The following is a 48,104-nucleotide window of genomic DNA, read 5'->3' as shown; positions in this document are numbered from 1 at the left end:
GCACGGCGCGCTTGATCTCGGGCGCCTTGAACAGCGACGCGTTGGCGTGCACCGTGATCTTCAGCTTGCCGCCGGTGGCCGCGTCCACGTCTTTGGCGAACTGCGTGATGTTCTCGGTGTGGTAGTTGGTCGCGGGGTAGGCGGTGGGCAGGTCCCACTTGGCTTGCGCAAAGGCGGCGGCGCCAAGGGTGAGGCCCGCCAGGGCAATGCCGAACTTGTGATTCATGGACGCGCTCCGGAATGTAGTCAAAGCTGAATGAAAGAAAAGCATACGTGCAAATTCCGGGCCATTCGCTGAGGCATTTCCCTGCCATGTGGTGTCGATGCGGCACCAGCTGCGGGCATGAAAAAACCGCCTCGGGGGCGGTTTCTTCGTTTCAGCGTGAGGTCACTGCTTGGCGGGTTTCGCTTCGGCCACCTTGGCGGCCTTGCCTGCCTTGGCCGGGGCCGCAGCGCCGTTGAAGCTCTGGCCGTTGACCGTCAGGCCCTCGGCCGACAGCTTGGCCGCGCTCTTTTCCTTCACGCCCTTCACGCGTTGCATGAGGTCTGGCCAGTCCTTGAACTCGCCTTCCTTGCGGGCGTCGAGGATGCGCTTGGACAGCGAGGGGCCGACGCCCTTGAGGCCGTCGAGGTCGGCCGCGCTGCCCTTGTTGGCGTCGACGGCAGCGAACGAGACAGCCGCGAAGCACATGGCGAGCGTGGCGATGATTTTCTTGAACATGGTGAAAACTCCCTCTTCAATCGTTGGTATGGCTATGCCGACAGGAATATCGGCTTCGGCTCAACGAGAGGGCGCGCGCGGCAGTTGACGTGAAAACGGGGCCCTGGGCCCCGTGTGACGATTGTTCAGAACCGTGGTCAGAGTTCTTCCACGCGGCGCGGCGGATAGCTGTCCCAGGCCTGGCAGCCGGGGCAGTGCCAGAAGTACTGGTGCGCCTCGAAGCCGCAGGCCGCGCAGCGGTAGCGCATAAGCGGGCGGGTGGCCTGGTCGAGCGCGCGTTGCACCTGCGGATGGAACTGCTCGTGCTCGAAGCGCTCGCCGGCGAGCCAGCGCGACGCCGCCACGAGCGAAGGCTGGTGCGCGAGGTGGGCGATGTAGCTGTCGCGCGGCGTGGGGGCGGGCGCTTCGGCGGATGCGTCCGATGCTGTGCTGGCAGGCGTGCCGCCAAGCGCGATCAGCGCCTCGAGCACGTCGATCGACGGCGACTCGGCATAGCGCCGCTGCAGCAGCGCCAACGCCTCGCCTTCGCGCTGCGCGGCCACGGCGGCTTTCTGCAGCGACGCGGCGTACAGCGGCAGCGCCAGCGGCGCCGTGTCGCTGAGCCCTTCGAGCGTGTCGAAGGCCGCGGCGGCTTCGCCGTTGCGCAGCTGCAAGGTGGCGGTGTCGATGGCCGGGCGCGGTGCCTGCGGCGCCAGCGTGCGGGCCTGCGTGAGCAGGTCGCTGGCGCCCTGCAGGTCGCCGGCCGCGACGCGTTCGTTGGCCTGCTCGCACAGGTGGTGGGCGCGGCGCGTGCTGTAGCTGGCCTGGTCGGACTCGTCGAGCTTCTGTGCCACGTCGGCGGCCTGCGCCCATTCGCGTGAGCGTTCGTAGATGGCCAGCAGCGCGAGCCGGGCCTCGTTCTCGTAGCGCGTGCCTTCGAGCTTCTGCAGCGCTGCTTCGGCGCGGTCGAGCAGCCCGGCGCGCAGGAAGTCTTGCGCCAGCGCGTGCTGTGCGCGCTCGCGGTCGGCACGGCTCAGGTCGCCGCGGCCCAGCAGGTGCTCGTGCACGCGCACGGCGCGCTGGTACTCGCCGCGGCGGCGGAACAGGTTGCCGAGCGCGAAGTGCAGCTCCTGCGTGTCGGGGTCGTTCTGCACGGCCTCGATGAAGGCGTCGATGGCCTGGTCCTGCTGCTCGTTGAGCAGGAAGTTCAGGCCGCGAAAGTAGGCCTTGGGCGCCTGCCGGTTCTCGAGCTTGAGCTGGCGGATGTCGAAGCGCGATGCGAGCCAGCCCAGCACGAAGGCGACGGGCAGGCCGATCAGCAGCCAGCTGGGATCAAAGTCCATGTTGACGTACGGCGGGAAGGTCGGTGGCGGAAATGGATGGCGCTGCCGTGGATGCGGTGGCGGCGGCCAGCGGTGCGGGCGAGGGGGCTTCGGTGGTCGCAGGCACTTGCGCCGCGGCGGCGCGGTGTTTCCACCAGCCGGGCAGCATGCCCAGCGCGCCGACCACGAGCCCGCCGGCAAAGGCCGCGAGCACGACGAGCACCAGCGGCGCGCGCCAGTGGGTTCCGAAGAAGAAGTAGACGGTCGCGTCGTGCTGGTTGTTCAGCGCGAAGGCGAAGAGCGTAAAAAAAATGGCTGCCTTGAGCAGCCACAGGAGGTACTTCATAGCTGTTCCCGTTGCCGGGAGCATTCTACGTTTGCATTCATTTGCATCAGGCCTTGCGGCCGGCGGCTTCCTTGCCTGCATCGAGCTCGGCGGTCTTCGCGTCGACGGCTTCGCGCAGCGCCTTGCCCGGCTTGAAGTGCGGCACGCGCTTCTCGGGAATCTGCACGCTCTCGCCCGAACGCGGGTTGCGGCCGATGCGTGGCGGACGGCGGTTGACCGAGAAGCTGCCGAAGCCACGGATCTCGATGCGATGGCCGCGCACGAGCGCGTCGCTCATGGCGTCGAGGATGGTCTTGACGGCGTATTCGGCATCGCGGTGCGTGAGCTGCGCGAAACGGGCGGCGAGTTCTTCGACGAGGTCTGAGCGGGTCATAGGCCAAACATAAACGAAAAACGTGGACGAAAAAAAAGACAGAGCGGCCCCGGGGGCCTGCCTCTGTCTTCGGACTCAGCTTACTTGTTGTCGCTGTTGTCGAGCTTGGCGCGCAGCAGGGCGCCCAGGCTGGTCGTGCCCGCGTTTTCGCGTGCCGACTGCTGGCTCAGGCTGGCCATGGCGCCTTGTTCGTCGACCATGTCCTTCTGCTTGATCGACAGCTGGATGTTGCGGGTCTTGCGATCCACATTCACCACGATGGCCGTGACTTCGTCGCCTTCCTTGAGCACATTGCGGGCATCTTCGACGCGGTCGCGCGAGATTTCCGAAGCACGCAGGTAGCCGATGATGTCTTCGCCGAGGTCGATTTCAGCGCCGCGGGCGTCCACGGTCTTGACCTTGCCGGTCACGATCTGGCCCTTGTCGTTCACGGTGGTGAACGTAGTGAACGGATCGCTGTCGAGCTGCTTGATGCCCAGCGAGATGCGTTCGCGGTCGACGTCGACAGCCAGCACGATCGCTTCGACTTCCTGGCCCTTCTTGTAGTTGCGAACGGCGGTTTCGCCGGTTTCGTTCCACGAGAGGTCCGAGAGGTGCACCAGGCCGTCGATGCCGGCAGCCAGACCCACGAACACGCCGAAGTCGGTGATCGACTTGATCGGGCCCTTGACGCGGTCGCCACGCTTCGTGTTCTGAGCGAACTCTTGCCACGGGTTGGCCTTGCACTGCTTCATGCCCAGGCTGATGCGGCGCTTGTCTTCGTCGATTTCCAGGACCATGACTTCGACCTCGTCGCCCAGCGAGACGATCTTGTTCGGAGCGATGTTCTTGTTGGTCCAGTCCATTTCGGAGACGTGCACCAGGCCTTCGATGCCGGGTTCGAGTTCGACGAACGCGCCGTAGTCGGCGATGTTCGTGACCTTGCCGAACAGGCGGGTCGATTGCGGGTAGCGGCGCGAAACGCCCATCCACGGGTCGTCACCCATTTGCTTGAGACCCAGCGAGACACGGTTCTTTTCGGTGTCGAACTTGAGGATCTTGGCGGTGATTTCCTGGCCGGCCTGAACGACTTCGCTCGGGTGGCGAACACGGCGCCATGCCATGTCGGTGATGTGCAGCAGGCCGTCGATGCCGCCGAGGTCCACGAACGCACCGTATTCGGTGATGTTCTTGACCACGCCGCGCACGACTGCGCCTTCCTTCAGGGTTTCCATCAGCTTGGCGCGTTCTTCGCCCATGCTGGCTTCGACCACGGCACGGCGCGACAGCACGACGTTGTTGCGCTTGCGATCGAGCTTGATGACCTTGAATTCGAGGGTCTTGTTTTCGTACGGGGTCAGGTCCTTGATCGGACGCGTGTCGATCAGCGAGCCCGGCAGGAACGCGCGGATGCCGTTGACCAGGACGGTGAGACCGCCCTTGACCTTGCCGCTGGTGGTGCCGGTGACGAAGTCGCCCGATTCCAGGGCCTTCTCCAGGGCGAGCCACGAAGCCAGACGCTTGGCGGTGTCGCGCGAGAGGATGGTGTCGCCGTAGCCGTTTTCAACGCTGCCGATGGCAACGGAAACGAAATCGCCGGCCTGGACTTCGAGTTCGCCCTTGTCGTTCTTGAACTCTTCGATCGGCACATACGCTTCGGACTTCAGACCGGCGTTGACGACGACGTGGTTGTGTTCGACGCGCACGACTTCGGCCGTGATGACCTCGCCGCTGCGCATTTCGGAACGCTTCAGGGACTCTTCGAATAGGTCGGCAAAAGATTCAGACATTTATGGTTCCTTCCGTCAGGCAGGGTTGGCAGGCGCTCTTGCGAAATTGCGTGCGGCTGCTGTAGGTCTGTAGACGGCGGTTAGGTTGTGGGCGTGAGCCCGGTTGGTTGAACAACCAGCAGGCCGGTGCGCTGTCGCGCGGAAGGAGCCTGCTGGAGCGGTAGACGCCACCCGGAACACCCGGGAGACGCAAGCCTTTCAAGCGGACTTGAAAGGCTGCACTTCAAACCGCTCAAGCGGACTTGAACGGTTGAACCTGCTGCCACCAGTTCAACACCGTGTCGATCGAGTGTTCGATGGACAGCTGGGAGTTGTCGAGGTGGCGAGCGTCCTGCGCCGGCTTGAGTGGCGCAACGCTGCGGGAAGAGTCCCGGGCGTCACGTGCTTCCAAGTCGGAGCGAAGACTGTCGAGTGTAGTCGAAATACCCTTTGAAATCAACTGCTTATGCCGCCGTTCGGCGCGCTGGGCGGCACCCGCCGTGAGGAACACCTTGAGCGCCGCGTCGGGGAAGATCACGGTGCCCATGTCGCGCCCGTCGGCCACCAGGCCGGGCAGGCGGCGAAAGCGGTGCTGCAGGTCTTGCAGCGCCTCGCGCACGGCGGGCAGCGCGGAGACGCGGGAGGCGTCCATACCGGCGGCTTCGGTGCGGATGTCGTCGCTCACGTCTTCGCCGGCCAGCAGCACCTTGCCCTCGGTGAACTGCAGGGGCAGGGCGGCGGCGAGGGCGGCGATCTGCGCTTCGTTCGCGGCGTTGGCCTCCAGGCCGGCGCGGCGCGCGGCAAGCCCGGTCACGCGGTAGAGCGACCCCGAATCGAGGTAGTGATAGCCCAGCAGGCGCGCGACTTCGGCCGCCAGCGTGCCCTTGCCCGAGGCGGTCGGGCCGTCGATGCAGATCACCGGCACTTCGGCGGCCTCGGCCACCGAGAACAGGGTCTCGAAGTAGTCGGGGAAGGTCTTGGCGACGCAGTGCGGCTCAAGGATGCGCACCGGCACGCCGGCCGGGTTGAAGGCTGCGAGCGAAAAGCACATGGCGACCCGGTGGTCGTCATAGGTGCGGATGCTGGCAGGCTGCCAGCCGGCGGCGGGCAGCGGATGGACGCGGATGAAATCGGGCCCGGCCTCGACCGTGGCGCCGAGCTTTTGCAGCTCGTTCGCCATGGCGTCGATGCGGTCGGTTTCCTTGACGCGCCAGCTTGCGATGTTGCGCAGCGTGCTGGGGCCGTCGGCGTACAGCGCCATGACGGCCAGCGTCATGGCGGCGTCGGGGATGTGGTTCGCGTCGAGGTCGATGGCCTTCAGGGGCCAGGCGCCGCGGCGGATTTCGAGCCAGTTCGGGCCGCTGTCGACCCGCGCGCCCATCTGTTGGGCGGCGTCGATGAAGCGGATGTCACCCTGGATCGAGGCTGCGCCGACGCCTTCGATGCGGATGCCGTTCTGGCCCGAGACACCCGTCGCAATGGCGCCAAGTGCTATGAAATAGCTAGCAGACGAGGCGTCCGCCTCGACGTGGATCTCGCCCGGTGAGCTGTAGCGGCTGCCGGCGGGAATGGTGAAGCGCTCCCAGCCGTCGCGCTGCACCGCGATGCCGAAGCGCGCCAGCAGGTTCAGCGTGATCTCGATGTAGGGCTTGGAGATCAGCTCGCCGACCACCTCGATCACGATGTCGTCGGCCGCCGCCAGCGGCAGCGCCAGCAGCAGGGCGGTCAGGAACTGGCTCGACACGTCGCCGCGCACGCGGATCGGTGCGCCGAGCGCCAGTTCGTCGTGAGACACGGGGTGGATGCGCAGCGGCGGGTAGCCGGGGTTGCCGAGGTAGTCGATGCGGCAGCCCAGCTGCGTGAGCGCGTCGACCAGGTCGCCGATGGGGCGCTCGTGCATGCGCGGCACGCCGCTGAGTTCGAACTCGCCACCGAGCAGCGACAGCGCCGCCGTCAGCGGACGCATGGCGGTGCCGGCGTTGCCCAGGAACAGCGGCAGCAGCGTCGCGCCCAGCGACGGCGGCAGCTGGCCGCCGAGGCCCGTGATGCGCAGCGAACTGTCGGCCGGCTCGATGCCGCAGCCCAGCGCGCGCAGCGCGTCGAGCATCACGCGCGTGTCGTCGGAGTCGAGCAGGTCGTGGATCGTGGTGGTGCCGCTGGCGAGCGCGGCCAGCAGCAGCACGCGGTTGGAGATGCTCTTGGAGCCCGGCAGCCGGACCGTGCCGGCGGCGCCCGCGAGGGGAGGGAGGTCGAGAAAGGCGGTCGAGAACATGTCAGCTGTCCTGCTGGGCCAGAGCGTCGGTGCTCGAATTCGGTCGCCAGGCGGCGCGCGCCTTGCTGGCAGCGGCGATGGATTGCTCCAGGCCTTGCAGGTCGCCGGCGGTCATCAGCGTCTCGAGGTCTTCCAACGCCTTGCGGAAGGCCTGCGACTGTTGCAGCACCTGCTCGCGGTTGGCGAGCAGCACGTCGCGCCACATGACGGGGTCGCTGGCGGCGATGCGCGAGAAGTCGCGAAAGCCCGGTCCCGCGAGGCTCAGGAAGCGGTCGCCCTGCGGCTGACCGATGAGCGCGTTGGTGTAGGCAAAGGCCAGCAGGTGCGGCAGGTGGCTCACGGCGGCGAAGGCGGCGTCGTGCTCTTCGTGCGTCATGGTGACGACGTTGGCGCCGATGCCGCTCCACACCTGCGAGGCGCGCTGCACGTTGGAGCGCAGCGTGGTCTTGACGGGGGTCAGCACGACCTGGCGGCCGGTGAAGAGCGAGGCTTCTGCGTGCTCGATGCCGGAGACTTCCTTGCCGGCGATCGGATGCGCCGGCACGAAGTTCGCGAATTGCTTTTGCAGGCCGTTGCGCGCGGCCTCGATCACGTCGCCCTTGGTCGAGCCCACGTCCATCACCAGCGTGTCGGCAGAGATGCCGTGGCGGATGGCCTTGAAGGTGGCTTCCGAGGCGGCCACCGGCACGGCCAGCAGCACGATGTCGGCACCCGACACCGCCAGCAGCGCCGAGGGCGCCGCCACGTCGATCACGCCGAGCTGGCGCGCCCGCTCGGTGGTGGAGGGCGACTTGCTGTAGCCGACCACGCGTTTCACCAGCTTCGCGCGCTTGAGCGCGAGCGCAAAGGAGCCGCCCATGAGGCCGCAGCCGATCAATCCCAGTTGCTCGAACATCGCGTCGGTCCGTTCGGCTCAGGCTTTGATCGGGTAGGCGCCGAGCACCTTGTAGAAGGCGCAGAGGCCGCGCAGTTCGGCCAGCGCCGCCGCCACGTTGGGCTGCGAGGGGTGGCCGTCGAGGTCGATGTAGAAGTAGTACTCCCACTGGCCGGTGCGCGCGGGGCGCGACTCGAAGCGCGTCATCGACACGTTGTTGGCCTTCAGGGGCACCAGCAGGTCGTGCACCGCGCCGGGGCGGTTCGGCACCGAGACGATGAGGCTCGTGCAGTCCTTGCCCGAGGCCGGCGGCATGGCCAGCGTCTGCGGCAGGCAGATCACCGAGAAGCGGGTGCGGTTGTACGAATCGTCCTGGATGGCGTGCGCCACGATGTGCAGGCCGAAGCGGGTGGCGGCGCGTTCACCGGCCAGCGCGGCCCAGGCCGGGTTGGTGGCCGCGAGGCGCGCGCCTTCGGCGTTGCTCGACACGGCGCGCCGCTCGGCGTTGGGCAGGTGCTTGGACAGCCAGGTCTGGCACTGCGCCAGCGCCTGCGGGTGGGCCAGCACGGCCTCGACGCCTTCGAGCGAGTTGCTGCTGCGCATCAGGTGGTGGCGCACCAGCAGGCTGACTTCGCCGACGACATGGGTGGGCGAGTGCAGGAACAGGTCGAGCGAACGTGTGACCACGCCTTCGGTGGAGTTCTCGACGCCGACCACGCCGTACTGGGCGCTGCCCGCGGCGGTGGCGTGGAACACCTCGTCGAAGCTGGCGCAGTAGATCAGGTCGGCGGCGCCGCCGAAGTACTCGATGGCGGCCTGTTCGCAGAAGGTGCCTTCGGGGCCGAGCACGGCCACGCGTTGGGGCGATTCGAGTGCCAGGCAGGCCGACATGATCTCGCGCCAGATGGCCGCGACATGGAGGTCCTTGAGCGGACCGCCATTGCTGCTTTGCATCTTGTCGATGACCGCGGCGACGCGGTCGGGGCGGAAGAAGGGCGTGCCTTCGCGCTTCTTGACCTCGCCGACCAGCTCGGCCACATGGGCGCGCTCATTGAGCAGGCTCAGGAGTCGTTGGTCGAGCGAGTCGATCTGCACGCGCAGATCGGCCAGGCTTTCGGAATTGTCGGGGGAGGTGGGTGGTGTGGGGGCAGAGGCGGTCATCGGTGCGAGCAACAGGGCATGCGCCTACGCATGCGATCGCTCGAATTCTCTCATGTAGGCCACCAAGGCCTGCACCCCTGCGAGCGGCATGGCGTTGTAGATGCTCGCGCGCATGCCGCCGACCGACTTGTGGCCCTTGAGCTGCAGCAGCCCGGCTTCGCGCGCACCGGCCAGGAAGGCTTCGTTGCGGCCCTCATCAGCCAGGAAGAACGGCACATTCATGCGCGAACGGCAGCTTGCATCGATGCGGTTGGCGTAGAAGTCGGAGCCGTCGATGAAGTCGTACAGCAGCCGGGCCTTCTCGACATTGCGCTGTTCCATGGCGGCAATGCCGGTGAGTTCGCCTTCGGTCTGCTGCAGCAGCCACTGGAACGTGAGCCCCGCCATGTAGATGCCCCAGGTCGGCGGCGTGTTGTACATGGAGTGGTTGTCCGCCACGGTCTTGTAGTTGAACGCGCTCGGGCAGATCTCGAGTGCGTGGCCCAGCAGGTCGTCGCGCACGACCACGATGGTCAGGCCGGCGGGGCCGAGGTTCTTCTGGGCGCCGCCGAAGGCCAGGCCGACGCGGTTCCAGTCGACGCTGCGCGAGGCGACGTGGGAAGAAAAATCGATGACCAGCGGCGCCTTGCTGCCGAGCGCGGCCAGGTCGGGCAGTTGCTGGAACTCGATGCCGTTGATGGTCTCGTTGCTGCACACGTGCACATACGAGGCATCAGAGGACAGCTGCCAGCTCGCGGGGTCGGGCAGCTGCGTGTGCTGGTTGTCGGCGTTGCTGGCCGCCACGCGGGCGGTGCAGTAACGCTGCGCTTCCTTGTGCGACTTGGCGCTCCAGCTGCCGGTGACGACGAAGTCGGCAGCGCCGCCGCGCGACAGGTTCAGCGGCACGATGGCGTTCTCGCCGAGACCGCCACCCTGCATGAACAGGATGTGAAAGTGCGAGGGGATGGCCAGCAGCGTGCGGATGTCGGCTTCGGCCTGGGTGCAGATGGCACCGAATTCCTTGCCGCGATGGCTCATCTCCATCACGCTCATGCCGCTGCCCTGCCAATCGAGCATCTCGGAAGCGGCGCGCTGCAGCACCGCCTCCGGCATGGCAGCCGGACCGGCCGAAAAGTTGTAGGGGCGCTTGCCGGCCGGCGTCTGCTGCTGGGTCACGTTGCTTTACTTCTTGGCGGGAGCCTTGGCGGCGGGCGCCTTGGCGGGAGCTGCTGCGCCGTCGGTCGGAGCACCGAGGGCCTTGGCGACGTTGGTGTCGAGTGCGCGCATCTTGGGTTCGATGGTGGCGCGGGTTTCGGTCACCAGCTTTTCCGTCAGAGCGGTCTGCATCTTCGGGTTCAGTTCCTGGTACTTCTTGCTCAGGGGCGAGTTGATCCAGGCCAGCAGCTGCTTGAGCTCGTCTTCGCTGAAGTTCTGCTCGAGGATGGGGGTGAGTGCGCCCGGCGCAATCTGAATGGCCTTGTCGCGCACGAGTGGGTAGGACTCGTCGAAGTACTTCTTCAGTTCGGCGTCAGCGGCCTTGGCGGCGGATTCGCGCTTGGCTTCGGGCACCTGGGTCTGCAGGTACTGCGAGCCGGCTTGCGCGATGGGGGCGCTCGACTGCTCGATCAGGCCGCGTGCCAGCGATTCGATGCCGGGGCGTTGGATCTCGATGAACTGCTTGATCAGCGTGGCCTTGTCCTGGGCCATGGCGGCCATGGACGATCCGGCGAGAGCTGCGGTCAGGAGTGCGAGCTTGAGTTGTTTTTTCACTGAGGATTCTCCGTTGAAGATGTGGAAGTGTCGTCTGCGTCCGGCTCGCTTTCGCCGACCGCGTCGTTTTCGACGATGCGTTGAAGCCCGCTGAGTTTGGCGCCTTCGTCGAGCCCGATCAGCGTGACGCCTTGCGTCGCCCGACCCAGTTCGCGAATCTCGGCCACTCGGGTGCGCACGAGCACACCCTTGTCGGTGATGAGCATGATCTCATCGTCCGCATGAACGAGCGTGGCGGCAACGACCTTGCCGTTGCGCTCACTCTGTTGAATCGCGATCATGCCTTTGGTTCCGCGGCCATGACGCGTGTATTCGGTAATGCTTGTGCGTTTTCCGTAACCATTTTCGGTGGCGGTGAGCACGCTCTGCTGTTCGTCCTCGGCCACCAGCATGGCGATCACGCCCTGGCCCGGCTCCAGCGACATGCCGCGCACGCCGCGGGCGTTGCGGCCCAGCGGGCGGACGTCTTCTTCGTCGAAGCGCACGGCCTTGCCGTTGTCGCTGAAGAGCATCACGTCGTGCTTGCCGTCGGTGAGCGCCGCGCCGATGAGGTAGTCGCCTTCATCGAGGTTCACGGCAATGATGCCGCCCTTGCGCGGGTTGCTGAATTCGTCGAGCGCCGTCTTCTTGACCGTGCCCATCGAGGTTGCCATGAACACGTACTGGTCGGCCGGGAAGTTGCGCTTCTCGCCGGTGAGGGCGAGGGCGACGTTGATCTTCTCGCCTTCCTGCAGCGGGAACATGTTGACGATGGGGCGTCCGCGCGAGCCGCGCGAACCCGCTGGCACTTCCCACACCTTGAGCCAGTACAGGCGGCCGCGGTTCGAGAAGCACAGGATGTAGTCGTGCGTGTTGGCGATGAAGAGCTGGTCGATCCAGTCGTCTTCCTTCGTCGCCGTGGCCTGCTTGCCGCGGCCGCCGCGTTTTTGTGCGCGGTACTCGCCCAGCGGCTGGCTCTTGATGTAGCCGCTGTGCGAGAGCGTGACCACCATGTCGGTCGGCGTGATCAGGTCTTCGGTCGAGAGGTCGTAGGCGCTGTGCTCGACCAGGCTGCGGCGGGCGCCGACCTTCGACTGGCCGAACTCCTGCTTGATCTCGCCGAGTTCGTCGCCAATGATGATGGAGACACGTTCGGGCTTGGCCAGGATGTCGAGCAGGTCGTCGATCTCGGCCATGACGTCCTTGTACTCGGCGACGATCTTGTCCTGCTCGAGGCCGGTCAGGCGCTGCAGACGCATCTGCAGGATTTCTTGCGCTTGCGTTTCCGACAGGCGATACAGGCCGTCGCCGCCCATGCCGTACTCGCGCTCGAGGCCTTCGGGGCGGTAGTCGTCGGCGTTGATCACGCCGCCGTCGGCGCGCGAACGCGTGAGCATCTCGCGCACCAGCTTGCTGTCCCAGGCGCGGGTCATGAGCTCGGCCTTGGCGACCGGCGGGGTGGGCGACTCACGGATGATGCGGATGAACTCGTCGATGTTGGCCAGCGCCACCGCCAGGCCTTCGAGCACGTGGCCGCGTTCGCGGGCCTTGCGCAGTGTGAAGACGGTGCGGCGCGTGACCACTTCGCGGCGGTGCTGCAGGAAGACCTCGATCAGGTCCTTCAGGTTGCACAGCTTGGGCTGGCCGTCGACCAGCGCCACCATGTTGATGCCGAAGGTGTCCTGCAGCTGCGTCTGCTTGTAGAGGTTGTTGAGCACCACCTCGGGCACTTCGCCGCGCTTGAGCTCGATCACCAGGCGCATGCCCGACTTGTCGGACTCGTCCTGGATGTGGCTGATGCCCTCGATTTTTTTCTCGTGCACCAGCTCGGCCATGCGCTCCTGCAGCGTCTTCTTGTTGACCTGGTAGGGGAGCTCGTCAACGATGATCGCCTGGCGCTGGCCGCGGTCGATGTCCTCGAAGTGGCACTTGGCGCGCATCACGACCTTGCCGCGGCCGGTACGGTAGCCGTCCTTCACGCCGTTGATGCCGTAGATGATGCCCGCAGTGGGGAAGTCGGGCGCCGGCACGATTTCCATCAGTTCGTCGATGCTCGCCTGCGGATTGCGCAGCAGATACAGGCACGCATCCACCACTTCATTCAGGTTGTGCGGCGGGATATTGGTGGCCATGCCGACCGCAATACCGCCAGAGCCATTGACCAGCAAATTCGGCAGCTGGCTGGGTAAAACTTTCGGTTCTTTTTCGGAGCCGTCGTAATTGTCCTGAAAGTCGACAGTTTCCTTGTCGATATCGGCCAGCATTTCATGCGCAATTTTGGCCAGCCGGATTTCCGTATAACGCATTGCCGCTGCGTTGTCGCCGTCGACCGACCCGAAGTTGCCCTGGCCGTCGACCAGCATGTGGCGCATCGAGAAGTCCTGGGCCAGCCGGACGATGGTGTCGTAGACCGACTGGTCGCCGTGCGGGTGGTACTTACCGATCACGTCACCGACGATACGGGCCGACTTCTTGTACGGCCGGTTCCAGTCGTTGTTGAGCTCGTGCATCGCGTACAGCACGCGCCGGTGCACCGGCTTGAGGCCGTCGCGGGCGTCGGGAAGCGCCCGGCCAACGATCACGCTCATGGCGTAATCGAGGTAGCTGCTGCGCATTTCCTCTTCGAGACTGATGGGCAGGGTTTCTTTGGCGAAGGAGGTCATGAGCTAGAGGCTGGCGGCAGGAAGGCGAAATTTTACGCTGTGAGGGGTGTCGCACCGCCGCAACACAAGGGCTCTATTCCGCCTCCGTCCTACGCTTCGGGGGCGTCCAGCGGCCTGTTTGCCAAAGACCCTATGGCACAATCGTCTCAACGTTTTGGGTGGTGGTCACTTAAAGCGTCCTTGATTCGCAGCGCGGCTGCGGCTTTTTCCCCAAGAGGAGAACCATGAAGAAACTGAATAAAGTGGCGATGATGTTTGCAGTCGCTGCGCTCGCCACTGCCGCCGGCGCGCAGACCCGTGTCACCGCTGCGAACGGCGGTCCTACGATCGACAACTGGCAAAACGGCACCGGCGAACTGGTCTGGAAGAACGGCACGAACGAACTGTGCTGGCGCGATGCCAACTGGACGCCCGCAACGGCTGCTGCCGGTTGCGACGGCGCTCTGGTTCCGGCTGGCCCCGCTGCTGTGGCGCCTACCGCTCCTGGCGTGGCTCCCGTGGCTCCCCCGGCTCAAGTCGCTGCTTCGAAGGTCACCTTCGCTGCTGACGCCTTCTTCGACTTCGACAAGTCGGTTCTGAAGCCCGAAGGTCGCGCCAAGCTGACCGACCTGGTCGAGAAGATCCGTGGCGTGAACCTCGAAGTCATCATCGCTGTGGGTCACACCGACTCCATCGGTACCGACGCTTACAACCAGCGTCTGTCGGTGCGTCGCGCCGAAGCCGTCAAGGCCTTCCTGGTCTCGAAGGGCATCGAACGCAACCGCGTCTACACCGAAGGCAAGGGCGAGAAGCAGCCAGTGGCTGACAACCGCACCAAGGAAGGCCGCGCCAAGAACCGTCGCGTGGAAATCGAAGTGGTTGGCACCCGCGCCAACTGATCGATCGATTCCATCGACGAATGAAAACCCCGCCTCGGCGGGGTTTTTTTATGCCCGCCGAATTTGCAGCCGAGCCTGACGCAGGCCCATTGCTTTCGAGTCGGGCTTTGCTCGCTTCATAATTGCCCTATGACAGAAAACGTGAATGCAGACCCGGCCGAACTGGCCAAGTTTTCGGAGCTTGCACACCGGTGGTGGGATTTGGAGAGCGAATTCCGCCCGCTGCACGAAATCAATCCATTGAGACTCGAATGGATTGACGGTATTGCGCCTATTTCGGGCCAACGTGTGGTCGATATCGGCTGTGGCGGCGGCATCCTGGCCGATTCGATGGCGCGCAAGGGCGCCGACGTGCTGGGCATCGACCTCGCGACCAAGGCGCTCAAGGTCGCCCAGCTGCACGCCCTCGAGGCGGGGACGCGCGGCGTCAAGTACCGCGAGATCAGCGCCGAGGCGCTGGCGGCCGAGCAGCCCGGCAGCTTCGATGTCGTCACCTGCATGGAAATGCTGGAGCACGTGCCCGACCCGGCGTCGGTGATCCAGGCCTGCGCCACCCTCGTGAAGCCGGGCGGCTGGGTGTTCTTCTCGACCATCAACCGCAACCTGAAGGCCTTCATGCTGGCGATCGTGGGTGCCGAGTACGTCCTGGGCATGCTGCCGCGCGGCACGCACGAGTACCCCAAGCTGATCCGTCCCAGCGAACTGGCCGGCTACTGCCGCGCCGCGAGCCTGGACCTGCGTCACACCCGGGGCATGGAACACAACCCGCTGACCCGGCGCTACTGGCTCAGCGCCGACACCAGCGTGAATTACCTGTTCGCGACCCAGAAGCCGGCGCTGCCGGAGGCTCACTGATGATGAAAATCGGGAGCACGACCACGCAGGCCATCCTGTTCGACCTCGACGGCACGCTGATCGACAGCGCGCCCGACCTCGGCGCAGCCGCCGACAAGATGCGCACCGACCGCGGCCTGGAGCCTTACCCGCTGGAGCGCTACCGCCCGATGGCCGGTGCTGGCGCGCGCGGCATGCTCGGCATCGCATTCGGCATCACACCCGATGCGCCCGAGTTCGACGCGCTGCGCGAGGAGTTCTACGTCGCCTACGAGCGCCGCATGCTGTTCAACACCCTGGTGTTCGACGGCGTGGCGCCGCTGATCGAGGCGATCCGCGAGCGCGGCCTGCGCTGGGGCGTGGTCACCAACAAGTCGGCCCGCTTCACCGACCCGCTGACCGGGGCGATGCCGCTCTTCGCGAGCGCGGGTGCGATCGTGAGCGGCGATACCACGCCGTTCGCCAAGCCGCATCCCGAGCCGCTGCATGAGGCGGCGCGCCGCCTTGGCGTGGCATCAGAGGCCTGCATCTACGTGGGCGACGACGAGCGCGACATCATCGCGGGCCGCGCTGCGGGCATGGGAACCGTGGCCGCGACCTACGGCTACATGGGTTCGCAGGCCGATGCGGCGCTCTGGGAGGCCGATGCTTCAATCTCTTCACCCCTTGAGCTCTTGAAGTTACTCAATAGCGCCTAAAATGGGTCGCTTGGGGCTGCACTGGTTTCGACGTGGGTTCGGAGTCGCAGCGGGGCATGTCGAGCTGAATGCGCTCGTAAAACAGATTCAAACAAACTAACTGCAAACGACGAACGTTTCGCACTCGCTGCTTAATTGCCAGTGAGCTTTGCAACAGCAGGCCGATGGGCTGGGCAAGGGGGTGACAGAGCAATCTGAATCCTCCCGGCTGCAAAGATAATTACATGGGCTGGCTCCGATCCGGGTACCTTGGGTCGGGGCGAGAAAATAGGGTGCTGGCGTCCGGTTTAGCGTGTGACTGCGCGACTCCGGAAGCGAGACTTAAATCAGATCACTACACATGTAGAACTGCGCGATGAAGGCTTGCGGACGGGGGTTCAAATCCCCCCAGCTCCACCATCACAACGACCGAGGGCGTTCACTGAACTTCAGTGAACGCCCTTTTTCATTGGCCAGGCGACTGTTGCTTGTGCTTCGCCGCCTCACTCGGGACGGCAGCGTCTGGACGACGACCCCAGCGGTCCCGCCGATGGGGCTCACTCCACGCGCTAGTCAGTCGATCGCGATCTTGTTCTTCTTCACGAGGTCTGCCCAGCGCCGCATGTCGGTGCTGATGTAGTCGGCGGTCTGCTTCGCGCTGTTGGCTTCGGGAAACATGCCGACGTTCTCGAAGCCCTTCATGACCTCCGGGTCCTTCAAGGCTTGTGCCACCGCTTCGTTGAGGCGATCGCTTCGGTCTGCCGGGAGGCCTGTGCGCGCAGCGAGGACGAACCACTGGCTGGCTTCGAAGTTGGCGATACCCGCTTCCCTGAGCGTCGGCAACTCGGGCAAGGAGGCGGAGCGGGTCGCCGTGGAGACCCCATACGCCTTGAGCTTGCCGGACTTGATGTGCGGCAGCACGGGCGTGATGCCCAGTACTGCCAGGGGGATCTGTCCACCGATCACGTCGGTCACCGCCTGGTTGCCGCCCTTGTAGGGCACATGCGTCATCGTCACGCCCGTCAGTGCCTGGATGAGTTCTCCGGTCAGGTGCTGGCCGGTGCCGTTGCCGGAGGAGCCGTAGCTGTACTTGTCCGGGTGGGCGGATGCGTCGGCGAGCAGGGCCTTGAGGTCCCTGGGTGCATCGGGCCGTGCCGGTCCTACGAGGACGGTGGAGCCTTTGGCGAGCATGGCGATGGCGCTCATCTCCTTGCCGATCTGCGGCATCGGGATGCTCGTGAGCACCGGGCCGGGAACCGTCACCAGGGTGTAGCCGTCGGCGGGCTGGGTTGCCACGTACCGCAGCGCGAGCGAGCCCGTGGCGCCGGGCTTGTTGTCGACCACGATGGGCTGGCCGAGCGTCGCCTCCAGCTTGCGGGCGACAAGGCGCGTGACGACATCGACGCTTCCCCCGGGCGGGTAGCCGACGACCCAGGTGATCGCTCGAGAGGGGTACTTCTCTTGCGCGAGCGTCGCAGAAGACGCCAGCGCCGTGAGTGCGCAGAAGATCAGAAAGAGGCCTCGGCGGCCGCCTGGATGGGACATGGAATGAGCCTTCTGGGATGGTGGGGAGATGCTCGAACGCGTCGGGATTCCGCGGCCTCAGTCCGGCGCTCCCGGCGCCGTGTGAGGATGTGCTGCCGCACTCTGATGGAAGGCGCGGACCATCCGCTGGATCGGCCCCAGGACCCACGTGTTGTAGACGAGCACATCCGACTCCTCCTTGGGGTCGCGCGTGATGTTGAAGAGATAGGGCGATTCGAGCTTGCCCTTGCCTTCGTTCACCTCGGGCTCCCAGTAGAGATGCAGCTTCCAGTCGCGCCACTTCACTGCGCGCAGTTCGTTCTTGATATGGAAGAGAAAGCCCTCGCGCAAGGACTTCTGCTCGCCGAGGAAGAAGGGCATCTGGTCCATGCCATCGATCGGCCTGTCCTCGGGAATGCGGGCGCCACCTGCGCGTGCCAGCGTGGAGAAGAGGTCGGTCACGTGCACGATCTCGTTGCTCACCCGGCCTGCGGCGATCTTGCCTGGCCAGCGCACGATGCACGGCACGCGCAGGCTGCCTTCCATGGCCGTGTGGTAGGTGCCGCGCCAGGGGCCGGCCGTGCCGCGGTACGGGGCGCGGAACTCGGGGCCGTTGTCGCTCGCGAAGATGAAGAGGGTGTCTTCCGACAGGCCGAGGCGCTCGATCTCGTCGACGACCTGGCCCACGCGGTGGTCCATCTCCACCATGGAATCGGCGAAATCGCCATGGCCGGTGCGGCCCGCGAAATCGCGGTGAGGCAGGGTGGGGAAATGCAGGTGCGTGAGCGGCAGGTAGAGGAAGAACGGCTTCTGTGCTGCGTGGTTGCGCTGGATGAATTCCAAGGACCGGTTCGTCAGCGTCTCGTCGATGCGCCGGCGCGAATCCAGGTTGTATTCCTCCACGTTCTCTGAGGGCGCACCCGCACGGCCCTGCATGATGTACGGGATGTCCGCCACGCTCGGGTCGTAGCCGACGCTGGCCGTGAACTGGCTCTCGTCCGTGGTGCGCGGGATGCCGTACCACTCGTCGAATCCCCGGTCGCTCGGGAAGCGGCCTTGAACATCGCCCAGGTGCCATTTGCCGTAGTGCGCCGTCGCATAACCCTGTGCCGAGAGCAACTGCGCCAGCGTGATCTCGCGGCGTGCCAAGCCCTGGGGCAGGCCGGGCGGCACCGACTGCAGGCAGCCCGTGCGGATCGGATGCCGCCCGCTCATCAACGCGGAGCGCGTCGGCACGCAATCGCTCTCGACATTGAAGTTCTGCAGCAGAAGGCCTTGGCTGGCGAGCGCGTCGATGCGTGGCGTGGGCGCGCCCCGCAGCGCTCCGCCGCCGTAGCAGCCGAGCTCGCCCCAGCCGAGGTTGTCGGCCAGGATGAGAACGATGTTGGGTGGGTTCATGGAGGGACTCATTGCGACTGCAGTCTAGGAACGGCTAGGATTCGGGTGTTTCCATTTGGGAAGTTTTAGTTAACTTTTATTCATGTCCTTCTCGGCACGCGACCTCGACTATTTCCTGGAAGTGGCGCGCCATGGGCAACTGGCCCGTGCAGCAACCAGCCTGACGGTGACGGCCGCGGCGCTTTCCAAGGCGATCCGCCGGCTGGAGGACGAGATGGGGCTCGGTCTCTTCGAGCGCTCGGGCCACGGCATGACGCTCACGCCCTTCGGCGTCGCGTTCCACGAACGTGCGCAACGCATGAAGTCCGAGCACGACGAGGCGCTTCGTCATGCGGGTGACGTCCGCGCAGGACGTGCCGGGCTCATCCGTGTGGGCGCGACGCTGGCGGTTTTGGATGCCGTGCTCTCGCCGGCGCTGGCGGCGCTGCAGCCCCGTCGCCCGGGCATGCATGTGCGCCTGGAGGTGGCGTCTTCGGACGAGTTGATCGACTGGACGCGCCAGGGCCTGCTCGATGTCGCCGTGATTCCGACCTACGAGTCGATGCCGCACGGCCTGGTGCATGAGGATCTGCTGACCGATGCGCTCGTCGCCGTGGCGCGCGTGGGGCATCCGGTCTTCGCGCGTCGCCGCCTCACGATGGGCGATCTGTCGAAATTCCCCTGGGTGCTGCCGTCCGTTCATTCGGCTGCACGCGCGAAGCTGGACGAGGTATTTCGCTCTGCGGGCGCGACGCCGCCGCAAGGCGCGATCGAGGTGCACTTCAATGCGTCCTGGTCGCTGCCGGTGCTTGCCGCGACCGATCTGATGGGCATCGTCCCGGTCTCCGTGCTCGCACTGCCCCATGCGCGTGGCGTCAAGGTGATTCCGGTCGAGGCGCTGTCGATCCCGAGGCGCATCTCGCTTTTTTCACGCCCGAATACCTACCGCTCCCCACTCCTCGAGGAGTTCGTGCAGGCGCTCAAGGCACTGGCGCCGGCGCGCGCTGGCACGGCGAAGCAGCGCGGCGCGCAAGGACCGGCTGGCCCTCGCTGAGGTCGTCGTCCACCTGGCGCGACTACGTTGCCTGGCGCGGCCAGAGCCGCACCGCCAGCGCAGCGGCGGCCGTGGCGGTCGCCAGCGCCGTCACGCCGGCCCAGCCCCAGGAAGCGAGCACCAGCGCGCCCAGCGCCGAGCCGGCCGCCATGCCGATGAACATGCTGGTGAACAGCACGGCGTTGAGCCGGCTGCGCGCACCGGGCTCGATGCCGTAGACGATCGTCTGGTGGGCGATCAGCGCCGCCTGCATGCCCAGGTCGAAGCCGACCGCAGCCAGCGCCAGCAGCCACAGCTGCGCATGCGGCGTCATCAGCGGTGCCAGCCCCATGGCCGCGAACGACACCAGCGCCAGCCCCGCGCCCAGGCGCGTCACCAGCTCCGGTCCGCGCCGGTCGGCCAGCCGCCCGGCCAGCGGCGCCGCCAGCGCGCCCGCCGCGCCGGCCAGGCCGAAGGCGCCTGCCGCCGCGCTGCCCAGGTGGAAGGGCGCGCCGTGCAGCATCACCGCCAGCGTCGACCAGAAGGCGCTGAATCCCACGGCCAGCAGTGCCTGGGCCAGCGCCGCGCGGCGCAGCGTGCCGTGGCGCGACCACAGCGTGCCCAGCGAGCCGAGCAGGGCGCCGTAGGCCAGGTGCGTCGTCGGCCGAAAGCGCGGCAGCCCGCGCCAGGCCGCGGCGCCGATGAGTGCGATGCTGGCCGCGGCCGCGATGAACATGGCGCGCCAACCGAAGTGCTCGGCCACGAAGCCGCTCACCACGCGCGACAGCAGGATGCCCAGCAGCAGCCCCGTCATCACCGTGCCGACCGTCTTGCCGCGCGTGGCATCGGGCGCCAGCGTGGCGGCGGCGGGCACGAGGTCCTGCGCCATCGTGGCCGCCAGCCCGATCGCGAGGCTGGCCGCGAGCAGCACGCCGATCGACGGTGCCGCGCCGGCCACCAGCAGCGCGGCGCACAGCGCCGCCGCCTTGATCAGCACGATGCGGCGCCGGTCGAAGCGGTCGCCCAGCGGCGCCAGCAGCAGGATGCCCAGCGCATAGCCCAGCAGCGTGAGCGTGGGAATGAAGCCCACTGCGCGGGTGGAGGCGCCGATGTCGGCGCCCAGCACCCCGAGCATCGGCTGCACGTAGTAGAGCGACGCCACCGACAGGCCCGCGCCGGCGGCCAGCAGCAGGATCAGCGAGGCCGGCAGGTCGTGCCCCTGCGCCGTGGCCGGTGCATGCGTGGTTTGAATGGAAGACATGGTGTTAACCCTCAATTATCGAAGCAAGGGTTGGAATGTGCCCGCTGGGGTCTTGGCTTGGTAGTCCCGTGGATCGCACAATGCCCATACGCCAAACGCATGAACAGGGCCATGTCAACTTCACCTGCCGTCGACCGCATCGAGCTGATGCAGACCTTTCTTCACATCGTCGAGGCCGGCAGCCTGTCGGCCGCCGCGCTGCAGATGGGCGCCACCCAGCCCACCGTGAGCCGTCGCCTGCAGGCGCTGGAGCGCTCGCTGGGCGTGCGGCTGCTGCGCCGCTCCACGCACGCCATGAAGCTCACGGAAGACGGCGAGCGCTGCTACGAGCGGGCCCGGGAGCTGATCGCCGACTGGCACGCTTTCGAAGCCGACCTGCGCGGTGTCGGCGACGAGCCCGAGGGCACGCTGCGCGTGGTCGCACCGCACGCGCTGGGCCAGCTGCTGCTGGTCGGTCTGCTGGCCGAGTACCTGCGCGCCTATCCGCGCGTGTCCGTCGAATGGCTGCTGAACGACCGCCGCCCCGACTTCATCGCCGAAGGCGTCGACTGCGCGATCCAGGTCGGCGAGATGACCGACGCGATGGCCGTGGCGGTCAAGGTCTCGGAGGTCCCGCGCGTGGTGGTCGCCGCGCCCTCGCTGCTGGAGGGCCGCTCACCGCCCGCGCATGCGGCGGAACTGGCCGAGCTGCCGTGGCTCGCGCTGCGCACCTTCTATCGCAACGAGGTGCTGCTCACGCACCGGCCGACCGGCGAGATCGCGCGCGTGCCGATCCGTCCGCGCATGAGCACCGACAGCCTCTATGCGCTGCAAAGCGCGGCGCGCATGGGCCTGGGCGCCTGCCTGGGTTCGGCCTGGTTGCTGAACGAGGATATCGCTGCCGGACGGCTGGTGCAGCTCGTGCCGCAATGGCATGTGGCGCCGCTGCCGGTCTACCTGACCTACCCGCACACGCGCTTCCAGCCGGCGCGCCTGCGCCGCTTCATCGAGATGATGCGGCTTGCGTTGGCCGACCCGACGGGCCGGGTCTGGGAGGCCCGTGTGGCCTGAGCGAGGCCGGGTCGCTGGCGTCCTCGTGCGCCCGGCCGATGGTCATCCTTGGCCCGTGGCCCTTTCCTTGCGATGAGCGCGCCTGCCTTTTCGCGACGGGCGATGAAAGGTGACAGCGGTCGGCATCGAGGCGTTTCCCTGAGCTATTTTTTTCTTCCCCTTGCCTCTACCAGCGCCGAACCGCTGTCGAAACGCAGTGTGCGCAACGCAGGTGAAGTCAGAGTGAAGTCTGTGCAGGCCTTGCGTGAACGGATCAGAGGCCGTCCAGTTCGCCCTTGACGTGCGTGCGCGTGTCGCCGCCGACCCAGACCTGGCCGGCGTCGTCGCGGGTCAGGTGGATGCGGCCGTGCCGGCCCAGGCGTGTCCCCTGCGCGGCGACATAGTCGTCCTGTGCCACGCCCGTGGCGAAGAGCCACTGCGCGAGCGACGCATTGAGGCTGCCCGTGACGGGGTCTTCGACGATGGCGCCCAGGTGGTCGGTGAAGAAGGCGCGCACTTCGAAGGCCGCATCGCCGCCCTTGGCATGAGGACCGACCACGCCGACGTCGATGCGCGTGGGCCAGCGTCGGGCCGGGTCGAGAGACAGCACCTTGTCTGCCGATGCCAGCCGGATTCCCAGCCAGCCAGGGCCGTTGTCGATCCAGGCCGCGTCCTGAATGTCGTCCACTTCGATGCCCAGCAGCCGCCGCGCGTCCTCGAGTTCGGCCGGGGTCGGCGCGCCCGAGCGGATCAGCGGCGGCGCGGCGAACGCAAGCCGTCCCTGGTCGCGCCGGATCTGGACCAGCCCCGCGCCGCACTCCTGCGTGATCACCGTGGCGTGTTGCCCGGGCGCGCCCTGGCCCGAGAGCCAGGCGTGGCAGCTGCCGAGCGTGGGGTGCCCGGCAAAAGGCATCTCCCGGTCCAGGGTGAAGATCCTCACGCGGTAGTCCGCCTCCGGGTGCGTGGGGGCGAAGACGAACGCGGTTTCCGAGAGGTTGAACCAGCGCGTCAGCTGCTGCATGTCGTGCGTGGCGAGGGCGTCGGCGCCGGTGACGACCGCCAGCGGATTGCCCGAGAGCGGGCCGGCGCCGAAGACGTCGACCATGTGGACGGTGATGCTCATGCGTTCGATCTTTCGCAGGGATACGTTGAAGTCAGTTCTGCGAGACCAGCAGCTTGAGCCCCGCGGCCGCGAACACTGCCGAGAGCACGCCTTCGATCCAGCGTCGCAGCCTCGCATACAGCGCAATCATCGACGCGGTGGAGAAGACGATCGCGTAGCCGCCGAACACCAGGATGCCGAGGCACACGCAACCGCCCACGATGGCCGGCAACCCACCGGCGGGTGTGTCCTGGCGCACGCCGAGCGAGATGATCGCGATCCACGACATGATGGCTTTCGGGTTGCCGATGTGCATGAGCACGCCCTGGCGGTAGAGGGTGCGGTAGCGCAATGCGCCGCGTTCCGCGCTGTTCTTCACCGCGTCGGCGCCGGGTCGCATGGCGGATCGGCCCGCGCGAAAAGCCAGGTACAGCAGGTAGAGGCCGCCGGCGATCTTGAGCACGACGAGCGCCTGCGCATACGCGGTCAGGACCGCGGAAACGCCGGTCGCCGCCAGGATCGCCCAGAAGAGCGAGCCCGTGACAACGCCGGCCGCAAGCGCGAGCGCAGGGCGGCGGCCGTCGCGCATCGCGGTGCCCATGATGGCCATGTTGCTCGGCCCCGGACTGGCGGTGGCGATGAGGTACGTCCCGTAGACGAGTGCGATCTGGCTGACGGCCATGCGGGTGCTCCAAAACCAAGGGTGTCTTCGGCGGCCCGCCTTTCGGCGGCCGAGGAGTGAAAGTTACACTATTGGAATATTCAAAAAGTGTCACATGACACTTTTATTTGCGAGGCCGCGCACATGCTCCTTCGATCCTCCTGGACGCCCCGTCTGGCAAGCAACGGCACGAATGCCACCGAGCGCGTGGTGTTGGCCCTGGCCGACGACATCGTCGAGGGGCGGCTCGCGGGCGGTGATCGGCTGCCTGCCCATCGGGACCTGGCGAAGACGCTGCAGATCGGCCTGGGCACCGTGACGAAGGCCTATGCCATGCTGGAGCGCAGGGGCCTCACGCGCAGCGTCAAGGGCCGGGGAACCTTCGTGGCGATCCACCAGGCGCACGGCGACCGGCAGATCGATCTGTCGTCGAACGCGCCGCCGGCCGCGCTCGGTGCGCGCGTGCTGGCGCGCACGCTGACGGGCATCGCGCGCAAGATCGACGCGGATCACTTCAACCTGTATGCGCCGCCCGGCGGGCACCTGGAACATCGCCGCGTTCTCGCCCGCTGGCTCGAGACGATCGGCCTGGCCGTCGATCCGTCGCAGCTGGTGCTGACCAGCAGCGCACGCCAGGCGCTGTCGCTGGCCTTCGACCTGGTGTGCGGGCGGCAAGGCGTGCTGCTCACCGAACGGATCACCTACCCCGGTGCCCTCGCGCTGGCCCGGCGCAAGGGGTGTCGCATCCAGGGCGTCGAGATGGACGCGGAAGGGATGGTGCCGAAGGCGCTCGCGCAGGCGCTCGACGGCGTGGCGCCCGCCGGTGGCACGGCGGTCTACCTCACCCCGACGCTGCACAACCCGACGACAGCCACGATGAGCGCGAAGCGACGGCGCGCCATCGTGGCGGTGTGCCGCCGCGCGGGCGCCTGGATCATCGAAGACGGCGTGTACGCGGCGGCCTCCGACGGCTTGCCCCAGCTGGCCACACTGGCACCCGACATCGCATTGCATGTGAACGGGCTCTCCAAGTCGCTCGGCCCGGGATTGCAGGTCGGCGTGCTGGCCCTGCCGCCCGAGCTGTGCGGCCCGGCGCAGGAGCTGCTGCAGGACGTGCCCATGGCGCCGTCGGCGTTCTCCTGCGCGGTGGTCGACGAATGGCTGGCCACCGGCGTGGTCGCCTCGGTCCAGCGCGATCTGCGCCACGAGGCCCGGCGGCGTTCCCGGCTGGCCGTCTCGCTGCTCGGTGCGAGCGAACTGGTCTGGCATCCCGATGCCTACAACGTCTGGCTGCCGATGCGGCGCGATGCCGCCGAAGGCGTCGTGGCCGCGGCGGCGCAAGCCGGCGTGAAGCTCACCCCGCCGCAGACCCTGATGGCGAACCCGAAGGACAAGGCGAGCGGCCTGCGAATCTGCCTGGGAGGCCCCAGCTTCGACGAGCTGACCGGGGCCCTGGCCCTTCTGGCCACCTTGCTGAAGCGAAGCGCCTGACGCGGCGCGGACCTCAGACGACCGGCGCCGGTGCGCCGTCGGTGGGCACGCTGGCGTGCCGGTCGTCGGGCGGCGCGGTCACGATCGAGTCGAGGGCTGGCTCGGCCTTGCGAAGGCGTGCGAGATCGGGCCGCGGCCGGCGCAGCCGCGGGTCGGGCGCGAAGGCCTGTTCCATCGCCTGCGCGGCCGACAGCAGCGCGAGGTCGCCGCGAAAGCGCCCCACCACCTGCAAGCCGAAGGGCATGCCGCGCTCGTCGGTGCCGCACGGCAGGCTGATCGCAGGGTGGGTGGTCAGCGTCACGACGTAGGTCAGTGCGAGCCAGCGGTAGTAGTTCTCCTGTTGGCGGCCGTCGATCTGCAGCGCGTGCGACTGCGTCCAGGGAAAAGGCGACACCGGTGTCGTGGGCGAGAGCACCAGGTCGTAGTTCTCGAACACCTTCTGGAAGCGCTGGAGGATGCGCGTCTGTTCCGTCTGGGCCCAGGCCGCGTCCGGCAGGCTCATGCGCGCGCCCATCTCGTAGTTGCTGCGCGGGTTCGGGCCCAGGCTCTCGGGGGCGCGTTCGTAGGCCTCGCGCATGCCGGCCACGAAGGCCTCCGCGCGCAGCACGTCGAAACAGCGGTGCACCTCGCCCAGCTCGAAGCGCACCTCGTCGCAGGCCGCAAAGAGCCCGCGCATGGCGGCCATGCGGTCGTGCATCGTCCGGCGGATCGACGGGTCGACATCGCACAGGCCGAAGTCGGTGGTCCAGGCCACGCGCAGGCGCGACAGGTCCAGCGGCGCCGGCCGCGCGAAGGCCGCCGCATCCAGCGGATAGCTCAAGGGATCGCCCGGATGCGGGCCCGCCGTGGCCGCGAGCTGGAGGCAGGCGTCGGCCACATCGCGGCCCATCGGGCCGACCACCGAGATCGGCGACCAGCCCAGGCTCTTGCGCACGCTGGGCACGATGCCCGGCGACGGCCGCAGGCCCACCACGCCGCACTTGGCGGCCGGGATGCGCAGCGAGCCGCCGGTGTCGGAGCCGGTGCACACCGGCAGCATGTCCAGCGCCAGGGCCGCGGCCGAACCGCCCGAAGAACCGCCGGCGTTGAGGTTGGGGTCGAAGGGATTGCCCGTGGCCCCCCAGACCGGATTGCGGCTGTTGGCGCCGGCGCCCATCTCGGGCACGTTGGTCTTGCCCACCACGATCGCGCCGGCGGCGCGCAGGCGGCGCACCAGCTCGATGTCGTTCGACGGCACATGGTTGCGCAGGGCGGGGGTTCCCATGGTGGACAGCAGGCCCGCCGTCGGCTCGAGGTCCTTCACGCCCAGCGGCAGGCCGTGCAGCAGGCCCAGGGGCTCGCCGCTCTTCACGGCCCGCTCCGCGGCGCGGGCCTCGGCGCGGGCGCGCTCGTAGCAGGTGGCGGTCACGGCGTTGACGAAGGGGTTGAGCTGTTCGATGCGCGCGATGCAGGCCTCGAGCAGCTCGACCGGCGAAAGGGCGCGCGTGCCGATCAGCCGTCGCAGTTCCACTGCGGAGAGTTCGACGAGTTCGGAGGAAGAAGAGAAAGGTTGGGTCATGGCTTTCGGAATGTGCCGCACTCAGTCGGCCTGGATGTTGGCGCGCCGGGCGACGGCGCGCATGAGCGGAAGCTCGCGTTCGATCTGCGCGAGCGAGGCGGCGGCGCCGGCGAAGGCCGGCTCCGCGCCCTGGGCCTGCAGGGCCGCCTGGGCCTGGGGCGTGGCGACGATCTTGGCGAGCGTCTTCTCCAGCCGCTCGCGCACCGGTGCGGGGGTGCCCTTGGGCGCGACGACCATGATCCAGGTGTCGGCATCGACCTCGGGGTAGCCCGCCTCGGCGAAGGTCGGGACCTGCGGCAGCTGCGAGGAGCGCTGCCGGGTCGTCACGGCGATCGCCTTGATCTTGCCGCCCTTGAGTTGCGGAATGGCGGCGGTGACGGTGTCCACCGAGAACGGCACCTGGCCGCCGATCAGGTCCGTCATGGCCGGTGCGCTGCCCCGGTAGGGCACGTGCATGATCTTCGCGCCCACCGCCTGCAGGATGATCTCGCCGGTGAAGTGCGAGGACGTGCCCGTGCCGAAAGAGGCGTACGAGTACTTGTCGGGCGCTGCGCGCATCGCGCTGGCGAACTCCTTGACGTTGCCGATGGGCACGTTCTTGTTGGCCAGCAGGATCAGCGGAATGCGCGCGACGATCGCGACCGGCTCGAAGCTGCCCAGGGCGTCGTAGGGCAGGTTCGGGCGGATGGCCGGGTTCATGGTGAGGGTCGAGCCCGAGCCGAGCAGCAGCGTGTAGCCGTCGGGCGATGCCTTGGCCACGAACGCGGCGCCGACCGCCGTGCCGGCACCGGGGCGGTTGTCGATGAGCACCGGTTGCCCCAGTTCCTCCGACAGGCGCTGGCCGACCAGGCGCCCCACCGTGTCCGCGCTGCCGCCGGGCGGGTACGGCACCACCAGCGTGACGGGGCGCGTCGGGTAGGCCGATTGCGCCTGCGCCTGCGCGGGCGTGGCCATGCCGAGGCAGGCGGCCAGGCCCGCGAGGACGGCACAGCACCAGCGCCGCTGCGGCGCTTGCGAACGGGGAGCGTTCATTGACAGGGTCCTTCCGTAGAGCGAAGAGAAGAGGGGGAGGGGAAATGCTGGGGCACGCCCTGCGGTGTAGCAAGCACAATGATTGGAAGGTTGCGTTGCTGCAAGCGCAATGCAGACCACGTCGATGAAATCTCCCACTTCCAAGCCTCCCGCCCCCGTCCGTACCGGGGCGCGCACCGAACGCCCGATCAACCAGCGCGTGCTCCAGGAAGAGTCGATGCGCTACTTCCTGGAGGTGGCGCGCGTCGGCTCGGTCACCGAGGCGGCCGTGCGGCTGAACGTGGCGCCGTCGGCCGTGAGCCGCCAGATCGGCCGCATCGAGCGCGAGCTCGACACCCTCCTGTTCGAGCGACGCGCCCGCGGCATGGCGCTCAACTCAGCCGGCGAGCTGCTGGCGGCGCACGCACGCCGGGCCTGGCTCGACATCGAGCGCGTGACCGACGACATCCTCGCGCTGCGCGGCCTGCGCAAGGGCGAGGTGCGCGTGGCCGCGACCGAAGGCTTCGCCTACGAGTTCCTGCCGGCCCTGGTGGCGGCGTTCCAGGCGCGCTGTCCCGGCATCCGCTTCTCGCTCGACATGTGCGTGCAGCGCGAGGTGGCGCGCCGCGTGCGCGAAGGCCTGGTCGACCTCGGCGTGACGGTGAGCCTGGGCTCGGAGCACGGCCTGGACGTCGAGATCCGGCACCCCTCGCCCGTGTGCGCGGTCATGGCACCTTCGCATCCGCTGGCCGAGCGGCGGCAGGTGTCGCTGGCGCAGGTGGTCCATTACCCGCTCGCGCTGCCGGCGCCCACGTCGACGCTGCGCCAGCTGCTCAACATCAGCTGCGCCCGCCAGCGCCTGCCGCTCGAGGCGGCACTGACCAGCGATCACCTCTACCCGCTGGTGCACTACGCGGCGCACGGCCAGGCCGTGACCTTCTGCGGCGAGCTCGCGCTGCGCCAGCAGCTCGAGAACGGCACGATCGTGGCGCGCGCCTTGCGCGACCGCGAGATGAACGAGCGGCATTTCGAGGTGCAGAGCATGGCGGGGCGGCGCCTGCCCGATGCGGCGCGCGCTTTCGTCGAGCATTTGCGCGAAGTGCTCAGCGCTTGATGCGAGGCGCGGGGCCGAAGCTCAGTCGGCCGTGATGTTGTTCGCCTTCACGACGGCGCCCCACATCTTGTACTGGTCGCGGGTCATCGTGCCGAGCTGCTCGGGCGAGCCGCCACCGGGCTCGTCCCCGCGATCGACGATGCTCTTGACCACGGTCGGCTCCTTCAGTGCCGCGTTCATCGCGCTGTTGGCCTTCTTCACGACCTCGGGACTCAACCCGGGCGGTCCGTACAGGCCGATGAAGGAGATGATGCTGAAGTCCTTGATGCCGCTTTCCGCAGCGGTGGGTACGTTCGGCAGCATCGGCGAACGCTTGTCGCTGGTCACCAGCAAGGGTCGCAGCTGACCCGACTTCACGAACGGCGCGACGACGGAGGTCGCGTCGAACATGGCGTCGAGGCGACCGGCCATCAGGTCGACCATCGCCGGGCTGCTGCCCTTGTAGGGCACATGGTTCATCGCCGGGTTGCCCAGGCGCTCGCGCAGCAGTTCCATGGTGACGTGGATCAGCGAGCCTGCGCCCCCCGTTCCGTAGTCGATGCCCTTGCCGCCCTTCGCACGCGACTTCACCTCTTCGGCGAACTGCGCGTAGGTCTTGATCGGCGAGGTGGCGGGCACCACCAGGACCAGCGGCGACTGCAGCATGATGCCGATGGGGGTCATCTTTTGCGGATCGACGATGCCGAGCTTGGTGTACACGTGCGGCATGATCGTCATCGAGCCGTTGCCCACCAGCAGCTTGTGGCCGTCCGGCGGCGCCTTCATCAGTTCAACGGACGCGATGTTGCCGTTCACGCCGGCCTTGTTGTCGATGACCACGGGCTGGCCGAGCGCGCCCTGCATGCCGTTCGTCAGCACGCGGCCGGCGAAGTCGGTCTGCCCACCGGGCGGGAAGCCGATCAGCAGCGTGACCGATTTGCTGGGCCAGGTCGTCTGCGCCCACGCGGGGCTTGCCCCGAAGGCGCCCAGGCCGAGTGCGACGGCACCCAGGCAAAGAAGCAGGCGCCGCGGCGCAGCACGAAGGGGCTGGGTGGCTTGGATCATGAAGTCCTCCGATGGGTCGTCTGTGGCAAATCGCCGTGCGCCCGCCCGTGGATCGACGCACGGGCCGGGGCGCCGCCTTGCAGGTTCAGTTCACAGCGAAGCAGTACATCAGGCCGGCGCTGCCGCTTTGCTTGAGCTGGTCGATGCTGCAGCCCCGCGTGCCATGCGACGCGTTCCACGAGGCGTTGGCGACCGGGTCGGGGTTGGTGCCCTTCTTGTCGTGGTGGCCGACGATGGCCGAGCCGTCGACGCTGCGCGTCCAGTTGCCGCAGGTGGTGTCCTTGCCGGCGGCGGCCGGCGCGAGCGTGCCGTCGGGGCGCGAGCCTGTGAGGATGTCGTGCTGGTTGACCGGGTCGCCGAAGCCCGAGACCACCTCGCCCTTTTCGGTCAGCGAGGTGTCCTTGCCGAGCTTGGCGTTCGCGCTGTGCAGGTCGGCCACGCTGGTGGCCACGACCACGCCCTTGGCGTTGCGCCACGGCCCGGTGCCGATGCGGTCGCGTGCGTTGACGGCCGGCTGGCCGCCCGCTTCGGCGGTGCTCAGGTAGGCACGCCAGGTCTTGCCGCCCGCACCGGCGCTCGCGGCCAGCGCCTGGCACTGGCGGTCGGCGCCGGCCAGGCCGCCGAGGTCACCGCCCTTGCCGGGATTGGCACTCGTGATGAAGAAGCTCATCGGGTTGGCGTCCTTGCCCGAAGACATGGCGCCGCATGCAGCGAGGAGCGCGACCGCCGAGGCCGCGGCACCCCATGACAGAACGGAACGATGGCGCATGCGAGGTCTCCTTGGAGTGGTTGGAGCTGGCGAGGCTACCCGCTTCGCACACGCCGCGTTCCCCTCGACAACCCGCAGACACGTTGGCCGTGCGCGACGCGTTCGAGGGGGGCGGCGCGTGCTCAGGGCGCCAGCGCCGCGGAGCCCGCGATCGCGTTCGTCTCTGCCGCGCAGTCGGCCGCGGGCGGGGCGCTGTCGGGGCGGCTGCGTGCCTGCGCGATCTCGCTTCTGGCCGCGTTCATCTGCGCCGTGAAGACCGGGTTGGCATGCAGCCGGCTCACGGTCGCCGCGCCGATCAGGCGTCCCGCCTCGATGTCGCTGCGCCAGTGCACACCGCAGATGCCGCGGCTTTGCGCGAAGGCACGGCCCCGCTGCAGCAGCGCATCCGCGCGCTCCGGGGCGATCTCCGTCAGCACCAGTGCCCAGGCCCATCCCAGTGCCGAGTGCCCGGAGGGGTACGAACCGTCCTTGGCCAGGTGCGCCTCTTCCTTCGGCGTGCAGCTCGCGGCCTTCAGCGCCACGAAGGGCCGCGTGCGCTGGTACTTCTCCTTGGCCTTGTAGGTGGCGCCGCCGGCATCGGCGAGCGTGCGACGCAGCAGCATGTTCAGGTGCGGCGTCTGTTGCTCGGAGACGCGCACGCCCAGCGCGCACGAGAAGGTGGCCGCCGCTTCAGGAAAACGCAGGTTGGCATCGCGCACCGCGAGCGCGCCGCGCGGCGTGCCTTGCAGTGCCGTCAGGCTGCGGAACGTGGCGACGTCGGCGGCCAGCGCGGCCGAGCCCGCCTCGGGCGGCGGTGGCAGCAGCGCGAGGCTGTCGGGCATGTCGGCCTGCGCCAAGTAGCCCTTGAGGTAGCCGGAGCCGGGGCGCGTCTCTCCGACATCGGCGGGCGAGGTGGTCGGCGCAGGCGTCGTGGCGCATCCGCCCACGAGCAGGATCACCATGAGCAGCGGCGGGAGGTGTTTCAGAACCATGGGGGTGTCTCCTCGCGCCCGCTCAGAACGCATGGCGGATGCCGAAGTCGTAGCCCATCGACGAGCGCGGCGCCCAGCCCGCGGCCTGCGCGGTGCCGCCCGTGAGGTAGGCGGCCGAACCGCCGGTGATCGCGCCCATCACGCCGGGGTTGTTCCAGCCGTCCTTGATGCGGATGCGCGACACCGAGGCGTACAGCGCGGTGCGCTTCGAGAGGTTGTGCACGTAGCCCAGCGAGATCTGGTTGGCCGTGGTGTCGCGGTGGCCGTTCAGGCCCCACAGCAGGCTGTTCAGGTCGGTCGCGGCCGGTGCGCCGTTCTTGTACTTCACCGAGGCGTACGACGCGCGGATCAGGCCCGGGCCCACGGGCACGGTCACGCCGAGCAGGTAGCCGTTGTACTTGTCCTTGCGCGTCGTGGTGTTCATGAAGGGAAGCGCCAGGCCCGGCACGTTCTGCAGTGCACCGGTCTCGTTCTTGTCCTGCACGCGCGACACTTCCGCGAACAGCTTGGCAGGGCCGAAGTTGTACGACGCGCCCAGGTTCAGCGAGTTGATCTTGCGGTCCTGCGTGGCGGTTGCGATGCCGAGCGCATTGAGCGTGGTGCTGTCGGCGGCCGTGCTCTGGCTGTAGGCGATGGCCATGTCGAGCGGGCCGCTGGCGTAGCCCACGCGGCCACCGACATAACGGCCCTTGGCCGACGGCGTGCCGGGCTGGTCGCTGCGCTTCGTGTTCTCGTGCAGCGTGTACTGCACCTGGCCGTAGACGCCGCCGAGGTCGGGCGGCAGGAAGTAGCTGATCGAGTTGCCGGTGCGGATGTAGTTGTCGGTCGAGGCCACCACGGAGCCGGGGCCGGCGATGGCGGCGATGCGGCTGTTGATGTTGGCGATGAGGTTGGTGCCCACGCCGTTGGTGCCGAAGGGATCGAAGACGGTGTCGTTCCAGAAGGTCGCGGCGTAGTCGCGGCCCAGGCGCAGCTCACCGAAGGGGCTCGACAGGCTCATCGTCGAGCGGCGGTTGAAGTTGGTGATGCCCTTGGCACCGTCGTCGTTCGTGATGCCCGACTCGAGCCAGAAGCTGGCGGCCAGGCCACCCCCCAGGTCTTCCGTGCCGCGAAAGCCGACGCGGCTGCCTGCATAGCCCGAGTTGGACATCGCGGTCTGGCTCGTCTTCGCGCCACCGGCTGCGCTGGCCGGCGGCAGCGCGAAGGGGTTGGGGCTGTGGTACGTGCTCTTCGATGTGTAGCGGCTGATGCCGACGTCGACGATGCCGAACACCGTGACGGACGATTGCGCCGATGCGGTACCGGCAGTACCAACGGTCGCGACGAGGGCGAGGGCGGACAGGGCGTGATGTTTCTTCATGGCAGGTCTTGCGTTGCGTGCTTCTTCAGGGATGAACGAGGCCGCTGGTGCGCATCGCTGCGTTCCAGGGCTCGGGTGTTCCGAAGGGCGGATGCCCTTCGGGGACTTCGGGAAAAAGGGGGCGGCCTCTAGGCGCGCGCAGGCGCTGGCAGCGCCTTGCTTCGCATCACCGCATTCGCATCGCGAGGAGCGTGCGGCGTCGCATCAGTGACGCGAAGAACCATGTCAACGAACGCTTCATGGCGCACAGAAACAGCGGTGTGCGCGAAGGCAGGGAGCGTGTGTGTCTCACTTAGGGAGTTCCTCGTTGTTCTTTGACTGGCCAGTCCTATGATAGGAATCGCTGCTCTTCGAATCCGTCAACCAGGCAACAGTTTTTGCTGAGTCATCCCATGGAATACCCTCAACCCGTATCGCAGAGCACAAGGGAACAGATCGAGCGCGGGCTGTGTGCGTGTTCGGTGTTTCTCGATTGGCCGGAAGACCGGTTGCGCGAGTTGGCGAGCGCCGCGCGCGCCAGGCACTACCGGCGCCGCACGCCGCTCGTGGGGCGCGGCAACCACCAGCGAGAAGTGTTCGTGGTCGTGTCGGGCTCGATCGAGATCGCGGCCACGAACGCGGCCGGCGACAAGTACATCCTCTCGGTGCTCGGGGCCGGCCAGATCACGCGCATGGTGCACCTCATCGACGACCTGCAGCCGGTCTTCGCCTTCGAGGCGCGCGCCGATTCGCACATCATCCACATCCCCGGTGCCACCATGCGGCGCATCCTCGATGCAGAGCCGGTGCTGTGGCGAAGCATCGCGCAGACCATGCTGCGGCGCTATCGGATGAGCGCCGAGGTCCTGCAGGACCAGGTGCTGGGCTCCGTGCGTCGCCGCACCGCGATCACGCTGATCAACATGGTGTATCGCTACGGCGACGAGAGCGGGAGCCCGTGCGACACCGAGCTGCGCATCTCGCAGACCGACCTGGCGAACATGCTGGGCGTGTCGCGGCAGACCATCGGCAAGGAGCTGGCGCAGCTGAAGGACGAGGGCGTGCTCGGCTGCAACGAGGGCTATCGCCTGATCACCGTGGTCGACCTGCCCAAGCTGCACCGCATCACTGCGGAAGACTGAAGAACGCGCTGCCTCCGTGCGCCACCGAGGTGACGCGGTCCGCGATGTCTTCGGTGGTCATGCGCGTCTTGCGCAGGTACGCGATGCTCGGAAAGCCCTGCGGCATCTGTTCCGCATGACAACGACCGCGGCGATGTGCTGCGGGGTCTGCACCCGGGGTTCGAAATCGGGACGCGGGTGGTGCACGGATCTCGAGAAGCGGAGCAATCAATCCAGCGTGACGCCCGTGGCCCGCGTGAGCTTCAGCGACACGGGCAGGAACGCCTTGTACGCCGCCGAGGCTTCGGCCGGCGTGTTGCCGATGGGCTCGGCGCCCATGTCCTCGATGCGGCGCTGCACCTCGGGCTGCTTCACCACGGCGGCGACTTCGCGGCTCAGCTTCTCGACGATGGCGTCGGGCGTCTTGGCCGGCACCAGCAGTGAGGTCGGCGCCATGAGCATGAACATGTCGTCCTTGTAGCCCTGCTCGGCGAAGGTGGGCACCGTCGGGGCGGCCTTGGCGCGCTGCGCGCCGGGCACGGCGATGGCGCGCAGCTTGCCGGCCGCGACGTAGGGCTGGAAGGTGCTGATGGAGCCCACGGTCATCTGGATCACGCCACTGAGCAGGTCGACCGCCATCGGGCTCTCACCCTTGTAGGCCACGTGCAGCGTCTGCGTGCCGTAGGTCTTGTCCATGAAGACCTGCATCTGGTGCGGCTGCACGCCGGGGCCCCAGGAGCCCATCGCGTACTTGCCGGGCGCCTTGCGCACGGCCTCGACGAGGCTCTTGAAGTCCTGCGCCGGCACCGAGGGGTGCACGACCATGATGGTGCGCGTGCTCGCGATGTCCGACACATGGCGCAGGTCGGTGCGCGGGTCGTAGGGCAGCTTCTTGTACAGCGCCAGGTTCGCGGCGATCGGGCCCGGCACCGACAGCAGCACGGTGTAGCCGTCGGGCGCGCTCTTGGCCACGTAGTCGGTGCCGATGATGCCGCCCGCGCCGCTGCGGTTCTCCACCAGCACGGGCTGCTTCAGCCGCTTGGCGAGCCCGTCGCCCACCAGCCGCGCGAGTGCATCGGCCGAGCCGCCGGCCTGGTACTGGACGATGATGCGGATCGGCTTGCTCGGGTAGTCGGCCTGCGCCAGGGCGGCGCCGGCCGCCAGGTGGAGCCCGGCGATGCACAGGCCGGGCGCGCGCAGCGCGCGGAAGCGGGAACGGGTCATGAAGTGAGTGCCTTTCGGGTGGGGAACGATGCGGTCGGTTCGGTCAGGGCAGGCGCTTCAGCGCAGGCGGTGCCCAGCGCCCGTCGAGCACCGGCGCCTGCGGCACGTACAGGCGCAGGTTCATGCTGAAGGGGCCGGCGGGCGCGGGCAGCCAGTTCGGTGCCTTGTCGGCGCCCGGTGACGCGTGCTGGATGTACAGGTCCAACGAACCGTCGGCGTTGAAGGCGAGCGCGTCGCGGTCGCCGATGGCGTAGCGGTTCAGCGCGTTGTCGACGAAGAACTGGTCGGGGCCGTACAGCGTCAACGACCAGAACGCATCGGCCGGCGGCAACTCGTGCGCGTCGAAGTGCAGCACGTAGCGCGCAGTGCCCGACAGCGGCTGGCCCTCGCTGTCGCAGACCGAGCGCGGGTACATCGCCTCTTCGCGCGGCAGGGCGCCCAGCCCGGCGTAGGCGACGAAGGCGCGCGCCAGGTAGTCGTTGCCGTAGACGCCCACGTTGCTGCCGAGGCTCCAGCCGTTGCGCACCATGCGCATCGCCGGCGCGCGCTCGCGCATGCGCCGGTAGGCATCGGGTGCGGCGCGCTCGAGGGCGCGTTGCACGGCCTCGGGGGCTTCGGCCAGTGCGAAGCGGCGGCCAGGGACGAGGCCGATGCGCTCCATGCGCAGCAGCAATGCACCGTCGGTGGCATGCGGCGGGTTGCGTCGGAGCAGCTCGGCAAAGAGCGCGAAGAAGTCACCGGCACCGAGTGCGGCCACCCGCTCCACGGGCGGGCGCATGTCCAGCGCTGCATCGACCCGTCCGGCGGGTGGGTCATGGGGCTTGCCCCAGGCCGACAGCGGCACGGCCTCGAAGCCGGCCTGCAGCGTGTGCACGTGGGCGTAGTCGGCCGCGCCGTTGGTCTGGATGCGCCCGACGATCCAGCCCACGTCCGTTGGGCTCACGATGGCGCGCACGCCCTCGGGCAGCGTGCCCTTCCAGCGCGGGCCGACGAGCGCGAAGTGGCCGCCGCCGTTGCCGTTGGTGCGCGTGCCCAGCGTGGCGAACACGTCGGTCCACAGGTCGTAGAACGGAATGACGTGGTAGCGATCGCCCATGTCCGGCAGCGTCAGCACCAGCGGCTCGTCACCGACGTCGTACCAGATGTTGGAGTACAGCGTGTCGGCGTTGGGACGCACCACGTCCTTGAAGCCGGCGTCGGGGTAGGTGAGCACGTGCACGAAGCGGTTCATCGGCCCGCGCACGCGCGCGCCGTCGGGCTGCGCGACGTTGGTGGCCACGCGGCGCGTCAGCTCCATCACCACCATCGGATAGGCATAGGTGTAGGCCTCGATGCCGATGGCGTAGGCGTCTGCTTCAGTGATCAACGTGCTCACGACTGGGCCTCCGCATAGCGCAGCCAGACGTCGTGGATCTGCCCGTCGAAGCCGAACGGCGCACGCTCGAAGTACTCGGCCGCCACCGGCGAGCCCAGGTCGCAGCCGACGTCGAAGGTCTCGCAGGCGGAGAAGATGGCCGTCACCGTGACGCCGATGTCGCACGCCGCCACCTGCACGCCGTCGACGCGCAGCACGGCGTGCGCGGGCCGCTGGGGAGCCGTGCCGTCGCTCATCGTGAACTCGACGTCGATCGCATGGCGTCCGGCGGCAATGCGTTCGGGCGAGCGCGCCTTGAAGCGGTACATGCCGAGCATGTTGTATTCGTAGGCCAGGTGGCCGTCGTCCAGGTACAGACAGATGCCGCCGTTGAAGCCGCCCAGCGCGAACAGCACGCCGCTCGCGCGCTCGCCCAGCGTGGCATCGACGGTGGCCGTGTGGCTGCGCGTCTTGATGTTGGGCGCGCAGTTCTCCGGAATGCGCGTGATGTCGCCGCTGAAGTGCCACGAGGTGTGCCGGGGCGCGATGCGGTGCTGCGGCTTCAGTGTCAGGTGGTAGATCGCGCCCAGCGGATAGACGTGGTTGATGCCCGCCTGCACGGCGAACATCTCCTTCATCTGCGCCAGCTTGGCGGGCTGCGCCTGCGCCAGGTCGTGCGCCTGCGCGTAGTCCTGCGCGACGTGGTACAGCTCCCAGACGTCGTTGTCCGGGTCCCAGGTGGCCAGCCCGGGCGCGGCGCCCGCGACCCAGGGAATGCGCGGGCCGAACACGCCCGCGGTCCAGCCGTCGTGGTGCACCATGCGGCTGCCCGCCACCTCGAAGTACTGCACGCCCTTGCGGCCCTCGGCCTGCGGATGGGCGAAGGTGTAGGCCATCGAGATGCCGTCCAGCGAATCCTGCCGCACGCCGTTGAGCTCGACCGGCGGCGTGATGCCCAAGATGTCGTAGAGCGTGGGCGCGATGTCGTTGACGTGGTGGAACTGCGAGCGCGGCGTGGTGTCGGGTTGGATGCCGCGCGGCCACGACACGACCAGCGGCGTGCGCGTGCCGCCGAAGTGCGCGGCGATCAGCTTGGTGCTCTGGAACGGCGTGGAGCCCGCCCAGGCCCAGCCCGCGTGGTACATGTTGTCGGTCTTGCGGCCACCCAGTGCGTCGAGGCCGCCCAGGCCTTCCAGCAACTCGAGGTGCTGCGAGATCTTGGTGGAGATGCGATTCTGCGCCAGCAGCTCGACCACGGTGCCGTTCTGTCCTTCGGCGCTGCCGCCGTTGTCGCTGAACACGAAGAACACCAGCGTGTTGTCGCGCAGCCCGAGCTGCTCCAGCTCGTCGACGACTTTGCCGATCTGCGCATCGGTGTGCTCCAGGAAGCCGGCGTAGACCTCCATCAGCCGGCGCTGGAACGGGCGCTCGGCCTCGGGAATGCTGTCCCAGCTGGCGAGCGTCTCGGGCCGGGGCGTGAGCTCGGCGGTCTCGGGGATCCAGCCCATCGCCTTCTGGCGCGCGAAGGCGCGTTCGCGGTAGGCGTCCCAGCCGTCGTCGAACTTGCCCTTGTACTTGTCGGTCCACTCCTTGAAGACGTGGTGCGGGCCGTGCACCGCGCCGGGCGCCCAGTACATCAGGAAGGGCTTGTCGGGCGTGATGGCGCGGTGGCGGCGCAGCCAGCCGCAGGCCTTGTCGGCCATGTCCTCGCTCAGGTGGTAGCCCTCGTCGCGCGGCGGCTCGATGAGCGTGGTGTTCTCGACCAGGCGCGGCTCGTACTGCGAGCTCTCGCCGCCCAGGAAGCCGTAGAAGTGATTGAAGCCGTGGCCGGTGGGCCAGCGGTCGAAGGGGCCCATCTGCGTGGTCAGGTTGGCCGGCGTGTTGTGCCACTTGCCGAACGCGGCCGTGTTGTAGCCCCAGGCCCCGAGCACCTCGGCCAGGGTGCCGGCGCTCTTCGGAATGACGCCCACGTAGCCGTCCCAGTCGGTGGCGTATTCGGAGATGTGGCCGTAGCCCACGCGGTGCGCGTTGCGCCCCGTCAGCAGCGACGCGCGCGTGGGCGAGCACACGCCGCAGTTGTGGAAGGCGTTGTAGGTGATGCCGCTGCCGGCCAGCCGCGTGAGCGTGGGCGTGTGGATCTCGCCGCCGAAGGTGTCGGGGTGCGCGAAGCCGGCGTCGTCGAGCATCACGATCAGCACGTTCGGTGCGTCGTCGCGCAGGTGCGGCACCGCCTTGCGCCGCTCGTGCGTGGACTCCGACAGCTTGCGCCCCGCGATGCTGGCGCTGGGCGGTGCGTCGAAGGGCAGGTGGCTGCCCTGGCCGGGCAGGGTGTTGAAGCCACCGAGGGTGGCGGACGGGTTGGTTTTTTCTTGTGTCATGGGGGTTCTCCGGGACGCGCGGGGGCAGGGCCCCGGCGTCGTGGTGGATGGGTGTCAGTCCAGCGTGACGCCGATGGACTTGACCAGGGCGCTCCAGTCCTGCAGGTCCTGGCGCAGGACCTCCTTGAACTGCTCCGGCGTGGGGCGCGGCAGGTCCGTGAAGTTGAGTTCGCGCAGGCGCTGGGTCACGGCCGGGTCCTGCAGGGCGCGGTAGATCTCTTCGTTCAGGCGCTTGACGACGGCGGGCGGCGTCTTGGCCGGCACGAAGAAGCCGTACCAGGTGTAGTTCTTGAACGGGAACCCGGCCTGCGTCATCGTGGGCACGTCGGGCAGCATCGGCAGGCGGTCGGGGCCGCTGTAGGCCAGGGCCTTGACCCGGCCGGCCTTCACCACCTCGATGGTGGAGGAGATGTCGGCGAAGCCGGCGTCCACCTGGCCGCCCATGAGGTCCTGCACGCAGGGGCTGCTGCCCTTGTAGGGCACGTGCAGCAGCGAGATGCCGGCCTGCTTCTTCAGGCTTTCCATCGTGAGGTGGCCGCCTGAGCCGTTGCCCCACGAGCAGTAGTTCAGCTTGTCGGGGTTGGCCTTGGCATGGGCGACGAAGTCCTTGAGCGTGTTCGGCGGCAGGTCCTTGCGCACCAGCAGCAGGTTGCCGCCGCGGCCCACCTGCGCGACGGGCGCGAAGTCCTTGAGCGGCTCGTAGGGCAGCTTCTTGTAGAGCGCCGGGTTGATCACCATCGTGGCGGCGTAGGTGAACAGCACGCGCGTGCCGTCGGCCGGCCCCTTGGCGACGAAGTCGACGCCCAGGATGCCGTTGGCGCCGGCGCGGTTGTCGACGATCACGCTCTGCTTGAATGCCTTGCCCAGCACGTCGGCGAACAGCCGCGCGATGAGGTCGGTGCCGCCGGCGGGCGGCGTGGGCACGACGATGGTGACCGGCTTGCTGGGGTAGCCAGCGCCGTCTTGCGCCGTGGCCGCGCCGGCGAGGGAGAGAAGGGCCAGCACGGTGAGTGCCGGCCGCAGCAATGTCCTGTTCACGGAAATGTCTCCTTGGGAATGGGGTCGCGCAGGCCCCGCGCCGCTAGGCGCGTCCCCCGTTGCTACAGGGGGAGGGACTGCGTCTCCATGCTAGGAAACAGCGGCCATCGATTCCGTCAACCAGCCGACAGATTCGCCGACACCGGCTCGGGGAATACCCTCTGGCTCAGCCGGAGGCGGGCCGTAGGCCGACCGGCGAGGGCGCGTTGCCGTTCCGTGGTCGCGCGCACCCTCGACGGGGTGCTTTCATGCGCCCAGCTTGCGTGCGATCAGGTCCTTCATGATCTCGCTGGTGCCGCCGTAGATGCGCTGCACGCGCGCATCGGCATACATCCGAGCGATCGGGTACTCGACCATGTAGCCGTAGCCGCCGAAGAGCTGCAGGCATTCGTCCGTGACCTTGCCCTGCTGCTCGGTGCACCACAGCTTGGCCATGTAGGCGGCTTCCTGGTCGAGCGTGCCGTCGACCATGCGCTGGATGCAGTCGTTGACGAAGGTGCGCACGACGTGCGCGATGGTCGCGCATTCGGCGAGCTTGAAACGCGTGTTCTGGAAGTCGAACACGGTCTGCCCGAAGGCCTTGCGCTGCTGCGTGTAGTCCACCGCCAGCTCCACCGCGCGCTCGATCACCGCGGCGGCCGGCACGCACAGGAACAGGCGTTCGTACGACAACTGGCTCATGAGCTGGATGAAGCCGTCGCCTTCCTTGCCGCCGAGCAGATGGTCGGCCGGAACGCGCACGCCGTCGAAGAAGATTTCGGCCGTATCCGATGCATGCTGCCCCAGCTTTTCGAGCCGCCGGCCCACGCGAAAGCCGGGCAGGTCTTCGGTCTCCAGCACGATGAGCGACACGCCGCGGCTGCCCGCCTCGCCGGTGCGCACCGCCACCACCAGCAGGTTCCCCGAGAAGCCGTTGGTGATGAAGGTCTTGGCGCCGTCGATCACGTAGTGATCGCCTTCGCGCCGCGCGCGCGTGCGCAGCGCCTTCAGGTCCGAGCCGCAGCCGGGTTCGGTGAGCGCGATGCCCGCGAACAGCTCGCCGCTGGCGAGCTTCGGCAGCCAGCGCTGCTTCTGCGCCTCGGTGCCGTAGTCGAGGATGTAGTGCGCGGCCAGGTTGTGCACGCCGGTGTTGGCGGGAAACTCGGCCTTGGCCAGTTCGTCCTGCACCACCATCTGGTAGGCCAGCGATGCACCGGCACCGCCATAGGCCTCGTCGATCTCGGGCAGCAGGAAACCCATCTGCCCGAACGGGCGCCAGACCTCGCGCGGAATGTAGCCCTGGCGGCGCCAGCCTTCGAGATGCGGCGACAGTTCGGCGGCGATGTAGCGGCGTGCCTGTTCGCGAAAGGCATCGATGTCTTCGTCCATCCAGCGATGGCGGTAGAGCTGAGGCAGCATGGTTCTCCCAGGGGTCAGTCTGGCCTGGCACGCGCAAGGAAGCGTGCACAGGCGTTGTTGAAAAATTCACCGGCCACATGCCGGCGCTGGGCCGTGCATTCGTCGCTCAGTTGCCGGGCCAGCGTGTTGTCGCTCGCCGCGTCGATCAGTTGTCGGGTGTCGCGCAAGGCTGCAGCCGATGCATGGCCCAGTCGCCTGGCGATCGCTCGGGCTTCTTCGAGCAGCACGGCATCGTCGACGCAGCGCCAGATGAGTCCCCATTGCTCGGCCTTCGCCGCGTCGATGCGTTCGCCGAGCAGCGCCATGCCGAGCGCGCGGCTGCGGCCGAGCAGCCGGGGCAGCGACCAGGTCGCGCCCAGGTCGGGCACGGCGCCCAGTTGCGACACCTGCGGCACCAGGAAGTAGGCCGAGCGCGCCGCAATCACGACGTCGGCCGCCAGCGCGATGCCCACGCCAGCGCCCACGCACGGGCCGTTGACGGCGGCCACCACCGGCACCGCGCAATCGGCGATGGCCTGCGTGATGGGGTTGCCCACCTCTTCCATGCCGCGGCCGATCTCTTCCTGCGCATGGGCCGGGCCACCGGCGAGCACTTCACCGAAGTAGCCGATGTCGCCTCCGCCGGAAAAGGCGCGGCCCGCGCCCGTCAGCACGATCGCGCGCACGCGCGCGTCGGCCGCGCTGTCGCGCAGCGCCGCCAGCAGGGCTTCGAGCAGCGGCGGTGCCAGGGCGTTGAGGGCCTCGGGCCGGTCGAGCGTGAGCGTCGCGATGCCTTCATGCACCTCGCACCGGACAGCGGCGTTCATCGCTCAGAACCCCGTGAGGCCGCCGCTGCACACCAGCGTCTGGCCGCTCACGTAGTCGGACTCGGGAATGCACAGCAGGTACACCGCGCCCGCGGCTTCCTCGGGCGTGCCGCCTCGGCCCAGCGGAATGCCGCGTTCCATCGCGGCCATGAGGTCGGGGTTGACGCCCACCTTGATGTCGCGCCCGTCGATGTGGGCGGTGCCGCCGTCGGCGGCGCTGCCCGTCAGGCGGGTCTTGATGAGGCCGTAGGCCACGCAGTTGACGGTGACGTTCATGCGTCCCCATTCCTTGGCCAGCGTCTGCGTCATGCCGGTGATGCCGGCCTTGGCCGCCGCGTAGTTGGTCTGGCCCGGGTTGCCGAACAGGCCCGCCATCGACGAGATGTTGACCACTTTGCGCACCACGCGCTGGCCGGCTTCGGTCTCCGCTTTGCCGAGCGCGCGGATCACCGGCTGCGCCGCACGCAGGATGCGAAACGGCGCCGTCAGGTGGCAGTCGAGCATCGCGTACCACTGCTCGTCGGTCATCTTCTGGATCACGTTGTCCCAGGTGTAGCCGGCGTTGTTGACGACGATGTCCAGGCCCTTGAATTCGCTCACGGCCGTGCCGACGAAGCGCTCGGCGAAGTCGGTCGCGTTGACGTTGCCGACGCAGGCCACGGCCTGGCCGCCGGCCTCGCGGATGGCCTGCACGGCCTCCTGCGCGGGTTCGGCGTCGAGGTCGTTGACGACGATGCGGGCGCCTTCGCTGGCGAGCTTCATGGCAATGGAGCGGCCGATGCCGCGGCCCGAACCGGTGATGAGGGCGACCTTGCCTTCGAGTTTGCGTGTCATGGTGTTCTTTCGGAAGGTGTGGGTTGTCAGGGCAGGGATACGAAGGCTTCGCCGACGATCTTGGTCTGGCCGAACTGGTTGGTGCTTTGCAGCTCGATGCGCACGCCGCGTTCGCCGTTGCGCTCGGTCTTCTGCGCGATGCGTCCGCTGCAGCGCATGGCGTTGCCCAGGTGCGTGATGCCCTGGAAGCGCGCCTCGAAGTGGCGCAGGCGGCTTTGCGGCGCCCACTGCGTGAGCACGCGGCCGAGCCAGGCCATGCCCAGCATGCCCTGCGCGAACACGTCGGGCATGCCCGAGCGGCGCGCCATGTCGGTGTCGATGTGGATCGGGTTGTGGTCGCCCGAGGCGCCGGCAAAGAGCGCGAGCGCGGTGCGGTTCACGGCCGGCAACTGCACGGCCGGAAGTTCGTCGCCGACCTGGACGGTGTCGAAGGTGGGTGAAGTCATGGGCTTCTTTCTTTCATTCATTCAGTTGCGGCAGACGATGACCGTGCGCAGCTCGGCCACGAGCTCGTCGCGCTGGTTGGTGGCGCGCGAGGTTTTCACGACGAATTCGAGCGCGCCGTTCTTCTTGTCGTAGATGTCGCTGATGGTGGAGCGCACCGTCACCGTGTCGCCGACGCAGGCCGGGCGGTGGTAGCTGAAGCTCTGCTCGCCGTGCAGCAGCTTGGCCAACGGAATCTGCAGGTCGGTCAGTAGCTGGTCCGAAGCACCCGAGTCCAGTTCGGCAGCGAACAGGAAGGTGGGCGGCGCGGGCAGGTCGGGGTAGCCGGCATCGCGCGCGGCGGCGGCATCGGTGTAGACCGGGTCGGTCTCGCCGATGGCCTTGGCGAAGAACTGCAGCCGGCTGCGCTCGATCGGCAGCACCGACACGGGCAGTTCGTGGCCGATCCATTTCTTGTCGATCATGGGAGGGTCTCCTTGGGTTGTCGTTTCGTTCAGACGCGCTCGTAGAGCGTGACCACGCAGGCGCCGCCCAACCCGAGGTTGTGCTGCAGCGCGAGGCGCGCACCTTCGACCTGCCGCTTCTCGGCGGTGCCGCGCAACTGCTGGACCAGTTCCGTGCACTGGGCAAGGCCGGTGGCGCCCAGCGGATGGCCCTTGGACAGCAGGCCGCCCGAAGGGTTGGTCACGACCTTGCCGCCGTAGGTGTTGTCGCCATCGACCACGAACTTCTGCGCGCCGCCGACCGGACACAGGCCCAGCGCCTCGTAGCTGATGAGTTCGTTGTGCGCGAAGCAGTCGTGCAGCTCGACCACGTCGATGTCCTGCGGGCCGACGCCGGCTGCTTCGTAGACCTGGCGTGCGGCTTCCTGCGCCATGCTGAAGCCGACCACTTCGCGCATGTCGCGCGCCTCGAAGCTCACGGGGCGGTCGGTGGTCATCGCCTGCGCCTTGATGCGCACGCTGCGGTTCAGCCCATGGCGCTGCGCGAACTCGGCCGAGCAGACGATGGCAGCGGCGGCGCCGCAGGTGGGCGGACAGGCCATCAGGCGCGTCATCACGCCGGGCCACATCACGGGCGTGGCCAGCACTTCGTCTTCGGTCACCACGTTGCGGAACAGGGCCAACGGGTTGTTCGCGGCATGGCGGCTGGCCTTGGCGCGGATCTTCGCGAAGGTCGAGAGTTGGGTGCCGTACTGCTGCATGTGCGCCAGGCCCGCGCCGCCGAAGTAGCGCAGTGCCAGGGGAATGTCGATGCCGCCGACCAGTTCGTCGGTGGCCTTGTCGAAGCGCGCGAAGGGGCTGGGCTTGTCGCTGAACACCGAGCCCAGTGCGCCCGGGCTCATCTGCTCGAAGCCCAGTGCCAGCACGCAGTCGGCCGCGCCGCTGGCCACGGCCTGGCGCGCCAGGAACAGCGCGGTCGAGCCGGTCGAGCAGTTGTTGTTGACGTTGACCACGGGAATGCCGGTCATGCCGACTTCATAGAGCGCGCTCTGGCCTGCGGTCGAATCGGCATAGACGTAGCCCACATAGGCCTGCTGCACCAGCTCGTAGCCGATGCCGGCATCGGCCAGCGCACGGCGCGTGGCGTCGGAGGCCATCGCCTGGTAGGGCGCGCTGGCGCCCGGTTTGGTGAAGGGGATCATGCCGACCCCGGTGACGAAGACATCGCGGCTCATGGGAATTTCCTGAGGGTTGAGAGAAAAAAAAAAGAAGGCGACGCACTCATGCGACGTTGCGCTGGCGGCCCTGCCAGAAGGGCTCGCGCAGCTGGGTCTTGAGCACCTTGCCGGCGCCGGACATCGGCAATGCCTCGACGAAGGCCACGCTGCGCGGGCACTTGTAGCCCGCGATCAGCGTCTTGCAGTGGGCGACGATGTCCGAGGCTTCGGCGCTCTGTCCCGGCTTGAGGACCAGCACCGCGTGCACGCTCTCGCCCCATTCGTCGCTGGGGATGCCGATCACCGCGCAGGCCGCGACGGCGGGGTGCTGGGTGACGGCGTTCTCGACCTCGGCCGAGTAGACGTTCTCGCCGCCGCTGATGATCATGTCCTTGATGCGGTCGACCACGAAGATGTAGCCGCCGTCGTCCATCCAGGCGCCGTCCCCGGTGTGCATCCAGCCGTCGCGCACGGCGGCCGCCGTCTGTTCCGGCTTGTCCCAGTAGCCCTGCATCACGTTGGGGCCGCGCACCGTGACTTCGCCCACCGTGCCGCGCGGCACCTCGAGGCCGGCGGGGTCGACGATGCGCACTTCCATGCAGACGCTCGCGCGCCCCGCGGAACGATGCCGGCCCAGGCGGTGGCCTTCGGCCGTGTACGAACTGGGCGGATTGATCGTGGCCAGCGGCGCCAGCTCCGTCATGCCGTAGCCCTGCACGAAGTCCACGTGGGGAAGGGCGGCCATCGCGCGTTCCAGCACAGCCTCCTGCATGGGCGATGCACCGTAGAAGATGCACTTCAGGCTGGCGAGGTCGCGCGGCTCCTTCATCGCCGGGTGGTCGACCAGCATCTGGATCATCGTGGGGACCAGCAGCGTGTTGGTCACGCGGTCGCGCTCGATCGCATCGAGCACGCCCTGCGGACTGAACATCGGGATGATCGTGTGCGTGTTGCCGGCGGGCCAGTGCGGCATGGCCAGGCCCATGTCGCCCAGGTGGAACATCGGTGCGGCATGCAGGTAGTTGCCGCCCGAGGGCGCCAGGCCTTCGGCCTGCATCGCCATGGCCGAGCTGCACAGGTTGGTGTGGCTGAGCATCACGCCCTTGGGAAAGCCCGTGGTGCCGCCGGTGTAGAAGATGCCGGCCAGGTCTTCGTCGCGGCGAACCGCATCGGGCACGGGCGAGGTTGCGGCCAGCAGCGTCTCGTAGCCGTGCATGCCCGGCGGCAGTTCACCGTCGTCCTGGCCGCTGCTGCAATAGATGACTTCGCGCAGGCTCCTGGATTCGCCGCGCATCTTCTCGACCATCGGGCGGAAGGCCTCGTCGACGAGCAGGATGGTCGAACCCGAGTCTTCCAGCGAATAGAGAATCTCGGCGGCCGACCAGCGGATGTTGCAGGGATTCAGCACGCCGCCGCCCCAGGGCACGGCCATCTGGTATTCGAGGTAGCGGTCGGAGTTGAGCGCCAGCATCGCCACGCGGTCGCCCGGCTTCATGCCCAGCTGCTGCAGGGCGCCTGCGAGGCGGGCGACGCGCTCGACGTACGCGCGGAAGGTGCGTGTGCGACCGGCAAAACGCACGGCCACCTTGTCGGGAATCTGCTGCAGGGCACGGTGCAGCGACTGGGTCATGTACATGGCGTTTGTCTCTCTTTGGTTCTTGGTCTGGGTTTCGCAGACCCTGGCCTGCGTGGCTCATGTTAGGAACCGATCGCCTTTGGCACGATGCCGTTTTGCGTTGTTCGGATGGCAGAACATCGCAATCTGCGTGGCGTGCGATCGGGCCACGCGGCGCTTGCACGACAGGCACGCGCCGGTGCACAGTCGGCCCGGCAACATCCACGCGACGCGGCCCGCCTTCGATGCTTCATCCTCCCCAAACGGTTTCCATCGGCTTCGTGCACGGCATCCTGTCCGGGGTCCATGCGCGCGGCCAGCCGCTCGAGCCTTTCCTGGTCGAGGCCGGCATCGCGCCCGGCCTGCTCGGGCAGTCGGATGCGCGTGTGACGACGCAGCAGTACGCCAGGCTGTTCCGCGTGCTGACCGAGCGCCTGGACGACGACTTCATCGGGCTGCTGAGCCGCCCGCTGCGGCGCGGGAGCTTTGCGCTGATCGCGCGTTCGGCCCTCGGCGCGCCCACGCTGCAGGTGGCGCTTCGCCGTGCGGCGCGCACCTTTCGCCTGCTGCAGGACGACGTGGTGCTGGAGCTGGTGTGCCGGGCCGACCTGGCCGGTGTGGTGGTGCGCTTCACCGAACCGGCCGCCAGGCCGACGGTCTTCCTGCAGGAGGTGCTGCTGCGCACCGCATGGCGCCTGATGGCGTGGATCGTGGGCGGCCAGCTGCCCGTGGTGCGCTTCGACTTCGCGTTCGGGCCGCCCGCGCATGCCGGCGGCTACGGCAAGATTTTTCCGGCGCCGCAGCAGTTCGATTGCGAGCTGTCGGCGTTCTGGTTCGACGCGGCACGCCTGAAGGACGTCGTGCGACGCGACGAAGCCGCGCTGCATGTCTTCCTGGCCGATGCGCAGGCCCACATGATCGTGCCCCGGCGCACCGACGAGGGAATCGGCGCGCGCGTGCGCAGCCACCTGCAGCACGCGCAGCCCGCATGGCCGGACCTCGTGGCGACGGCCGCCGCGCTGCATGTCACGGTCTCCACGCTGCAGCGGCGGCTCGCGCTGGAGGGCACCTCGTTCCAGGCGCTGAAGGACGAGCTGCGCCGCGACACGGCCATCCAGCGGCTGAGCACGAGCACCGTGCCGCTGGCGGAGCTGGCCGACGAACTCGGGTTTGCCAACAGCTCCGCCTTCCAGCGCGCGTTCAAGTGCTGGACGGGCAGCGCGCCGGGCCTCTATCGCCGAAGCGGCGGTTTGTGATTCACGGACAGGTTGCAGCGCACGGCATCGCCGCCGCTCAGATGAGGCCCGTGTGAACGGCGTAGTTCACCGCCTGCGCGCGCGAATGCACGTGCAGCTTCTTGTAGATGCTCTTG

44 protein-coding genes, 1 other RNA gene and 1 pseudogene (1 of these 46 running past the window's edge) are annotated in these 48,104 nt (G+C 67.9%); 10 read left to right on the top strand and 36 right to left on the bottom strand.

The genetic code is table 11. The annotated features are described in order from the left end of the window. The 12 genes and pseudogenes from AC3WQM_RS21160 to gyrA all read right to left on the bottom strand — a co-directional run. Positions 1–226: pseudogene (locus AC3WQM_RS21160) on the bottom strand (C4-dicarboxylate ABC transporter substrate-binding protein); the annotation flags it as partial. A gap of 162 nt (positions 227–388) precedes the next feature. Beyond that, entirely contained in the window at positions 389–721 is a 333-nt protein-coding gene (locus AC3WQM_RS21155) for a ComEA family DNA-binding protein (RefSeq protein WP_492681434.1), read from the bottom strand. A 137-nt stretch (positions 722–858) separates the two neighbouring features. Next, a complete protein-coding gene (lapB, locus tag AC3WQM_RS21150) occupies positions 859–2,043 on the bottom strand; it encodes a lipopolysaccharide assembly protein LapB (protein WP_492681432.1) in 1,185 nt (394 codons plus the stop codon). Further along, positions 2,033–2,368, bottom strand: coding sequence for a LapA family protein (locus tag AC3WQM_RS21145; RefSeq protein ID WP_307584922.1), 336 nt, complete (start codon positions 2,366–2,368; stop codon positions 2,033–2,035). The genes lapB and AC3WQM_RS21145 overlap by 11 nt, the downstream gene beginning before the upstream one ends. A 46-nt stretch (positions 2,369–2,414) precedes the next feature. Next, positions 2,415–2,741 carry an integration host factor subunit beta gene (locus AC3WQM_RS21140; protein ID WP_056582668.1) on the bottom strand — a complete coding sequence of 109 codons (327 nt, stop codon included), beginning with the start codon at positions 2,739–2,741 and terminating at the stop codon, positions 2,415–2,417. Positions 2,742–2,821: 80 nt separating this feature from the next. Further along, positions 2,822–4,510 carry a 30S ribosomal protein S1 gene (gene rpsA / locus AC3WQM_RS21135; protein WP_062468664.1) on the bottom strand — a complete coding sequence of 563 codons (1,689 nt, stop codon included), beginning with the start codon at positions 4,508–4,510 and terminating at the stop codon, positions 2,822–2,824. A gap of 232 nt (positions 4,511–4,742) precedes the next feature. After that, positions 4,743–6,761 (bottom strand): bifunctional 3-phosphoshikimate 1-carboxyvinyltransferase/cytidylate kinase, encoded by a 2,019-nt coding sequence (locus tag AC3WQM_RS21130; RefSeq protein WP_492681430.1) that lies wholly within the window; start codon positions 6,759–6,761, stop codon positions 4,743–4,745. Between the two features lies 1 nt (position 6,762). Next, positions 6,763–7,656, bottom strand: a complete 894-nt coding sequence (locus AC3WQM_RS21125; protein WP_492681428.1) for a prephenate dehydrogenase — start codon at positions 7,654–7,656, stop codon at positions 6,763–6,765. An 18-nt stretch (positions 7,657–7,674) separates the two neighbouring features. Further along, positions 7,675–8,796: a prephenate dehydratase gene (pheA, locus tag AC3WQM_RS21120; protein WP_153285328.1), complete on the bottom strand. Its 1,122-nt coding sequence runs from the start codon at positions 8,794–8,796 to the stop codon at positions 7,675–7,677. Positions 8,797–8,820: 24 nt separating this feature from the next. Then, positions 8,821–9,951, bottom strand: a complete 1,131-nt coding sequence (serC, locus tag AC3WQM_RS21115; protein WP_492681426.1) for a 3-phosphoserine/phosphohydroxythreonine transaminase — start codon at positions 9,949–9,951, stop codon at positions 8,821–8,823. Between the two features lie 6 nt (positions 9,952–9,957). After that, positions 9,958–10,545: a DUF2059 domain-containing protein gene (locus AC3WQM_RS21110; protein WP_492681424.1), complete on the bottom strand. Its 588-nt coding sequence runs from the start codon at positions 10,543–10,545 to the stop codon at positions 9,958–9,960. Next, positions 10,542–13,187, bottom strand: a complete 2,646-nt coding sequence (gene gyrA, locus AC3WQM_RS21105; RefSeq protein WP_492681422.1) for a DNA gyrase subunit A — start codon at positions 13,185–13,187, stop codon at positions 10,542–10,544. The genes AC3WQM_RS21110 and gyrA overlap by 4 nt, the downstream gene beginning before the upstream one ends. A gap of 224 nt (positions 13,188–13,411) precedes the next feature. Between gyrA and ompA the strand changes: the two genes are divergently transcribed. From ompA to ssrA, 4 genes are all read left to right on the top strand, one after another. Then, entirely contained in the window at positions 13,412–14,065 is a 654-nt protein-coding gene (gene ompA, locus AC3WQM_RS21100) for an outer membrane protein OmpA (RefSeq protein ID WP_099795932.1), read from the top strand. A gap of 129 nt (positions 14,066–14,194) precedes the next feature. Next, positions 14,195–14,920, top strand: a complete 726-nt coding sequence (gene ubiG, locus AC3WQM_RS21095; protein WP_492681420.1) for a bifunctional 2-polyprenyl-6-hydroxyphenol methylase/3-demethylubiquinol 3-O-methyltransferase UbiG — start codon at positions 14,195–14,197, stop codon at positions 14,918–14,920. Further along, positions 14,920–15,597, top strand: coding sequence for an HAD family hydrolase (locus AC3WQM_RS21090; RefSeq protein ID WP_492681418.1), 678 nt, complete (start codon positions 14,920–14,922; stop codon positions 15,595–15,597). The genes ubiG and AC3WQM_RS21090 overlap by 1 nt, the downstream gene beginning before the upstream one ends. Positions 15,598–15,609: 12 nt before the next feature. Beyond that, positions 15,610–15,996, top strand: a transfer-messenger RNA (tmRNA) gene (ssrA, locus tag AC3WQM_RS21085). A gap of 153 nt (positions 15,997–16,149) precedes the next feature. Here the strand turns inward: ssrA and AC3WQM_RS21080 are convergent. Continuing rightward, positions 16,150–17,121, bottom strand: a complete 972-nt coding sequence (locus tag AC3WQM_RS21080) for a Bug family tripartite tricarboxylate transporter substrate binding protein (RefSeq protein WP_492681416.1) — start codon at positions 17,119–17,121, stop codon at positions 16,150–16,152. A gap of 57 nt (positions 17,122–17,178) precedes the next feature. Then, on the bottom strand, positions 17,179–18,498 hold the full coding sequence (locus tag AC3WQM_RS21075) for an arylsulfatase (RefSeq protein ID WP_492681414.1): 1,320 nt from the start codon (positions 18,496–18,498) through the stop codon (positions 17,179–17,181). A gap of 82 nt (positions 18,499–18,580) precedes the next feature. Here AC3WQM_RS21075 and AC3WQM_RS21070 point away from each other — a divergent pair, with 82 nt between their 5' ends. Next, positions 18,581–19,531, top strand: coding sequence for a LysR family transcriptional regulator (locus tag AC3WQM_RS21070; RefSeq protein WP_492681412.1), 951 nt, complete (start codon positions 18,581–18,583; stop codon positions 19,529–19,531). 22 nt (positions 19,532–19,553) lie between these two features. On the opposite strand, the gene AC3WQM_RS21065 is transcribed toward AC3WQM_RS21070, so the two are convergent. Next, on the bottom strand, positions 19,554–20,771 hold the full coding sequence (locus AC3WQM_RS21065; RefSeq protein WP_492681410.1) for an MFS transporter: 1,218 nt from the start codon (positions 20,769–20,771) through the stop codon (positions 19,554–19,556). A 111-nt stretch (positions 20,772–20,882) separates the two neighbouring features. Between AC3WQM_RS21065 and AC3WQM_RS21060 the strand changes: the two genes are divergently transcribed. Next, a complete protein-coding gene (locus tag AC3WQM_RS21060; RefSeq protein ID WP_492681408.1) occupies positions 20,883–21,821 on the top strand; it encodes a LysR family transcriptional regulator in 939 nt (312 codons plus the stop codon). Between the two features lie 253 nt (positions 21,822–22,074). Here AC3WQM_RS21060 and AC3WQM_RS21055 read toward each other — a convergent pair whose 3' ends face one another. Together AC3WQM_RS21055 and AC3WQM_RS21050 are read right to left on the bottom strand one after the other, a co-directional pair. Next, positions 22,075–22,923: a PhzF family phenazine biosynthesis protein gene (locus AC3WQM_RS21055; RefSeq protein WP_492681406.1), complete on the bottom strand. Its 849-nt coding sequence runs from the start codon at positions 22,921–22,923 to the stop codon at positions 22,075–22,077. 31 nt (positions 22,924–22,954) lie between these two features. Then, positions 22,955–23,584 carry a LysE family translocator gene (locus tag AC3WQM_RS21050; protein ID WP_492681404.1) on the bottom strand — a complete coding sequence of 210 codons (630 nt, stop codon included), beginning with the start codon at positions 23,582–23,584 and terminating at the stop codon, positions 22,955–22,957. A 123-nt stretch (positions 23,585–23,707) separates the two neighbouring features. On the opposite strand from AC3WQM_RS21050, the gene AC3WQM_RS21045 reads away from it, so the two are divergent. Beyond that, positions 23,708–25,054 carry an aminotransferase-like domain-containing protein gene (locus AC3WQM_RS21045; RefSeq protein WP_492681402.1) on the top strand — a complete coding sequence of 449 codons (1,347 nt, stop codon included), beginning with the start codon at positions 23,708–23,710 and terminating at the stop codon, positions 25,052–25,054. 13 nt (positions 25,055–25,067) lie between these two features. Here the strand turns inward: AC3WQM_RS21045 and AC3WQM_RS21040 are convergent, their stop codons facing one another. Then, positions 25,068–26,612 (bottom strand): amidase, encoded by a 1,545-nt coding sequence (locus AC3WQM_RS21040; RefSeq protein WP_492681400.1) that lies wholly within the window; start codon positions 26,610–26,612, stop codon positions 25,068–25,070. A 21-nt stretch (positions 26,613–26,633) separates the two neighbouring features. Beyond that, positions 26,634–27,644, bottom strand: a complete 1,011-nt coding sequence (locus tag AC3WQM_RS21035; protein WP_492681398.1) for a Bug family tripartite tricarboxylate transporter substrate binding protein — start codon at positions 27,642–27,644, stop codon at positions 26,634–26,636. Between the two features lie 187 nt (positions 27,645–27,831). Between AC3WQM_RS21035 and AC3WQM_RS21030 the strand changes: the two genes are divergently transcribed. Next, positions 27,832–28,737: a LysR family transcriptional regulator gene (locus AC3WQM_RS21030; protein ID WP_062470965.1), complete on the top strand. Its 906-nt coding sequence runs from the start codon at positions 27,832–27,834 to the stop codon at positions 28,735–28,737. Positions 28,738–28,758: 21 nt separating this feature from the next. Here the strand turns inward: AC3WQM_RS21030 and AC3WQM_RS21025 are convergent, their stop codons facing one another. The 4 genes from AC3WQM_RS21025 to AC3WQM_RS21010 form a co-directional block, all read right to left on the bottom strand. After that, on the bottom strand, positions 28,759–29,781 hold the full coding sequence (locus tag AC3WQM_RS21025; protein ID WP_492681396.1) for a Bug family tripartite tricarboxylate transporter substrate binding protein: 1,023 nt from the start codon (positions 29,779–29,781) through the stop codon (positions 28,759–28,761). An 85-nt stretch (positions 29,782–29,866) separates the two neighbouring features. Continuing rightward, positions 29,867–30,550: a hypothetical protein gene (locus AC3WQM_RS21020; RefSeq protein ID WP_489057620.1), complete on the bottom strand. Its 684-nt coding sequence runs from the start codon at positions 30,548–30,550 to the stop codon at positions 29,867–29,869. A gap of 122 nt (positions 30,551–30,672) precedes the next feature. Next, on the bottom strand, positions 30,673–31,521 hold the full coding sequence (locus AC3WQM_RS21015; protein WP_492681394.1) for an acid phosphatase: 849 nt from the start codon (positions 31,519–31,521) through the stop codon (positions 30,673–30,675). Positions 31,522–31,543: 22 nt separating this feature from the next. After that, on the bottom strand, positions 31,544–32,881 hold the full coding sequence (locus tag AC3WQM_RS21010) for a porin (RefSeq protein ID WP_492681392.1): 1,338 nt from the start codon (positions 32,879–32,881) through the stop codon (positions 31,544–31,546). A 392-nt stretch (positions 32,882–33,273) separates the two neighbouring features. On the opposite strand from AC3WQM_RS21010, the gene AC3WQM_RS21005 reads away from it, so the two are divergent. After that, positions 33,274–34,002 (top strand): Crp/Fnr family transcriptional regulator, encoded by a 729-nt coding sequence (locus tag AC3WQM_RS21005; RefSeq protein WP_492681390.1) that lies wholly within the window; start codon positions 33,274–33,276, stop codon positions 34,000–34,002. Here AC3WQM_RS21005 and AC3WQM_RS21000 read toward each other — a convergent pair. The 12 genes from AC3WQM_RS21000 to AC3WQM_RS20945 form a co-directional block, all read right to left on the bottom strand. Next, on the bottom strand, positions 33,986–34,108 hold the full coding sequence (locus tag AC3WQM_RS21000) for a hypothetical protein (RefSeq protein ID WP_492681388.1): 123 nt from the start codon (positions 34,106–34,108) through the stop codon (positions 33,986–33,988). The two genes, AC3WQM_RS21005 and AC3WQM_RS21000, sit on opposite strands and share 17 nt — an antisense overlap. A 101-nt stretch (positions 34,109–34,209) precedes the next feature. Then, complete coding sequence (locus AC3WQM_RS20995) at positions 34,210–35,205, bottom strand: Bug family tripartite tricarboxylate transporter substrate binding protein (protein ID WP_492681386.1); 996 nt, start codon at positions 35,203–35,205, stop codon at positions 34,210–34,212. A gap of 43 nt (positions 35,206–35,248) precedes the next feature. Further along, complete coding sequence (locus AC3WQM_RS20990; protein ID WP_492681384.1) at positions 35,249–36,580, bottom strand: DUF1254 domain-containing protein; 1,332 nt, start codon at positions 36,578–36,580, stop codon at positions 35,249–35,251. Next, positions 36,577–38,937, bottom strand: coding sequence for an arylsulfatase (locus AC3WQM_RS20985; protein WP_492681382.1), 2,361 nt, complete (start codon positions 38,935–38,937; stop codon positions 36,577–36,579). Before AC3WQM_RS20985 ends, AC3WQM_RS20990 begins: the two co-directional genes overlap by 4 nt. Before the next feature lie 54 nt (positions 38,938–38,991). Then, positions 38,992–39,975 (bottom strand): Bug family tripartite tricarboxylate transporter substrate binding protein, encoded by a 984-nt coding sequence (locus tag AC3WQM_RS20980; protein ID WP_492681380.1) that lies wholly within the window; start codon positions 39,973–39,975, stop codon positions 38,992–38,994. A 246-nt stretch (positions 39,976–40,221) separates the two neighbouring features. Then, the gene (locus AC3WQM_RS20975) at positions 40,222–41,373 is read right to left on the bottom strand and encodes an acyl-CoA dehydrogenase family protein (protein ID WP_492681378.1); all 1,152 of its coding nucleotides are present in this window, start codon (positions 41,371–41,373) and stop codon (positions 40,222–40,224) included. Positions 41,374–41,387: 14 nt separating this feature from the next. Then, on the bottom strand, positions 41,388–42,179 hold the full coding sequence (locus AC3WQM_RS20970) for an enoyl-CoA hydratase-related protein (protein WP_492681376.1): 792 nt from the start codon (positions 42,177–42,179) through the stop codon (positions 41,388–41,390). Positions 42,180–42,182: 3 nt separating this feature from the next. Continuing rightward, the gene (locus AC3WQM_RS20965) at positions 42,183–43,013 is read right to left on the bottom strand and encodes an SDR family NAD(P)-dependent oxidoreductase (protein ID WP_492681374.1); all 831 of its coding nucleotides are present in this window, start codon (positions 43,011–43,013) and stop codon (positions 42,183–42,185) included. 26 nt (positions 43,014–43,039) lie between these two features. Further along, positions 43,040–43,459: a MaoC/PaaZ C-terminal domain-containing protein gene (locus AC3WQM_RS20960; protein ID WP_492681372.1), complete on the bottom strand. Its 420-nt coding sequence runs from the start codon at positions 43,457–43,459 to the stop codon at positions 43,040–43,042. 21 nt (positions 43,460–43,480) lie between these two features. Continuing rightward, complete coding sequence (locus AC3WQM_RS20955; protein WP_492681370.1) at positions 43,481–43,921, bottom strand: MaoC family dehydratase N-terminal domain-containing protein; 441 nt, start codon at positions 43,919–43,921, stop codon at positions 43,481–43,483. A gap of 29 nt (positions 43,922–43,950) precedes the next feature. Then, positions 43,951–45,135, bottom strand: a complete 1,185-nt coding sequence (locus AC3WQM_RS20950) for a lipid-transfer protein (protein WP_492681368.1) — start codon at positions 45,133–45,135, stop codon at positions 43,951–43,953. A 46-nt stretch (positions 45,136–45,181) separates the two neighbouring features. Beyond that, positions 45,182–46,753 carry a long-chain-fatty-acid--CoA ligase gene (locus AC3WQM_RS20945; RefSeq protein WP_492681366.1) on the bottom strand — a complete coding sequence of 524 codons (1,572 nt, stop codon included), beginning with the start codon at positions 46,751–46,753 and terminating at the stop codon, positions 45,182–45,184. Positions 46,754–46,977: 224 nt separating this feature from the next. Here AC3WQM_RS20945 and AC3WQM_RS20940 point away from each other — a divergent pair, with 224 nt between their 5' ends. After that, positions 46,978–47,988, top strand: a complete 1,011-nt coding sequence (locus tag AC3WQM_RS20940) for an AraC family transcriptional regulator (RefSeq protein ID WP_492681364.1) — start codon at positions 46,978–46,980, stop codon at positions 47,986–47,988. Positions 47,989–48,025: 37 nt separating this feature from the next. Here the strand turns inward: AC3WQM_RS20940 and AC3WQM_RS20935 are convergent, their stop codons facing one another. Then, on the bottom strand, positions 48,026–48,104 hold the end of the coding sequence (locus AC3WQM_RS20935; protein ID WP_492681362.1) for a LuxR C-terminal-related transcriptional regulator. The gene runs 701 nt beyond the window's last position; 79 of the gene's 780 nt are visible here — the last part of the coding sequence; its start codon lies beyond the right edge, outside the window; it ends in the stop codon at positions 48,026–48,028.

It is taken from the genome of Variovorax sp. FW301-JW7 (assembly GCF_058788795.1).
The sequence above is the reverse complement of the archived record's forward strand: the minus strand, read 5'-3'. Positions and strand labels throughout refer to the sequence as shown.

Bases quoted from the DNA above. Each gene is read 5' to 3' on its own strand.
- AC3WQM_RS21155 (WP_492681434.1), bottom strand. From the start codon at position 721: ATGTTCAAGAAAATCATCGCCACGCTCGCCATGTGCTTCGCGGCTGTC.
- lapB (WP_492681432.1), bottom strand. From the start codon at position 2,043: ATGGACTTTGATCCCAGCTGGCTGCTGATCGGCCTGCCCGTCGCCTTC.
- AC3WQM_RS21145 (WP_307584922.1), bottom strand. From the start codon at position 2,368: ATGAAGTACCTCCTGTGGCTGCTCAAGGCAGCCATTTTTTTTACGCTC.
- AC3WQM_RS21140 (WP_056582668.1), bottom strand. From the start codon at position 2,741: ATGACCCGCTCAGACCTCGTCGAAGAACTCGCCGCCCGTTTCGCGCAG.
- rpsA (WP_062468664.1), bottom strand. From the start codon at position 4,510: ATGTCTGAATCTTTTGCCGACCTATTCGAAGAGTCCCTGAAGCGTTCC.
- AC3WQM_RS21130 (WP_492681430.1), bottom strand. From the start codon at position 6,761: ATGTTCTCGACCGCCTTTCTCGACCTCCCTCCCCTCGCGGGCGCCGCC.
- AC3WQM_RS21125 (WP_492681428.1), bottom strand. From the start codon at position 7,656: ATGTTCGAGCAACTGGGATTGATCGGCTGCGGCCTCATGGGCGGCTCC.
- pheA (WP_153285328.1), bottom strand. From the start codon at position 8,796: ATGACCGCCTCTGCCCCCACACCACCCACCTCCCCCGACAATTCCGAA.
- gyrA (WP_492681422.1), bottom strand. From the start codon at position 13,187: ATGACCTCCTTCGCCAAAGAAACCCTGCCCATCAGTCTCGAAGAGGAA.
- ompA (WP_099795932.1), top strand. From the start codon at position 13,412: ATGAAGAAACTGAATAAAGTGGCGATGATGTTTGCAGTCGCTGCGCTC.
- ubiG (WP_492681420.1), top strand. From the start codon at position 14,195: ATGACAGAAAACGTGAATGCAGACCCGGCCGAACTGGCCAAGTTTTCG.
- AC3WQM_RS21090 (WP_492681418.1), top strand. From the start codon at position 14,920: ATGATGAAAATCGGGAGCACGACCACGCAGGCCATCCTGTTCGACCTC.
- AC3WQM_RS21080 (WP_492681416.1), bottom strand. From the start codon at position 17,121: ATGTCCCATCCAGGCGGCCGCCGAGGCCTCTTTCTGATCTTCTGCGCA.
- AC3WQM_RS21075 (WP_492681414.1), bottom strand. From the start codon at position 18,498: ATGAACCCACCCAACATCGTTCTCATCCTGGCCGACAACCTCGGCTGG.
- AC3WQM_RS21070 (WP_492681412.1), top strand. From the start codon at position 18,581: ATGTCCTTCTCGGCACGCGACCTCGACTATTTCCTGGAAGTGGCGCGC.
- AC3WQM_RS21065 (WP_492681410.1), bottom strand. From the start codon at position 20,771: ATGTCTTCCATTCAAACCACGCATGCACCGGCCACGGCGCAGGGGCAC.
- AC3WQM_RS21060 (WP_492681408.1), top strand. From the start codon at position 20,883: ATGTCAACTTCACCTGCCGTCGACCGCATCGAGCTGATGCAGACCTTT.
- AC3WQM_RS21055 (WP_492681406.1), bottom strand. From the start codon at position 22,923: ATGAGCATCACCGTCCACATGGTCGACGTCTTCGGCGCCGGCCCGCTC.
- AC3WQM_RS21050 (WP_492681404.1), bottom strand. From the start codon at position 23,584: ATGGCCGTCAGCCAGATCGCACTCGTCTACGGGACGTACCTCATCGCC.
- AC3WQM_RS21045 (WP_492681402.1), top strand. From the start codon at position 23,708: ATGCTCCTTCGATCCTCCTGGACGCCCCGTCTGGCAAGCAACGGCACG.
- AC3WQM_RS21040 (WP_492681400.1), bottom strand. From the start codon at position 26,612: ATGACCCAACCTTTCTCTTCTTCCTCCGAACTCGTCGAACTCTCCGCA.
- AC3WQM_RS21035 (WP_492681398.1), bottom strand. From the start codon at position 27,644: ATGAACGCTCCCCGTTCGCAAGCGCCGCAGCGGCGCTGGTGCTGTGCC.
- AC3WQM_RS21025 (WP_492681396.1), bottom strand. From the start codon at position 29,781: ATGATCCAAGCCACCCAGCCCCTTCGTGCTGCGCCGCGGCGCCTGCTT.
- AC3WQM_RS21020 (WP_489057620.1), bottom strand. From the start codon at position 30,550: ATGCGCCATCGTTCCGTTCTGTCATGGGGTGCCGCGGCCTCGGCGGTC.
- AC3WQM_RS21015 (WP_492681394.1), bottom strand. From the start codon at position 31,521: ATGGTTCTGAAACACCTCCCGCCGCTGCTCATGGTGATCCTGCTCGTG.
- AC3WQM_RS21010 (WP_492681392.1), bottom strand. From the start codon at position 32,881: ATGAAGAAACATCACGCCCTGTCCGCCCTCGCCCTCGTCGCGACCGTT.
- AC3WQM_RS21005 (WP_492681390.1), top strand. From the start codon at position 33,274: ATGGAATACCCTCAACCCGTATCGCAGAGCACAAGGGAACAGATCGAG.
- AC3WQM_RS21000 (WP_492681388.1), bottom strand. From the start codon at position 34,108: ATGCCGCAGGGCTTTCCGAGCATCGCGTACCTGCGCAAGACGCGCATG.
- AC3WQM_RS20995 (WP_492681386.1), bottom strand. From the start codon at position 35,205: ATGACCCGTTCCCGCTTCCGCGCGCTGCGCGCGCCCGGCCTGTGCATC.
- AC3WQM_RS20985 (WP_492681382.1), bottom strand. From the start codon at position 38,937: ATGACACAAGAAAAAACCAACCCGTCCGCCACCCTCGGTGGCTTCAAC.
- AC3WQM_RS20975 (WP_492681378.1), bottom strand. From the start codon at position 41,373: ATGCTGCCTCAGCTCTACCGCCATCGCTGGATGGACGAAGACATCGAT.
- AC3WQM_RS20970 (WP_492681376.1), bottom strand. From the start codon at position 42,179: ATGAACGCCGCTGTCCGGTGCGAGGTGCATGAAGGCATCGCGACGCTC.
- AC3WQM_RS20965 (WP_492681374.1), bottom strand. From the start codon at position 43,013: ATGACACGCAAACTCGAAGGCAAGGTCGCCCTCATCACCGGTTCGGGC.
- AC3WQM_RS20960 (WP_492681372.1), bottom strand. From the start codon at position 43,459: ATGACTTCACCCACCTTCGACACCGTCCAGGTCGGCGACGAACTTCCG.
- AC3WQM_RS20955 (WP_492681370.1), bottom strand. From the start codon at position 43,921: ATGATCGACAAGAAATGGATCGGCCACGAACTGCCCGTGTCGGTGCTG.
- AC3WQM_RS20950 (WP_492681368.1), bottom strand. From the start codon at position 45,135: ATGAGCCGCGATGTCTTCGTCACCGGGGTCGGCATGATCCCCTTCACC.
- AC3WQM_RS20945 (WP_492681366.1), bottom strand. From the start codon at position 46,753: ATGTACATGACCCAGTCGCTGCACCGTGCCCTGCAGCAGATTCCCGAC.
- AC3WQM_RS20940 (WP_492681364.1), top strand. From the start codon at position 46,978: ATGCTTCATCCTCCCCAAACGGTTTCCATCGGCTTCGTGCACGGCATC.